This window comes from Luteibaculum oceani, from assembly GCF_007995015.1.
Classification (GTDB): Bacteria; Bacteroidota; Bacteroidia; order Flavobacteriales_D; family Luteibaculaceae; genus Luteibaculum; species Luteibaculum oceani.
Genome location: NZ_VORB01000003.1, coordinates 1 through 57,671, shown reverse-complemented (window position 1 = coordinate 57,671; position 57,671 = coordinate 1). Strand labels below are relative to the sequence as shown.

43 protein-coding genes and 5 tRNA genes (1 of these 48 running past the window's edge) are annotated in these 57,671 nt (G+C 40.2%); 37 read left to right on the top strand and 11 right to left on the bottom strand.

Annotated features, from left to right (window positions below):
- The 28 genes from prfA to FRX97_RS03605 all read left to right on the top strand — a co-directional run.
- Positions 1-661, top strand: the 3' portion of a protein-coding gene (gene prfA, locus FRX97_RS03740; RefSeq protein WP_147013538.1) for a peptide chain release factor 1. Its footprint begins 431 nt before the window's first position; the window shows 661 of its 1,092 coding nt (coding positions 432-1,092); the start codon falls outside the window, past its left edge; the stop codon is at positions 659-661.
- Positions 661-1,455, top strand: coding sequence for an orotidine-5'-phosphate decarboxylase (gene pyrF, locus FRX97_RS03735; RefSeq protein WP_147013537.1), 795 nt, complete (start codon positions 661-663; stop codon positions 1,453-1,455). The genes prfA and pyrF overlap by 1 nt, the downstream gene beginning before the upstream one ends.
- Before the next feature lie 101 nt (positions 1,456-1,556).
- Positions 1,557-2,819: a DUF2851 family protein gene (locus FRX97_RS03730; protein ID WP_147013535.1), complete on the top strand. Its 1,263-nt coding sequence runs from the start codon at positions 1,557-1,559 to the stop codon at positions 2,817-2,819.
- Positions 2,820-2,825: 6 nt separating this feature from the next.
- Positions 2,826-3,053 (top strand): PspC domain-containing protein, encoded by a 228-nt coding sequence (locus tag FRX97_RS03725; protein WP_223266556.1) that lies wholly within the window; start codon positions 2,826-2,828, stop codon positions 3,051-3,053.
- 10 nt (positions 3,054-3,063) lie between these two features.
- Complete coding sequence (locus tag FRX97_RS03720; RefSeq protein WP_147013533.1) at positions 3,064-4,071, top strand: potassium channel family protein; 1,008 nt, start codon at positions 3,064-3,066, stop codon at positions 4,069-4,071.
- A gap of 2 nt (positions 4,072-4,073) precedes the next feature.
- Positions 4,074-4,988, top strand: a complete 915-nt coding sequence (locus FRX97_RS03715; protein WP_147013531.1) for an SDR family oxidoreductase — start codon at positions 4,074-4,076, stop codon at positions 4,986-4,988.
- Between the two features lie 49 nt (positions 4,989-5,037).
- Entirely contained in the window at positions 5,038-7,110 is a 2,073-nt protein-coding gene (locus FRX97_RS03710; RefSeq protein ID WP_147013529.1) for an alanine/glycine:cation symporter family protein, read from the top strand.
- Between the two features lie 143 nt (positions 7,111-7,253).
- Positions 7,254-8,189 (top strand): helix-hairpin-helix domain-containing protein, encoded by a 936-nt coding sequence (locus FRX97_RS03705; protein ID WP_147013527.1) that lies wholly within the window; start codon positions 7,254-7,256, stop codon positions 8,187-8,189.
- A complete protein-coding gene (locus FRX97_RS03700) occupies positions 8,161-8,682 on the top strand; it encodes an adenine phosphoribosyltransferase (RefSeq protein WP_147013525.1) in 522 nt (173 codons plus the stop codon). Before FRX97_RS03705 ends, FRX97_RS03700 begins: the two co-directional genes overlap by 29 nt.
- Positions 8,683-8,685: 3 nt before the next feature.
- Positions 8,686-9,828, top strand: a complete 1,143-nt coding sequence (locus FRX97_RS03695) for an acyl-CoA dehydrogenase family protein (protein ID WP_147013523.1) — start codon at positions 8,686-8,688, stop codon at positions 9,826-9,828.
- Between the two features lie 69 nt (positions 9,829-9,897).
- On the top strand, positions 9,898-10,092 hold the full coding sequence (rpsU, locus tag FRX97_RS03690; protein WP_147013933.1) for a 30S ribosomal protein S21: 195 nt from the start codon (positions 9,898-9,900) through the stop codon (positions 10,090-10,092).
- A 64-nt stretch (positions 10,093-10,156) separates the two neighbouring features.
- Positions 10,157-11,035: a tyrosine-type recombinase/integrase gene (locus tag FRX97_RS03685; RefSeq protein WP_147013521.1), complete on the top strand. Its 879-nt coding sequence runs from the start codon at positions 10,157-10,159 to the stop codon at positions 11,033-11,035.
- Positions 11,036-11,060: 25 nt separating this feature from the next.
- Positions 11,061-11,363, top strand: coding sequence for a ribosome hibernation-promoting factor, HPF/YfiA family (hpf, locus tag FRX97_RS03680; protein WP_147013519.1), 303 nt, complete (start codon positions 11,061-11,063; stop codon positions 11,361-11,363).
- 111 nt (positions 11,364-11,474) lie between these two features.
- A tRNA-Thr gene (locus FRX97_RS03675) sits at positions 11,475-11,548 on the top strand.
- 13 nt (positions 11,549-11,561) lie between these two features.
- A tRNA-Tyr gene (locus FRX97_RS03670) sits at positions 11,562-11,647 on the top strand.
- 30 nt (positions 11,648-11,677) lie between these two features.
- Positions 11,678-11,750: transfer RNA gene (locus FRX97_RS03665), tRNA-Gly, on the top strand.
- 10 nt (positions 11,751-11,760) lie between these two features.
- Positions 11,761-11,832, top strand: a tRNA-Thr gene (locus FRX97_RS03660).
- A gap of 44 nt (positions 11,833-11,876) precedes the next feature.
- Positions 11,877-13,064 carry an elongation factor Tu gene (tuf, locus tag FRX97_RS03655; protein ID WP_147013517.1) on the top strand — a complete coding sequence of 396 codons (1,188 nt, stop codon included), beginning with the start codon at positions 11,877-11,879 and terminating at the stop codon, positions 13,062-13,064.
- A 77-nt stretch (positions 13,065-13,141) separates the two neighbouring features.
- Positions 13,142-13,214: transfer RNA gene (locus FRX97_RS03650), tRNA-Trp, on the top strand.
- Positions 13,215-13,230: 16 nt separating this feature from the next.
- Positions 13,231-13,458: a preprotein translocase subunit SecE gene (gene secE, locus FRX97_RS03645; RefSeq protein ID WP_147013515.1), complete on the top strand. Its 228-nt coding sequence runs from the start codon at positions 13,231-13,233 to the stop codon at positions 13,456-13,458.
- A 3-nt stretch (positions 13,459-13,461) separates the two neighbouring features.
- Complete coding sequence (gene nusG / locus FRX97_RS03640) at positions 13,462-14,010, top strand: transcription termination/antitermination protein NusG (protein ID WP_147013513.1); 549 nt, start codon at positions 13,462-13,464, stop codon at positions 14,008-14,010.
- 75 nt (positions 14,011-14,085) lie between these two features.
- A complete protein-coding gene (gene rplK, locus FRX97_RS03635; protein ID WP_147013511.1) occupies positions 14,086-14,523 on the top strand; it encodes a 50S ribosomal protein L11 in 438 nt (145 codons plus the stop codon).
- Between the two features lie 20 nt (positions 14,524-14,543).
- A complete protein-coding gene (gene rplA, locus FRX97_RS03630; RefSeq protein WP_147013509.1) occupies positions 14,544-15,239 on the top strand; it encodes a 50S ribosomal protein L1 in 696 nt (231 codons plus the stop codon).
- A 25-nt stretch (positions 15,240-15,264) separates the two neighbouring features.
- On the top strand, positions 15,265-15,789 hold the full coding sequence (gene rplJ, locus FRX97_RS03625; RefSeq protein ID WP_147013507.1) for a 50S ribosomal protein L10: 525 nt from the start codon (positions 15,265-15,267) through the stop codon (positions 15,787-15,789).
- Between the two features lie 38 nt (positions 15,790-15,827).
- Positions 15,828-16,205 (top strand): 50S ribosomal protein L7/L12, encoded by a 378-nt coding sequence (gene rplL, locus FRX97_RS03620; protein ID WP_147013505.1) that lies wholly within the window; start codon positions 15,828-15,830, stop codon positions 16,203-16,205.
- A 110-nt stretch (positions 16,206-16,315) separates the two neighbouring features.
- The gene (gene rpoB, locus FRX97_RS03615) at positions 16,316-20,131 is read left to right on the top strand and encodes a DNA-directed RNA polymerase subunit beta (protein WP_223266555.1); all 3,816 of its coding nucleotides are present in this window, start codon (positions 16,316-16,318) and stop codon (positions 20,129-20,131) included.
- A gap of 54 nt (positions 20,132-20,185) precedes the next feature.
- A complete protein-coding gene (gene rpoC / locus FRX97_RS03610) occupies positions 20,186-24,490 on the top strand; it encodes a DNA-directed RNA polymerase subunit beta' (RefSeq protein WP_147013503.1) in 4,305 nt (1,434 codons plus the stop codon).
- A 47-nt stretch (positions 24,491-24,537) separates the two neighbouring features.
- Complete coding sequence (locus FRX97_RS03605; protein ID WP_147013501.1) at positions 24,538-24,882, top strand: DUF3467 domain-containing protein; 345 nt, start codon at positions 24,538-24,540, stop codon at positions 24,880-24,882.
- Positions 24,883-24,956: 74 nt separating this feature from the next.
- Here FRX97_RS03605 and FRX97_RS03600 read toward each other — a convergent pair whose 3' ends face one another.
- The 4 genes from FRX97_RS03600 to FRX97_RS03585 are packed head-to-tail and all read right to left on the bottom strand — an operon-like array spanning position 24,957 to position 30,791.
- Positions 24,957-27,260 (bottom strand): patatin-like phospholipase family protein, encoded by a 2,304-nt coding sequence (locus tag FRX97_RS03600; RefSeq protein ID WP_147013499.1) that lies wholly within the window; start codon positions 27,258-27,260, stop codon positions 24,957-24,959.
- The gene (locus FRX97_RS03595) at positions 27,233-27,970 is read right to left on the bottom strand and encodes an ABC transporter substrate-binding protein (RefSeq protein WP_147013497.1); all 738 of its coding nucleotides are present in this window, start codon (positions 27,968-27,970) and stop codon (positions 27,233-27,235) included. Before FRX97_RS03595 ends, FRX97_RS03600 begins: the two co-directional genes overlap by 28 nt.
- Positions 27,971-27,973: 3 nt before the next feature.
- Positions 27,974-29,338 (bottom strand): pyridoxal-phosphate dependent enzyme, encoded by a 1,365-nt coding sequence (locus tag FRX97_RS03590; RefSeq protein ID WP_147013495.1) that lies wholly within the window; start codon positions 29,336-29,338, stop codon positions 27,974-27,976.
- A gap of 1 nt (position 29,339) precedes the next feature.
- On the bottom strand, positions 29,340-30,791 hold the full coding sequence (locus tag FRX97_RS03585) for an ABC transporter permease (RefSeq protein ID WP_147013493.1): 1,452 nt from the start codon (positions 30,789-30,791) through the stop codon (positions 29,340-29,342).
- Between FRX97_RS03585 and FRX97_RS03580 the strand changes: the two genes are divergently transcribed.
- Entirely contained in the window at positions 30,756-31,994 is a 1,239-nt protein-coding gene (locus FRX97_RS03580; protein ID WP_147013491.1) for an exo-beta-N-acetylmuramidase NamZ family protein, read from the top strand. The genes FRX97_RS03585 and FRX97_RS03580 overlap by 36 nt on opposite strands.
- Here FRX97_RS03580 and FRX97_RS03575 read toward each other — a convergent pair.
- The 5 genes from FRX97_RS03575 to FRX97_RS03555 all read right to left on the bottom strand — a co-directional run bounded on the left by FRX97_RS03575 (position 31,936) and on the right by FRX97_RS03555 (position 35,610).
- Complete coding sequence (locus FRX97_RS03575) at positions 31,936-32,730, bottom strand: hypothetical protein (RefSeq protein ID WP_147013489.1); 795 nt, start codon at positions 32,728-32,730, stop codon at positions 31,936-31,938. The genes FRX97_RS03580 and FRX97_RS03575 overlap by 59 nt on opposite strands.
- A 239-nt stretch (positions 32,731-32,969) precedes the next feature.
- Positions 32,970-34,163 (bottom strand): pyridoxal phosphate-dependent aminotransferase, encoded by a 1,194-nt coding sequence (locus FRX97_RS03570; RefSeq protein ID WP_147013487.1) that lies wholly within the window; start codon positions 34,161-34,163, stop codon positions 32,970-32,972.
- A 63-nt stretch (positions 34,164-34,226) separates the two neighbouring features.
- On the bottom strand, positions 34,227-34,601 hold the full coding sequence (locus FRX97_RS03565; protein ID WP_147013485.1) for a DUF1573 domain-containing protein: 375 nt from the start codon (positions 34,599-34,601) through the stop codon (positions 34,227-34,229).
- On the bottom strand, positions 34,602-35,048 hold the full coding sequence (locus FRX97_RS03560) for a DUF1573 domain-containing protein (protein ID WP_147013483.1): 447 nt from the start codon (positions 35,046-35,048) through the stop codon (positions 34,602-34,604).
- A gap of 70 nt (positions 35,049-35,118) precedes the next feature.
- The gene (locus FRX97_RS03555) at positions 35,119-35,610 is read right to left on the bottom strand and encodes a response regulator (RefSeq protein WP_147013481.1); all 492 of its coding nucleotides are present in this window, start codon (positions 35,608-35,610) and stop codon (positions 35,119-35,121) included.
- Positions 35,611-35,788: 178 nt separating this feature from the next.
- Here FRX97_RS03555 and FRX97_RS03550 point away from each other — a divergent pair, with 178 nt between their 5' ends.
- The 5 genes from FRX97_RS03550 to FRX97_RS03530 all read left to right on the top strand — a co-directional run bounded on the left by FRX97_RS03550 (position 35,789) and on the right by FRX97_RS03530 (position 42,153).
- Positions 35,789-38,416, top strand: coding sequence for a valine--tRNA ligase (locus tag FRX97_RS03550; RefSeq protein WP_147013479.1), 2,628 nt, complete (start codon positions 35,789-35,791; stop codon positions 38,414-38,416).
- A gap of 13 nt (positions 38,417-38,429) precedes the next feature.
- Positions 38,430-40,514, top strand: coding sequence for a polyphosphate kinase 1 (gene ppk1 / locus FRX97_RS03545; RefSeq protein WP_147013477.1), 2,085 nt, complete (start codon positions 38,430-38,432; stop codon positions 40,512-40,514).
- A 2-nt stretch (positions 40,515-40,516) separates the two neighbouring features.
- Positions 40,517-40,858, top strand: coding sequence for a TfoX/Sxy family protein (locus tag FRX97_RS03540; RefSeq protein WP_147013475.1), 342 nt, complete (start codon positions 40,517-40,519; stop codon positions 40,856-40,858).
- Between the two features lie 3 nt (positions 40,859-40,861).
- Positions 40,862-41,749, top strand: a complete 888-nt coding sequence (locus FRX97_RS03535) for a Ppx/GppA phosphatase family protein (RefSeq protein ID WP_147013473.1) — start codon at positions 40,862-40,864, stop codon at positions 41,747-41,749.
- 167 nt (positions 41,750-41,916) lie between these two features.
- Positions 41,917-42,153: a hypothetical protein gene (locus FRX97_RS03530; RefSeq protein ID WP_147013471.1), complete on the top strand. Its 237-nt coding sequence runs from the start codon at positions 41,917-41,919 to the stop codon at positions 42,151-42,153.
- A gap of 85 nt (positions 42,154-42,238) precedes the next feature.
- Here the strand turns inward: FRX97_RS03530 and FRX97_RS03525 are convergent, their stop codons facing one another.
- Positions 42,239-44,077 carry a CHRD domain-containing protein gene (locus FRX97_RS03525; protein ID WP_147013469.1) on the bottom strand — a complete coding sequence of 613 codons (1,839 nt, stop codon included), beginning with the start codon at positions 44,075-44,077 and terminating at the stop codon, positions 42,239-42,241.
- A 115-nt stretch (positions 44,078-44,192) separates the two neighbouring features.
- Here FRX97_RS03525 and FRX97_RS03520 point away from each other — a divergent pair, with 115 nt between their 5' ends.
- Positions 44,193-44,420, top strand: a complete 228-nt coding sequence (locus FRX97_RS03520; protein ID WP_147013467.1) for a hypothetical protein — start codon at positions 44,193-44,195, stop codon at positions 44,418-44,420.
- A gap of 1 nt (position 44,421) precedes the next feature.
- On the opposite strand, the gene FRX97_RS03515 is transcribed toward FRX97_RS03520, so the two are convergent.
- On the bottom strand, positions 44,422-44,901 hold the full coding sequence (locus tag FRX97_RS03515) for a CIA30 family protein (RefSeq protein WP_170227008.1): 480 nt from the start codon (positions 44,899-44,901) through the stop codon (positions 44,422-44,424).
- 429 nt (positions 44,902-45,330) lie between these two features.
- On the opposite strand from FRX97_RS03515, the gene FRX97_RS03510 reads away from it, so the two are divergent.
- Together FRX97_RS03510 and FRX97_RS03505 are read left to right on the top strand one after the other, a co-directional pair.
- A complete protein-coding gene (locus tag FRX97_RS03510; RefSeq protein WP_170227007.1) occupies positions 45,331-46,299 on the top strand; it encodes a hypothetical protein in 969 nt (322 codons plus the stop codon).
- Positions 46,300-46,327: 28 nt separating this feature from the next.
- On the top strand, positions 46,328-57,671 hold an 11,344-nt coding region (locus FRX97_RS03505; RefSeq protein ID WP_147013460.1), incomplete at its 3' end, for a LamG-like jellyroll fold domain-containing protein.

The following is a 57,671-nucleotide window of genomic DNA, read 5'->3' as shown; positions in this document are numbered from 1 at the left end:
AGGTTGGAAACAAGAAATCATGTATGTCAACGAGGGTACTTCGGGTGGATACAAAGAGGTTTCCTTTCAAATTTCTGGCGACGATGTGTATAGCTGGATGAAGTACGAATCTGGAGTACATCGTGTACAACGAGTTCCGAAAACAGAGTCTCAGGGAAGAGTGCATACTTCGGCATCAACGGTTGCAGTGTTACCCGAAGCCGAAGAAATCGATTTTCAACTGAATATGGCTGATGTAAAGAAGGATACCTTTAGAGCATCAGGAGCGGGTGGTCAGCACGTAAATAAAACTGAATCTGCCGTTCGTTTAACACACATTCCAACGAATACGGTTGTAGAATGCCAAGATGAGCGCTCTCAGATTAAAAACAACGAAAAGGCTTTAAAAATGCTTCGAACAAAACTCTACGAAGCGGAAGTTGTTAAAAGAGAGCAGGAGCAGGCGGCAGAAAGAAAATCACAAGTTTCTACCGGAGATAGATCGGCAAAAATTAGAACGTATAACTTTCCACAAGGAAGATGTACCGATCACAGAATAGGCTTAACGCTTTATAACCTAGATAATATCATGAATGGTGATATTACAGAGATTTTAGAGGCGCTTAAACTGGCGGATAACATGGAGAAGCTAAAAGCTGGTTTAGATAATAATATGGTTTAATGACAAGAACTGAATTAATACAAAATATCAGGGATAAGGAGTCGTTCCTTTGTGTAGGACTGGACACAGATATTCAAAAAATCCCAGATCAATTTAAGAAGGAGGCCGATCCCATTTTTGCCTTTAATAAAATGGTTATCGAGGCGACTTCCGATTTTGCGGTTGCGTATAAGCCTAATCTTGCGTTTTATGAAAGTCTTGGACCTAAAGGGTGGGAAAGTCTTCAAAGAACAATGGAGATCATTCCCAAGAACATATTTACCATTGCCGACGCTAAAAGAGGAGATATTGGCAATACTGCAGAAATGTATGCCAAAACCTTTTTCGAATGGCTGAATTTTGATTCAGTTACTTTGAGCCCCTACATGGGAAAAGACTCGGTAACGCCCTTTTTAAAGTACGAAGATAAATGGGCTATAGTGCTAGGAATAACTTCAAATCCTGGGGCTGTGGATTTCCAGTTTCAACCCATTGCTAACTCTTCAGATTTATTATTCGAAAAAGTGATTAAACACGCTATTTCATGGGATAATTCAGATCGAATTATGTTCGTGGCTGGAGCAACACGAGGCGAAACATTAGCAAAGGCCAGAAAAGCAGCGCCAAATCAATTCTTTTTGGTGCCAGGTGTTGGTGCTCAAGGCGGAAGTTTAGAGGATGTTTGGCAACATTGCAAAAATCCAGACATTGGACTTCTGGTTAATTCGTCCCGAGGTATAATTTATGCCGGAGATGAAAAAGCTGTTCATAGTGCAGCAGAAAAATTGAGAAACGAAATGAAAGCCCTTATGTAAAGGGCTTTTTTTATATCAGTTTGGCTCATTTTAATGGGGCTTCATCCAGTGGTTTTCAAGATTTGATTAAAGTGTTATCTTAGTTTACCCAAGCCCCAGCCATGAAAATCTCCGAGGAATTCATCTTTTACGTATGGAAACATCGTAGGTTTACTTCTACTACTTTGCCAGGAGTAAATGGAGAACGCATTACAGTGAAGAAACCAGGTATTTTAAATAGCAATGCTGGTCCCGATTTTTTGCATTCTGAAATTGAGGTGGATGGCAGAACTTGGCATGGTTCAGTAGAAATTCACTGTAAAGCTTCAGACTGGATAAAACATCAACACAAAGGCGATCCCAAATACAATAATTTAATTCTACATGTGGTCTGGGAAAATGATATTGAAATTCCAGAATTATCTTCCGTACCAACGCTTGAGATAAAATCGCTGGTATCGGATATTACCCTGGAGAACTATCAAAATTTGCAATTACCCTATCAATTTATCCCCTGCGAAACCAGAGTAGATGAGTTAGACGATTTTATCGTTTCCGCCTGGTTGAATAGAATGTTGGTGGAGCGGCTAGAGCATAAAACTAAATCCATTCAAGACGATTACCTTAACCTCAGGTCTAATTTAAACGAGTCGTTTTATCGACTGATGGCAAAAGGCTTTGGTCAGAAAATTAATGAAACGGGATTCGATTTATTAACCAGAAACCTACCCTTAAAAATTGTACTTAAACACGCAGATAAATTAGCAGACATAGAAGCGTTGCTTTTTGGGGTAGCAGGATTGCTTAATAATCAGGATGATACTTATGCTCAAGGTTTGTTGCATAGGTATTCTCACTTGAAATCTAAGTATGGTTTAGAGGAAATTTCGGTGGGTAGTTGGAATTATATGAGGTTGAGGCCTGCCAATTTTCCCGATGTTCGCATAGCCCAATTTGCAGCGGTAATTGCTAAATCTGGCGACTTCCTTCAATTGCCAAATTACACTCCAGATTTTAAGGCACTAAAACAATTGCTTAGCGTAAAAGCATCCGTTTATTGGAATAATCATTATCGATTTGGAGTTGAATCAGACCACAAGGTGAAGTGGATTTCCGATGGCTTTTTTCAGCATTTGTTAATTAATGTTTTTGTTCCTTTTGTCTTTTACTACAAAAGAAGAACAGGTGGTGCATCTTTTGAGTGGGTTAGCGACATCTTAAATCGCTTGCCTGGTGAGGACAATAAAGTGTTACGGGTAATGCAATCTGCTGGATTTGAGAATAACACTGCAGGAAAATCCCAAAGTTTATATCATCTTTACAACACCTATTGCTCTCAAAGTAAATGTTTATCTTGTGCAATCGGAAATGCCGTCCTTAGTTAAATAGAGATGATAAATAAGATATTAAACTACTTCGAAAAACAAGCTTTTGGCGTGTGTGCCTGGTGGGGAGAAAAGCTTGGAATTTCTTCTCAAAAGGTTAGGCTTAATTTTATTTATTTCTCATTTATTACCCTTGGTTCGCCTTTGCTGATATATTTAATCATGGCATTTATCCTAGAACACAAAGAATATTTTAAATTCCGCTCCAAAAAAGGTTCCATTTGGGAATTGTAAACTGAGGAATTTGAGGACCAGATTTCAAATTTTTTCTAGACTATTTTACTCGCTTAGCCTGCTGGCCGGTGTTTTTATTATTGGAACACTTGGGTATAGAATTATCGAAGGATACGATTGGCTCGACGCCTTTTATATGACTTTGATAACGGTTTCCACCGTGGGTTATGGGGAAGTGGCCCCACTAACTGTAGCGGGTAAAGTATTTACATCGTTTATTATACTTATTTGCTTCGGTACCTTTGCCTATGCAATCAGTTCCATTACTAGTTATCTTGTAAATGGTGAGTATAAACGCTACACTCGATTAATTAAAAAACAGCGCATGATAGAAAAGTTAGATAATCATATCATAGTTTGTGGTTATGGTAGGGTAGGAAGACAAGTTGTTACCGAGCTAAAACAAAATAAAGAGCGCTTTGTAGTAGTGGAAACCAAACAGGAAATCTTTAACCTTAACGATGTGCGCGGGGGGATTATTCCTGTTTATGGTGATGCTACTAAGGATGAAATTCTTAAGGAGGCGGGTATTGAAAAGGCAAAAGCCGTAATAACAACGCTACCTAATGACGCCGACAACTTATATGTCGTTCTAAGTGCGAGAGAGCTTAATCCAAAGGTTAAAATTATTGCACGAGCTTCTCGTTTCCCATCTGTAAAAAAGATGCGTGTTGCAGGTGCGTCAAACGTAATAATGCCAGATTCTCTGGGGGGTGCCCATATGGCGCTTTTGGTGTTAAATCCAGATACGGTAGATTTTATCGATCAACTATCCATACATAAACCCAATAGCCCAAGCTTGGTGGAAATCGATTTTAATAGTAGATCCGAAAGCACCTCATTTGGGGCACTTAAAGATTTAACAGCTGATGTAACTCTTCTGGGTGTTAAAAAAGCCAATGGAGATATTCTAATTTCTCCCAAAGAAGATTTGATGGTCGAAAAAGGGGAGAAGTTATTCGCCATTGCCAACCACGATGTGGTTACGGAGTTTAAGAACCAAATCGCAAAAATTTAAATATGCGAATTCTAGTCACTGGGGCAAATGGTTTGCTCGGACAACGTTTCCTGCACCTTTGTTTAGAGCAAAATATCGATGTACTTGCCACATCTAAAGGAGAAAGCAGGTTATACAACTTACCAGCCGTAAAATATAAGTCGCTAGATATAACCAATAAAGCGGAGATAGAGGAGTTGGTTCATGAGTTTAAGCCAGATGCAATACTTAATACAGCCGCATTAACCCATGTAGATGTATGCGAAGATAACAAGGAGCTTTGTTGGACAATTAATGTAGACGGAGTTAGAAATCTTCTCGAAATCTGTCAATCCCATAACATTTACCTTTCCCATATATCCACCGATTTTATTTTTGATGGAAGTAAAGGGATTTATAAAGAGGATGATGCTCCAAATCCAGTTAATTACTATGGAGAAAGTAAACTAGAGGCCGAAAAGGTCCTGCAAAGTTCAACATACAAAAGGGTGTCCATCCTAAGAACAATACTGGTTTACGGTTTCGTGCCTAACTTGTCAAGGACGAATATTATTCTGTGGCTAAACGATACTTTGGGTAAAAAACAAGCGGTGAATATGGTCGACGACCAATTCCGAATGCCAACCTACGCGGACGATTTAGCGCATGCATGCCTAAATGCCTGTAGTTTAAATGCCGAGGGTGTGTTCAATGTTTCAGGGCCAGAATATATTTCTGTTTACGATTTAGCGATTTTGGTTGCCGATGTATTTGGGCACGAGAAGGAACTTATAAATAAGTCCAAATCCCAAGCATTTAGTGATAAAGCACCCCGTCCTCCTAAAACAGGTTTTGACCTATCGAAATCAAGAGAATTTTTAAATTATCGCCCCCATAGTTTGAGAGATGCTTTAACTCAAACCAAGCTGCAAATCCAAGATTTTAAAAACAAAAACTAAGCTATCCATTAGCTAAGCTATATTTTTGAATCCTTCAAATAAAAACCATATGAATTTAAAGGCACTTTGTGGAGTTGTCGTTTTATCAATTTTATCAATTTTTAATTTAAGCGCAGAGCCGTTAAAAGTAAGGGTTGAAAAGGTAAATCCTAATGGAGAAATTAACAATGCCAAGGCATTTGCTATCGTTTCTGGTGGAGTTGCTCCCTATCAGTATAAGTGGTCGGTGCAATCAGTTCCGTTAACATCCGATTCTTGTTGGGGAATTACCGAAGGGTCGGCATTTACTTTAACGGTTACTGATGCAAAGGGTAATAAGCAAAGCCTTTCTGACGTAGTAAGCACTACCTCTGCACCAGAGTGGTTAAACTCTTCCTTTGTTCCCATTGTTAATGCCATGACCACGGTGTTCTTCTGGGATCCGTTAGATGCTTTGGGGATCAGAGATCCGCAGGTGTTGCAGGAAGAAGAACGTGTTATTCCGCCTTTCTGGGCAAACGATAATATCGAAGAAATGTATCTGCAAGATTGGGCTGTTGCCGATGGAGCAGACGTTAAAGAAGGTCAGTTCCTAGCAACTGTAAAAAGAGGTTCTGGGAAGATTGATTCTGTTTATGCTCAGCATAATGGAATTCTCGAAATTCTTATCCCTAAAGGTGGTGTAATTAGAAATCAAGAAACCCAGGAAGAGGAAGTAAAGGTTGGACCAACCCTTCTGGGATTGGTGAAATTACACGAACCCAAACCGGTTTTTCATCCTAATGGCGACAAGAAATCTCAAGGAGTTCCAATCATTGTTATTTGGTTAGTATGTGGGGCTTTGTTCTTTACAATTCGCATGAAGTTTATCAATTTCAGGGGAGTAAAACATGCTATAGAACTGGTACAAGGAAAATTTGATAATCCGAATGACAAAGGTGAGGTTTCGCACTTTCAAGCCCTAACAACTGCGCTTTCTGCAACGGTGGGATTAGGAAACATAGCAGGGGTTGCCGTAGCAATTTCTCTTGGTGGTCCAGGAGCCACCTTCTGGATGATATTAGCTGGATTAATGGGTATGGCTTCCAAATTTGTGGAATGTACACTTGGGGTTAAATACCGTGAAATCAACGAAGCTGGTGAAGTTTCAGGTGGTCCGATGTATTACCTAACAAAAGGTTTAGAAAAAAGAAACCTAGGTAAGTTGGGGAAGATGCTTGCGGTCTTGTTTACCATACTGTGTATTGGAGCTTCTTTCGGTGGAGGTAACATGTTCCAAGCCAACCAAGCTTTTGCTCAGGTAAGTAACCAGTTCCCTTCTTTAGCTGGTTATGGAACTTGGTTTGGGGTAATTTTATCTGCTCTTGTCTTTATTGTTATAGTTGGTGGTGTTAAAAGTATTGCACGTGTTACCGACAAGATTGTACCATTTATGTGTGGTATATATGTTCTATTCTCCCTGATTATTATCTTCATGAACTTCGGAAATATAGGTGATGTATTCGGCGAAATTATTTCTGGAGCTTTCGAAGCACCAGCTATTCGTGGTGGTATAGTCGGAGTATTGATAATTGGTTTCCAAAGAGCAGCATTCTCCAATGAAGCTGGTGTGGGTTCTGCGTCCATCGCTCACTCCGCCTCTAAAACCGATGAGCCTGTTAGTGAAGGAATAGTAGCATTACTTGAGCCATTTGTAGATACGGTATTGGTTTGTACCATGACAGCCTTGGTTTTAGTATTCACCGGTTATGCTGATGGAACTAGTGGTTTAAATGGATCGGAATTGACTTCCGCTGCCTTTAGTGAAGTATTCCCTTGGTTTTCATGGGTGTTGATGGTGGCAATCCTGCTTTTTGCATTCTCTACAATGATCAGTTGGTCCTATTACGGACTAAAGGCTTGGACCTTTGCGTTCGGAAATAGTAAAAAAGTAGAGCTAATCTATAAGGTAATTTTCTGCGGTTTCGTAATTATTGGATCTTCTGTAGGACTGGGTGCAGTGCTAGACTTTTCAGATTTAATGATTCTAGGAATGGCTTTCCCAAACATTGCCGGATTGGTAATTATGTCTGGAGAGGTTAAAAACGACTTAAAAGACTACATGGCTCGAGTAAAGTCAGGTGCCATAAAGCGTTTTAAATAAAAAGAAAAGGAAATCTTGATAATTAAAGACCGGTTGAGTTACTCAATCGGTCTTTTTGTTTTTGGGAGTTCGCAGCTTGTGCTCAAAGCATCCTTTGTAAAGGCTTAGTTGGTTTTTTACTATCTTTTTATAAATCCTACCACATGAAAAGATGGTTTAAACTTTCTTCCTGGGAAGCAAAGGGGCTCATGTCTCTTAACCTATTAATTGCTTTTTTAATTCTATATCGAATAGGCATTGGTAGATTTTCAACTCTCGATAATGATCTTATTCAGCGGCTAGATTCCATTGAGCTTTTCTTAATTCAAAAGGAGCAAAATCTCCAAAATAAAATTACCTCGCTGGATACAACTCAAATTGTAGAAAGAAAAACATTAGAGAAAAAGAAGGGTAGTGCTAGAAAATTAAAATTTCAATCCTTTGATCCCAATAGAATTTCCGCAACGGAATTATTCCAGTATGGAATAAGCAGGAAGCAGGCTGCGACCTTTGTGAATTTTCGTAATGCACTTGGCGTTTATACTTCCGTTGAGGAATTTGAAAAGTTAATGGGTTGGGATTTAGAAGCTAAAAAAGCTCTTAGTCAGTTTGCGGTATTTAATGATAGCCCTAATAATATAAGTAAGGAGGCTCCGATAAAAACGAGTCCTTCAAAAGTCCTGTTAAATAGCGCGGATACTTCAGCACTAAAGAAGCTAAAGGGTATCGGTTCGGTACTGGCAAAAAGAATTTTGGCCTACCGAAGTCTTTTGGGCGGATATATTCAAAGGGAGCAGCTGTTTGAAGTTTGGGGGTTGGATAGCGCTTGTATTCAACATAATTGGAAATCATTTGTAATTGATACCCTTTACATTGAAAAGATGGACATTAATAGCGTGGATTTGGAGCGATTAAAAAGACATCCATACATAACCTATAAATTGGCAAAGGCCATTATTTCGTATCGAAATCAACATGGAAATTATTCAGCAATCGAACAAATCATGAATTCTGTGTTGATTGGTCGGGAGGATTATCTTAAAATTGCCCCTTATTTGACGATTTCGAAAAGTGGAGCAAAGATTACAAGCAGCGATTAGAAATATTCCAGATTTCCCAAAACCTGGAATTCAGTTTAAAGATATCACTCCAATTTTTCTGGACCCCGAACTCTTTCGCGACCTTGTTAAAAGATTTGCTCAAGAGTACAAGAAATATAGTCCCGATGCCATAGTGGGTATTGAAAGTAGGGGTTATTTGGCAGGCCCAGCAATTGCATTGGAATTGGGTATACCTTTTGTCTTGATAAGAAAGAAAGGAAAACTACCTGCAAAAACAATTTCTCACACCTACAGTTTAGAGTACGGTACCGATGTGGTAGAGGTGCATGAGGATGCGATTGCGCCGGGTTCTAAGGTCATTGTTCACGATGATCTTTTGGCAACCGGTGGTACTGCCGAAGCAGCAGGCCATCTAGTTGAAAAGTGTGGATCAACGCCAGTGTTGTTCTCCTTTATTGTTGAATTGAATTTTTTAAATGGAAAAGAGCGCCTAGAAAAGGTAGCTCCATGTCATAGTATAATAACATATTAAGGTATGAATTTTAACTACAGTGAAAGTCAGAATATGATCGCACAAATGGTGCGTGATTTTGCGGAGAAGGAGATTAAGCCCAAGCTAATGGAATGGGATGAATCACAAGTTTTTCCTATCGAAGTATTTAAGAAACTTGGGGAGTTAGGTCTTTTGGGAGTTTTAGTTCCAGAGCAGTACGGTGGAAGCGGATTATCATATAAAGATTATGTAATTGCCATCAAAGAATTAGCTTCAGTTTGCGGTTCCATAGGTTTGTCTATGGCAGCTCATAATTCACTTTGTACCGGTCATATTTTACAATTTGCTAACGAAGAGCAGAAACAAAAATGGCTTCCTAAATTAGCAACAGGAGAGTGGATTGGAGCTTGGGGACTTACCGAGGCGAACACCGGGTCGGATGCCATGCGTATGCGTACCACGGCTAAAAAAGATGGAGAGTACTGGGTAATTAACGGAGCTAAGAACTGGATTACGCACGGAATCACTGGAAATGTAGCAGTTGTGTTAGTAAGAACAGGAGAGCTTTTAGACTCTCACGGGATTACAGCATTTGTGGTTGAAAGAGGGACACCTGGGTTTAAAGCGGGTAAAAAGGAAGACAAATTAGGAATGAGAGCTTCTGAAACCGCTGAGATGATTTTCGAAGACTGTCGCGTTCACGAGTCTAATATTCTAGGAGAAGTAGGAGAGGGCTTTATCCAGGCGATGAAGGTATTAGATGGAGGGAGAATTTCTATTGCAGCATTATCATTAGGGATAGCGAATGGTGCCTATAAGGCGTCTGTTCAATATGCAAAGGAGCGTGAGCAGTTTGGTAAAGCTATTGCAAATTTCCAGGCCATTGCATTTAAACTAGCCGACATGGCAACCAAAATTGAGGCAGCCGAATTACTTACATTACAAGCTGCAGCAATGAAGGATAAAGGAGAGAAGATAACTAAGGAGGGAGCTTTTGCCAAGTATTATGCCTCTGAGGTAGCTGTGGAGGTATCTACTGATGCCGTACAGATTTTTGGTGGATATGGTTACACTAAGGAGTATCCAGTTGAGAAATTCTACCGAGATAGTAAGTTATGTACTATTGGAGAAGGTACCTCAGAGATTCAGAAACTAGTAATTTCTAGAGAAGTACTAAAAGATTAAAATAAATTGGTGAGGTGGGAAAATATACTACCTTTGCCGCCACATTGATTGAAAGGAGGTATAGCGCAGATGTTAATTATTCCAGTAAAAGAAGGCGAAAACATTGAGAGATCGCTTAAGAAGTTTAAGAAGAAGTACGAGCGTACAGGTACGTTAAAGGAGCTTAGAAAGCGCAAGCATTTCACTAAGCCTAGCGTAACACGTCGCGAGGAAGTGAAAAAAGCGATTTATGTTCGTCAAATGCGCGATGCTGAAGAGCAATAAATCTTAATCATATTTTTCATATTAAAAGGATTGTATCTTTAGGGGTACAATCCTTTTTTCGTTTATGATAAATCAGTTTTTGGACTACCTAGAGCATCAGCGGCGCTATTCAGCGCATACGGTAGCGGCTTATAAAAAGGATTTGGAGCAATTCTCCTTATACTTAGAGGAGACCTACGAAATTTCTGAAATTACTAAGGCCGATCGTCAGCTAATCAGATCCTGGGTTTTGGCTTTAATGGAGTCTGGAGTAGCGCCAAGTTCCGTTTCGAGAAAACTAGCGTCTCTTTCCACCTATTTTAAGTTTATGCAGCGACAGGGTGCGGTAAATGCAAATCCTGTTGGTTTGGTGTCGAAACCTAAAAAGGCAAAAAAGTTGCCGGTTTATCTGGATGTAAGTTCCATTGAAAAGTTATTTCACGCCGAACTTTTTGATCGAGATTATTATGGGCAACAGGATAGGGTGATTTTAGAGATGTTTTTTGGAACCGGAATACGATTATCGGAGTTAATAGAGATAAAGCGCATCAACCTTGATATAGGCAAAGGACTTGTTAAAGTATTGGGTAAGCGTAATAAAGAACGCGTCATCCCGTTAACAATGAACTTGGTCAACTTATTGCGTGATTTCCTCGTATTGAGGGATGGAAATGTATCTTCTGAAATACCTTTCCTTTTCGTAACCAAGACGGGGAAAAAACTTTATCCAAAATTTGTTTACCGCCTTGTGAATAATTACCTTAACCAAGTAACAACAATAACCAAGAAAAGTCCACACGTCTTGAGGCACACCTTCGCAACCCACATGTTAAATCAGGGGGCAGACTTAAATGCCATCAAGGAGATTTTGGGTCATGCTAGTTTGGCAGCGACTCAAGTTTACACGCATAATTCTATAGAGAAGAATAAATCGATATTTAAGAAGGCCCATCCAAGGGGCTAATGTTTAACCCTAAAAAATAAAGTTTATGGAGGTAAAGGTTCATTCCATCCATTTTGATGCAGACATTAAGCTACTCAATTTCATTGAAGAGAAAGTGAACAAGCTAAGGCAGTTTGACAACAAAATAATAGCGAGCGAAGTATTTTTGCGATTAGATAAAGCAGAGACCAAGGAAAATAAGGTAGCTGAGATAAAGCTTAATGTACCTGGAAAAGACCTTTTTGCGAAAAAGCAGTGCAAGTCTTTTGAGGAGGCAACCGACGGTGCCGTAGAGGCCTTGAGAAGGCAATTGAAAAAACACAAGGAGAAGTTGAGCACATCGCACTAAAAAAATCTCATATTTTTTTCTCAAAAATTTTGGGAGATTAATTTTCTTATTACATTTGCAGACCCTTTCACAGAGAGGGTCTTTTTTTAGTTCTTTTTCATAGTAAAAATTGCCTCCATAGCTCAGTTGGCTAGAGCAGCTGATTTGTAATCAGCAGGTCGTTGGTTCGAATCCTACTGGAGGCTCAAAGATGGAATTGGGGAGATACTCAAGCGGCCAACGAGGACAGACTGTAAATCTGTTGGTGTATACCTTCGCAGGTTCGAATCCTGCTCTCCCCACCATTATTTTATTTGACAAAGGATTAAAAATAAGCGGGAGTAGCTCAGTTGGTAGAGCATTAGCCTTCCAAGCTAAATGTCGCGAGTTCGAACCTCGTCTCCCGCTCAATTTTTAAGCCGATGTAGCTCAGGGGTAGAGTGCTTCCTTGGTAAGGAAGAGGTCACGGGTTCAAATCCCGTCATTGGCTCAGGTTTTTGTGTTTAAGTTAAAATAAGTAATAAAACCTCCATTATGGCTAAAGCAAATTTCGAGCGTACCAAACCACACTTAAATATTGGTACAATCGGTCACGTAGACCACGGTAAGACTACTCTTACTGCAGCGATTTCTAAAGTTCTTTCTGACAAAGGATTCGCAGAATCAAGAGATTTTGATACAATTGATAACGCTCCTGAGGAAAAAGAGCGTGGTATTACAATTAATACTTCGCACATTGAGTACCAAACAGAGAAGCGTCACTATGCACACGTTGACTGTCCAGGTCACGCCGATTACGTTAAGAACATGGTAACTGGTGCTGCTCAGATGGACGGTGCGATCTTAGTGGTAGCTGCTACTGATGGTCCTATGCCTCAAACTCGTGAGCACATCCTTCTTGGTCGTCAGGTAGGTGTACCTCGTATCGTGGTATTCCTTAACAAGTGCGACATGGTTGACGATGCTGAGCTTTTAGAGCTAGTTGACATGGAAGTACGTGAATTGCTTTCTTTCTACGATTATGATGGTGACAACACTCCAGTAATCCAAGGTTCTGCTCTTGGTGCTCTTAACGGAGAAGCTGAGTGGGTTGCTAAAGTTGATGAGCTAATGGATGCTGTTGATACTTGGATCGAAGAGCCACCAAGAGAAGTTGACAAGGATTTCCTAATGCCAGTTGAAGATGTATTCTCTATTACTGGTCGTGGTACTGTAGCAACTGGTCGTATCGAAACTGGAGTTATCAACTCTGGAGATCCTGTAGAGATCATCGGTATGGGTGCTGAAAGAATGAACTCTACTGTAACTGGTGTTGAGATGTTCCGTAAGATTCTTGACAGAGGTGAAGCTGGAGATAACGTTGGATTACTTCTACGTGGTGTTGAGAAATCAGACATCAAAAGAGGTATGGTTATCGCTAAGCCAGGTTCTGTAACTCCTCACACTAAGTTCAAGGCTGAGGTATACGTTCTTAAGAAAGAAGAAGGTGGACGTCACACTCCATTCCGTAACAAATACCGTCCTCAGTTCTACTTCAGAACTACTGATGTAACTGGAGAGATCAACCTAGAAGATGGTAGAGAAATGGTACTTCCTGGAGATAACGTATCTATTACTGTTGAGCTTATCGCTCCTATCGCGATGAACAAAGGTCTTCGTTTCGCTATCCGTGAAGGTGGACGTACAGTAGGTGCTGGTCAGGTTACCGATATCGTTGAGTAATTAAAATTCCGAAAGGAATTTATCAATAGAAATCCAAGCATAAGACGGTAACATTCCGTCTTATGCTTTTGGTTTAAACGGGTATAGCTCAGTTGGTAGAGCACTGGTCTCCAAAACCAGGTGTCGGGAGTTCGAGTCTCTCTACCCGTGCATAAAGCTTAAGCAAGTGGCAAACATTAAAGCATACATAGAAGATGTGTACAACGAGATGGTACACAAGGTAACTTGGCCTACGTGGAAAGAGTTACAATCTTCTTCTATTCTAGTTTTAGTAGCATCTGCAATTATTGCGTTGCTAATTTTTCTAATGGATTACATTTTCGGAATTAACGGAGAAGATTCTCTTTGGAGAGGTATTCTAGGATACGTTTACCAAATACTAGGAGATCTGTAGGTTATGGCGAGTAGTGGAAAAAACTGGTATGTAGTTCGTGCTGTAAACGGCAAGGAAAAGAAGGTGAAAGAATTTCTTGAGCTGGAGATTGCCCGTTACGGCTTGGAAAAGAATATTTCTCAAATTCTGATACCAACTGAAAAGGTTTATCAGATTAGAAATGGGAAAAAGGTTGCCAAAGAAAGAAATTACTTCCCAGGATACGTAATTATAGAGGCATCTTTAGAAGGTGAAATTCCACACATTATTAAGAACATAACCAATGTAATTGGTTTTCTTGGAGCCGAAAAGGGTGGAGACCCACTACCGTTAAGAGAGTCTGAAGTAAATAGAATCTTAGGTAAGGTTGATGAGTTATCTGATAACGAAGTTGAATTTGAAAACAACTACGTTGTAGGAGATAAAGTGAAAGTAATAGATGGTCCATTTAACAACTTTGATGGAGTTGTTGAGGAGATTCTAGAGGATAAGAAGAAATTAAAAGTAATGGTTAAGATATTTGGAAGGAAAACTCCAGTGGAACTTAACTATATGCAAGTAGATAAACAATAAGGATTTAATAGAATTTGGAGTGATGCCAAAATAATGCTTCCACATCACTCTAAATGACCAAACATAAACATAACGATGGCAAAGGAAATAGCTGCTTTAATTAAGCTACAGGTAAAAGGAGGAGCTGCAAACCCATCACCGCCAGTAGGACCAGCACTTGGTGCGAAGGGGGTGAACATTATGGAGTTTTGTAAGCAGTTTAACGCCAGAACTCAGGACAAAGCTGGGAAGGTGCTTCCTGTGGTTATCACTGTATTTAGTGATAAGTCTTTCGATTTTGTTGTAAAGACTCCACCTGCTGCAGTACAGCTATTAGAAGCGGCCAAGTTAAAGTCCGGATCGTCGGAGCCTAACAGAGTTAAAGTTGGGTCAGTTACCTGGGATCAGGTTAAGGCTATCGCCGAAGACAAGATGCCTGATTTAAACTGTTTTACTATTGAAAGCGCAATGAGTATCATCGCTGGTACTGCGCGTTCTATGGGATTAACAGTTAAAGGTGCTAAACCATTTTAACCAAATCAGAAATTAGAGCAATGAGTAAGTTAACGAAGAATAGAAAAGAGGCGTTGACCAAGTACGACCGGGAGAAGGCTTACACATTAAGCGAAGCTGCTTCTATAGTTAAAGAAATCAGCAATACCAAATTCGATTCTACGGTGGATATCAGCGTTCGTTTAGGCGTTGATCCTCGTAAGGCTAACCAAATGGTTAGAGGTACTGTTTCTCTTCCTCATGGAACTGGAAAGGATGTAAAAGTGTTAGTGCTTTGTAATCCAGACAAAGAACAAGAGGCTAAGGATGCTGGTGCAGATCACGTTGGATTAGATGAGTATATCGAGAAAATCAAAGGAGGTTGGACAGATGTTGATGTAATTATTACATCTCCAAATGTTATGGCTAAAGTTGGTGCTCTTGGTAGAATCTTAGGACCACGTGGTTTAATGCCTAACCCTAAGACGGGAACAGTTACTATGGATATCGGTAAAGCGGTTTCTGAAGTAAAAGCTGGTAAAATTGATTTCAAAGTAGACAAGTTTGGAAACATCCACGCTGCAATCGCAAAGGCATCTTTTGATGACACCAAAATTGCGGAAAACGCGAAGGAAATCATTTCTACACTTCTTAAAATGAAACCAGCTGCGGCAAAAGGAACATATGTGAAAAGCATTTTCCTTTCTAGCACCATGAGTCCTAGCGTACAGGTTGAACCTAAATCGGTAGGTGCATAAACCCACCGGTTAAATAGATTAAAGGATGACCAAAAGCGAAAAAAATCAAATGATAGAAGACCTAGTTACTCAATTAGAGGGAACTAGTGTACTTTACATTGCTGATACCGCTGAATTGGATGCTGAGCAAACTAGCAACTTAAGACGCGAGTGTTTTAAGAAAAACATTAAGCTAAGTGTAGTTAAAAATACACTTCTTAAGAAAGCTATGGATCGCGTAGAAGGTAAGGATTACTCTGAATTAGAGTCAGTTCTTGCTGGTCCAACTGCAATTATGATTGCAGAAACTGGAAACGTACCTGCGAAGTTAATTCAACAATTCAGGAAGAAATCTAAGAAGCCCGTATTAAAAGGTGCTTGGGTTGATGAAGCCGTTTACATCGGTGATAACCAACTAGAAGCCCTAGTTAATATCAAGTCTAAGGACGAGGTATTGGCAGAGGTTATTGGATTACTTCAATCTCCTGCGAAAAATGTTATTTCTGCTCTTAAATCATCAGGTGGAGATACCATTGCCGGCTTAGTAAAAGCCTTATCAGAAAAAGAATAAACAATTAGATTTAAAAACCTTCAAATAAAACAAGTAAAATGGCTGATTTAAAAGCTTTAGCTGAAGAACTAGTAAACCTTACCGTTAAGGATGTAAACGAACTAGCTAACATTCTTAAAGAAGAGTATGGAATTGAACCTGCTGCTGCCGCTGCTGTTGCGGTTGCTGGACCTGCAGGTGGTGGCGAAGGTGCTGCTGAAGAGAAAACTGAGTTCGACGTAATTCTAAAATCTGCTGGTAGCTCTAAGCTAGCTGTAGTGAAATTAGTAAAAGAGTTAACTGGACTTGGTCTTAAAGAGGCGAAAGAGTTAGTTGATGGTGCTCCTAAATCATTGAAAGAAGGAGTTGCTAAGGACGAAGCTGAGTCACTTAAGAAATCTCTAGAAGAGGCCGGAGCTGAGGTTGAGATTAAGTAATCCAATTTCTAAAAACTACTTTAGGTTTAACCGCTACCCTCGGGTAAGCGGTTAAGCCTTTTTGTGGTTGGTGTAGGGTCCTTCTTGTTAATCTTATAATATCAATCGTCTTGGCAACTGCAACTTTAGAAAATATTAATCCGCGAATTTCATTCGCATCCATAAAGAATCTTGTAGACTATCCAGATTTTCTCGAGATTCAATTGAAGTCATTTAAAGAATTTTTCCAGCTGGATACCAACCCTGAAGACCGTAAGTCTGAAGGTTTATACAAGGTATTTAGCGAAAACTTTCCAATCACTGATACTAGAAATCAGTTTGTTCTGGAATTTTTGGATTATTTTATTGATCCTCCTCGCTACGATATCGATGAGTGTATCGAGCGTGGTTTAACTTACGCAGTTCCGCTTAAGGCTAAATTAAAACTGTACTGTACCGATCCAGAACACGAGGATTTCGAAACCATCGTGCAGGATGTTTATTTAGGGTCTTTACCTTACATGACTCCAAAAGGATCTTTCGTGGTAAATGGAGCTGAAAGAGTAATTGTATCTCAGTTACACAGATCTCCAGGGGTGTTCTTCGGACAAAGCCGCCACGCAAATGGTACTCGATTATATTCTGCAAGAATTATTCCTTTTAAAGGTTCTTGGATAGAATTCGCGACCGATATCAATAGCGTAATGTACGCCTATATCGATCGTAAGAAAAAGTTACCTGTAACCACGCTTTTTAGAGCAATCGGTTACGAATCCGATAAGGATATCCTTGAGATTTTCGACCTTGCTGATGAAGTTAAGGTTACCAAAAAGGCGATGAAGTCTTTCTTGGGTAGAAAATTAGCAGCAAGAGTTCTTAAAACTTGGATTGAAGACTTCGTAGATGAAGAAACAGGTGAGGTTGTTTCCATCGAAAGAAACGAGGTAATCATTGATCGTGAAACTATTATCGAAGAGGAGCACCTAGAGCTTATTCAAGAGGCTGGGGTTAAAACTCTTATCCTTCATAAGGAGGATGCTAATAATGCCGATTACAGCATAATTTACAACACACTTCAAAAGGACACTTCTAACTCCGAAAAAGAAGCTGTTGAACATATCTATCGTCAGTTACGTAATGCCGAACCACCAGATCTAGACACTGCAAGAGGAGTTATCGATAAACTTTTCTTCTCTGAAACTAGATACGACCTTGGGGAAGTAGGACGTTTTAGAATTAACAAGAAGCTTGGTTTGGACATCGAACAAGATGTTAGAATCCTTACCAAAGTAGATATTATCAATATCATCAAATACCTAATTGAGTTAGTAAACTCTAAGGCTGATGTGGATGATATTGACCACCTTTCTAACAGAAGGGTAAGAACTGTGGGAGAGCAGTTGTACAATCAGTTCTCTGTTGGTTTAGCTAGAATGGCTAGAACAATTAGAGAGCGTATGAACGTAAGAGATAATGAGGTATTTACCCCTACCGACCTTATTAACGCCAAGACATTATCGTCGGTAATTAACTCTTTCTTCGGTACCAACCAGCTATCTCAGTTCATGGATCAAACCAACCCACTGTCCGAAATTACGCACAAGCGTAGATTATCGGCACTTGGGCCTGGTGGTTTATCTAGAGAGCGTGCAGGTTTCGAGGTTCGTGACGTTCACTACACGCACTACGGAAGACTTTGTACTATTGAGACTCCTGAAGGACCAAACATTGGTCTTATTTCTTCTCTTTGTGTTTATGCAAAGGTTAACCGACTTGGATTTATCGAAACCCCATACCGTGAGGTTGAAAAAGGTAAAGTAAAATTCGACCAGGTTAAGTACTTAAGTGCTGAGGAAGAAGACGAAAGAATCATTGCTCAAGCAAACGCTCCTGTTGAGAAGGATGGATCCTTTACCAACGATCTTATTAAGGCGCGTCTTGAAGGTGATTTCCCAGTTACTGAGCCATCGAACATCAATTTGATGGATGTAGCTCCGAACCAGATTGCATCTATCGCAGCATCTCTAATTCCTTTCTTGGAGCATGATGATGCCAACCGTGCACTGATGGGATCGAACATGATGCGTCAAGCGGTACCATTAATGAAGCCTCAGAGCCCAATCGTTGGAACGGGTCTTGAAAAACGCGTTGCTGAAGATTCTCGTGTACTACTTAATGCAGAAGGTGAAGGAACCGTTGTTGCAGTTGATGCGAACGAAATTCAAATTAAGTACAATTTCACCGACGAAGATCGTTTGGTAAGATTTACTGACGATACTGTTAGCTACAAACTAACCAAGTTTAAAAAGACCAACCAGAGCACTTGTATCAACCTTAAGCCTATTGTAAGTGTAGGTCAAAAAGTTGTAAAAGGACAAGTTCTTTGCGAAGGTTACGGAACTGAAAAAGGAGAGCTAGCACTTGGTCGTAACATGAAAGTGGCCTTCATGCCATGGAAAGGTTACAACTTTGAGGATGCGATTGTTATTTCCGAGTCTGTAGTAAAGGATGATATTTTTACTTCTATACACATCGATGAGTATGTGTTAGAAGTAAGGGATACTAAAAGAGGTCTTGAAGAGCTTACCGCTGATATTCCAAACGTATCGGAGGAGGCAACTAAAGATCTTGATGAGAATGGATTAATTAGAATTGGTGCCGATGTAAAAGACGGTGATATTCTAATTGGTAAGATTACTCCTAAAGGAGAGTCAGATCCTTCTCCAGAAGAGAAATTGTTAAGAGCCATCTTTGGAGATAAGGCTGGAGATGTTAAAGATGCATCTCTTAAAGCGCCACCATCTACCAGAGGTGTGGTTATCGACAAGAAGTTATTTGCTCGGGCACTAAAAGATCGCAAGAATAGAGGTGCAGAGAAGTCGATGTTGGAGAGCCTAGAGAAGCAGCATGACCTTGAAATGGGTGAGCTTAAGAAGGTGTTAATAGAAAAACTATTAACAATTCTTCAAGGCAAAACTTCTGCAGGTGTACTTAACAAGTTTAATGAAGAAATCATTAAAAAGGGAGTTAAGTTCACAGCGAAGAACTTACAAGGTGTTGTTTACGCGGAGGTTAATCCTAACAATTGGACAAACGACGAGCACGTTAACGGTCTGATTAAGCAATTGCTTCACAACTTCAGTATTAAAGCTGCGGATATAATTGGAGCATACAAGAGAGAGCGTTTCCAAATCTCAGTTGGAGATGAGTTACCAGCAGGAATTATTAAGCTTGCTAAAGTTTACATGGCTAAAAAGCGTAAACTGAAAGTAGGGGATAAGATGGCTGGACGTCACGGAAACAAGGGTATTGTAGCCAAGATCGTTCGTCAAGAGGATATGCCATTCCTAGAGGATGGAACGCCAGTAGATATCGTTCTTAACCCACTTGGGGTACCATCTCGTATGAACCTTGGGCAGATTTATGAAACTGTTCTTGGATGGGCTGGATTAAAATTAGGTAAGAAGTATGCAACACCAATTTTTGATGGTGCATCTCTAGACCAAATTAATGCGGAAACCGACGAGGCTGGTGTGCCAAGAAATGGTAGAACATACCTATACGACGGTGGAACTGGAGAGCGTTTCGATCAGCCAGCAACAGTAGGGGTAATCTACATGATTAAACTTGCTCACATGGTTGATGACAAAATGCACGCACGTTCTATCGGACCATACTCGCTTATTACGCAACAACCTCTTGGAGGTAAGGCTCAATTCGGGGGTCAGCGTTTCGGAGAGATGGAGGTATGGGCACTTGAAGCATTTGGTGCAGCTAATATCCTTAGAGAGATTCTTACCATTAAGTCGGATGACGTAGTAGGAAGAGCTAGAGCTTACGAGGCTATTGTTAAAGGAGAGGTTATTCCAGAGCCTGGATTACCAGAATCGTTTAATGTATTACTTCACGAGCTACGTGGACTTGGTTTGAATATTTCGCTAGACTAAATTATTCGGTACCACGCTTAGTGCGTGGTACCTTTAAATATTATTGATTTAAATATGGCTTTCCGTAAAGAATCTAAAGTTTCAAGTTCCTTTGAGAAAATCACGATTAGCTTGGCTTCGCCAGAGCAAATCCTGAAGCAATCTCACGGGGAAGTTTTAAAGCCCGAAACCATCAATTACCGTACTTATAAGCCGGAAAGAGATGGTCTTTTCTGTGAACGTATTTTTGGTCCAGTAAAGGACTACGAATGTCACTGTGGAAAATATAAGCGTATTAGATATAAAGGTATCGTCTGTGACCGTTGTGGTGTAGAAGTTACCGAGAAGAAAGTTCGTCGCGAACGCATGGGACACATTTCTTTAGTTGTTCCTGTTGCGCACATTTGGTATTTCCGTTCATTGCCAAACAAGATAGGATACCTTTTAGGTTTACCATCTAAGAAATTGGATCAAGTTATTTACTACGAGAGATATGTGGTAATTAATCCAGGTCCAACTAAGAACAAAGAAGGAGAGCCACTTCAATTCCTAGACTTCCTTACAGAGGAAGAATATCTAGATACCTTAGAAACACTTCCAAAAGATAACCATCACCTGGATGACAATGATCCGAACAAGTTCATTGCTAAAATGGGTGCGGAGGCATTGGAAGAAATGCTTAAGCGTATCGATCTTGATGAAGTATCTTACGATTTAAGACATAAAGCAAATACCGAAACTTCTCAGCAGCGTAAAAACGAGGCACTTAAACGTCTTCAAGTTGTAGAGGCCTTCCGTGAGGCGAATAGAAGAGTAGAGAATAATCCTGAGTGGATGGTAGTGAAGGTGGTTCCAGTGATTCCACCAGAACTAAGACCTCTTGTACCTCTTGATGGTGGTAGATTTGCTACTTCGGATTTAAATGACCTTTACCGTCGTGTTATTATCCGTAACAACCGTCTTAAAAGACTAATCGAAATTAAAGCTCCGGATGTAATTCTTAGAAATGAGAAAAGAATGCTTCAGGAAGCTGTGGATTCACTTTTCGATAACTCTAGAAAATCTAGTGCTGTTAAAACGGAATCTAATCGTCCGTTAAAATCACTTTCAGATTCTCTTAAAGGTAAGCAAGGACGTTTCCGTCAGAACTTACTTGGTAAGCGTGTTGATTATTCTGCACGTTCAGTTATCGTTGTAGGACCGAATCTAAAACTTCACGAATGTGGTCTGCCTAAAAACATGGCAGCTGAATTATTCAAGCCATTCATCATCCGTAAGATGATAGAGCGTGGTATTGTTAAAACCGTGAAGTCTGCTAAAAAGATTGTAGACCGCAAGGAACCAGTAGTTTGGGATATTCTTGAGAATGTACTTAAAGGACACCCTGTACTACTTAACCGTGCACCAACGCTACACAGATTAGGTATTCAAGCCTTCCAGCCAAAGCTAATCGAAGGAAAAGCAATACAACTGCACCCATTAGTATGTTCTGCATTTAACGCGGATTTCGATGGTGACCAGATGGCGGTTCACTTACCACTTGGTAATGCCGCAATTTTAGAAGCACAGCTGCTTATGCTTGCTTCACACAACATCCTTAACCCTGCTAACGGTGCTCCAATTGCAGTACCATCTCAGGATATGGTTCTTGGACTTTACTACATCACAAAAGGTAAGAAGTCCACCAAAGAAGAACCGGTTAAAGGTGAGGGGAAAATTTTCTATAGCCCAGAGGAGGTAGTTATTGCCCTTAACGAGAAGCAAGTAAATCTACATGCTGAAATTAAGCTTCGTAGAACTTCTAAAACTGAAGAAGGAAATGAAGTAACCGAGCTAATCGAAACTACAGTTGGTAGAGTTATTTTCAACCAAGTAGTGCCAGAAGAGGTTGGATTTGTAAACCAGCTACTTACCAAAAAGGCATTAAGAGATATCATTGGATCTGTACTTAAGCAGGTGGGAATTGCTAAAACAGCGAAATTCCTAGATGATATTAAGGAGCTTGGATTTATGAGTGCATTTAGAGGTGGATTATCGTTCAACCTTTCAGATGTAATCATCCCTAAGGAAAAAGTAGAGCTTGTTGACAAAGCAAATGAGCAGGTACAGGAAGTACTCATGAACTATAACATGGGTCTTATTACCAACAACGAGCGTTATAACCAGATTATTGATATCTGGACACATACCAACTCTAAGTTAACGCACACATTGATGACGCGTTTAGAGCAGGATAGACAAGGGTTCAACTCAGTATACATGATGTACGATTCTGGTGCACGTGGATCTAAGGAGCAAATTCGTCAGCTATCTGGTATGCGTGGTCTTATGGCCAAGCCACAAAAATCTGGAGCTACCGGACAAGAGATTATTGAGAACCCGATTCTTTCGAACTTTAAAGAAGGTCTTTCGATTCTTGAGTACTTTATCTCTACTCACGGTGCTCGTAAAGGTCTTGCGGATACGGCTCTTAAAACGGCAGATGCGGGTTATCTAACCAGAAGACTTGTTGATGTTGCTCAAGACGTTATTATCGAAGAAGAGGATTGTGGTACACTAAGAGGTCTAGTTGCTCAACCACTTCGTAAGAACGAAGAAATAGTTGAGTCACTATACGATAGAATTTTAGGTAGAACTTCCGTACACGATGTATACCACCCAGAGACTGGAGAGTTGATTATTGAAAATGGTGAAGAAATAAACGAAATCGTTGGTCAAGCAATCGAGGAAGCAGGAATTACTGAGGTAGAAATTAGATCGGTACTTACTTGTGAGAGTAAGAGAGGAGTTTGTTCTAAGTGTTACGGAAGAAACCTTGCAACTGGAAGAAAGGTTCAAAATGGAGAGGCAGTTGGAGTTATCGCTGCGCAATCTATTGGGGAACCAGGTACACAGCTTACGCTTCGTACATTCCACGTAGGGGGTACTGCATCTAACGTAGCTGATGAGTCTGAATTAAAGGCTAAGCATAACGGTATTCTAGAAATAGAAGAACTTAGAACAGTTACCAAGAAAGAGAAAGACGGTGATGATAAGGTTATTGTAATCGGTCGTTCGGCTGAGGTTAAAGTAATCGATGAGAAAACCGGTATTATTCTTTCTAATAACAACATTCCTTATGGAGCTGAGCTATTCGTTAAATCTGGTAAGAAGATATCGAAAGGCGATGTAATCTGTAAGTGGGATCCCTATAACGCGGTAATCGTATCTGAAGTTGAGGGAACTATCCAGTTCGTTCACATGGAAGAAGGTATTACTTACCGTGAAGAGGTGGATGAGCAAACAGGATTTAAAGAGAAGGTAATTACCGAATCTAGAGATAAGAAAAAGAACCCTGCTATTAACCTTGTAAAAGGTAAAGAGAAGGATGTTATTAAATCTTACTCTGTACCGGTAGGAGCTCACATTTCTGTTGATAAAAACGAAAAGGTAATTCCAGGTCAAATTCTTGCTAAGATTCCACGTGTATCTGGTAAAACTGGGGATATTACTGGGGGTCTTCCAAGGGTAACTGAGTTATTCGAGGCAAGAAATCCATCGAACCCAGCTGTAGTTTCCGAAATAGATGGATTTGTAAGCTTTGGAAAAATTAAGCGCGGTAACCGTGAGGTAATCATTGAAGCAAAATCTGGTCAGAAGAAGAAGTACTTAGTTTCATTATCTAAGCACATTCTTATTCAGGAGAATGACTTTGTAAAAGCTGGAATGCCATTATCTGATGGAGCAACAACTCCTGCCGATATACTTGCAATTAAAGGACCTACCGCAGTACAGGAGTACTTGGTAAATGAGGTTCAGGAAGTATACCGTTTACAGGGTGTGAAGATTAACGATAAGCACTTTGAGGTTATCGTTCGTCAAATGATGCGTAAAGTAGAAATCGACGATCCAGGAGACACCAAATTCCTAGAAAAGCAAGGGGTTAACCGTATCGAATTCATGGAGGAGAACGATTGGATTTTTGGTAAGAAGATTGTTACCGATCCAGGAGACTCTACCAAGTTAAGACGTGGACAAATAGTTTCGGCACGAAAGTTAAGAGACGAGAACTCTCTGCTTAAGCGTAAGGATATGAAACCAGTTGAAGCAAGAGATGCAGTTCCAGCAACGGCAACTCCAATTCTTCAAGGTATCACCAGAGCATCGCTTCAAACAGAAAGCTTCATGTCTGCGGCTTCGTTCCAGGAAACTACCAAAGTACTTAACGAGGCAGCGGTTAATGCTAAAGAAGACAAACTGCTTGGATTGAAAGAAAACGTAATTGTAGGACACTTAATTCCTGCAGGTACGGGATCTAGATCATTCGGAAAGCACATTGTTGGATCGAAAGAAGAATACGAGCGTTTGGTAGCTATTAAAGCTGAAGAAAGCGCTGAATAATAAATTTAAAGGCTCCTTCGGGAGCCTTTAATCTAAGCTGTTGTTTTATGGCAGACGAAAAGAATAAAAATCAGAATCAGCTGAACATTGAGTTAAGCGAGGAGGTGGCAGAAGGTACCTATTCTAACTTGGCAATTATTACCCATAGTAATTCGGAATTTGTTATCGATTACGTTAGGGTAATGCCAGGTGTACCGAAAGCAAAAGTAAAATCTCGCATCTTACTTACACCTTTTCATGCTAAGCGCTTGTTAAATGCCTTGGCTGATAACGTTAGAAAATTTGAGTCTAATTTTGGACCTATAGATGAAAATGGGGGCGGATCTAACTTCTCTAGTAACGAAGGCGGATTTCCACCTATGAATTTTGGAGGACCAACTACGGAGGCATAATATTTAAGATCACAGGTGCCAAACACACAAGTGAGGAAGGGTCGATGTTTTTTTAAACATCGGCCTTTCTGTTTTTATAGACCTCTCTGATTAAACAGGATATACCCAAAATTGATCATAAAGCTCCAAGGCTTCCTATTGCCTTCAAAGTAGTTAATGTTGGCAGCTAAGGGACCCAATGGAGTCTGATACACTGCCGCTCCGCCCGCAACGTAATATCGTTTAGAAAGCGTACCACCAAACTCCGTTAACTTACCCTCTGTTTGCTCATTGGTATTAAAAGGTAAAAATAAGTGGTGCTGCGTGCGCAGACCAAGGCGGTCGGTAAGTTTAAAAACTAAACCGGCGCCAAGCCCTAGGTTATTTACACTTCTAAACTGAGGCAGAAAAAGAGTTGCACTTTCCGTTAGTGGGTTGTACTGCGGTAAAAATATTTCCGATGCTCTGAAATTACTAAAGGAGTACAAGGAAGATATTCTTCCGTCTATCATGGGGTAAAAAATGAGTTGTTCCGATAACGGGATAAATTGTTTGTAGGAAAATCTTATCTCTGCCCACCTTTTGTATTTGTTTAAAAATCCTTCTACTGGCGAGGTAGATCCGGGTATATACGACTCCCTTCCTTCCGTAAAAGCCAAGTTTAATCTAATGGATTTACCAGCTGTAGCATATTGCTTTTGGTCTAATGTGTTAAACTCCCAGCCCAGTCTATAAGATCCAGCATTAAATATGGTTTGATCACTGGTGTCGGCATTGCTGAAATTTGACTCCAAATAATAATTGGGAGAGCTTTTTACATACCTAATATCGGAGAAAATGTAGGACGTTTTGCTAGTTGGCGTGCTTACTTCTAAACCGGTAAACTGCTCGTTTTCTATAACAAATGCAGGTTTAACATCCTCGAAAAATGAGGTTCTGCTTCTAAAGTAATCCCAGCGGTTAAAAGTAACATAAGGACGGATGGAAAGTGGAAATCGACCTTCTTTAATTAATCGGATATCTGCATTTACTGAGGAGTAATACTTTCCGAAATAGGAATTGGCCGACACAATTAAGCCTGCATAACTTAAATTTTTCCAGGCCAGAGATACAAAACCGGTGTTAATGGATTTATTACTGATATTCCCACCAAAAGAAGCCTCTAAAGACTTTTCTAGGTCTATCTCCAGCTTTAGGGTGTATTTATTGCTTTCCTCATTGAAATAGGCATCGGGAAAAACATATTGAATAAATGGGTCGGATATAAGTGCTAGGTAATTCTCCTTAATTCCTTCGATTTCAAAGTCCCCCTTTTTTCTTACTAAGGCCTTAGAAATATATCGCTGTTGCTGATCCGTAATTCCCGTGCTTTCTAGTTTTTCGATTTTAAGTGACGCTAGTTTTTTCCTGAATTTTGCTCTGCGTTCCTCTTGGTATGGATCAACCTGTTGGGTAATGTTTCTTATGCTATCTATGGCATTTATCGTTGCCTCGTATCCACTAACAATTGCTTCTTTAGCACGGTCAAAATCGAAAGTTTCAATATCGTCTTCTGGGGTAATTATTATTCCTTTTTTTCCTCTAAGACTGTAGTCAGATTTTGAAACCAACATGTTTTTAACCTGCGATATTAGGTCGTCTTTTTCTGGACTTGTATAGTTGTAGGATACGTTACAACCAATGATTATATCTGGGTCGAAGCTATCAATAGCCACATTGGTTGGGAAATTGTTGTACAAACCACCATCGAATAAAAGTTTGTCTTGGTATACAATAGGACGTACATAAAAGGGGTAGGTACTCGAAGTTCTAATTGCGCGGTTTAAATAACCGGAGGAAAAAACAATGTCCTGTTTATTCTCAACATCTGAGGCCACACATCGGAATGGGACAAGAAGGCTATCAAAATCGCAGTTTGCGGCAGCATTAGCCCTTACCGTATGCTCCAAAAGAATTAAATCTAAATAAAGTGGATCGAAAAGGTGGGTAGGAAGGTTTTTGCCAATTTGACCTTCAGGGTTTATTTTAAGGTTAATCCAACTGGCATCGGTTAACTGATCTTTAAAAAGATTGCGGTAGGCATTTTCATTGAGTCCAGATATTTCTTTGATAAAAGTTTCAGAGGTAAGAAGTTGTTCAATGTCCGAGGGGCTGTATCCCGACGCATATAATCCACCGATAATGGCGCCCATAGAGACTCCAGTAATGGAGTGAATGGGGACTCCCTTTTCTTCTAATGCCTTTAAGAAGCCTATGTGAGCATATGCACTTGCACCTCCACCACTTAAAACAATTGCAATTTTTTCATTTTGCTGAGCCGCAACGCGCAACGAAAGCGCCAAGCCTACAAAAAGGGCAAAAAGAATTTTTGTTACAGAGTGGATTTTAGGGCTCTCCAATGTGCGTTAAAATATTTCAGTCTACTGCCGTACCACGAAAACATTTCACCGTCGGCAATAACAACTTGGGTTGTTGGTAATAGCTTTCGGAAATGTAGTAAATGCTTTTCTTTAAAGGGGTATGGTTCGGAAGATAAGATTAACAATTCCGGGTTTATTTTTTGTAAATCGGAACTCGTTAAGCTGGGATAACGTGGATCTGAAACTACCTCGTGAACTCCATTGCGCAGATTTACCAGCTCTAGCATGCTATGAATAAAAGTCTGCTTTCCAACCGCCATAATGGGGTCATTCCAAATTAGATATACCGTTTTTTTGGGTTCAGCAAGTGGGGAGATTTCATTTAGGCTAGCCGTTATTTCTGCTACTACCTTTTTAGCCGCTTCCTCTTTATTTACGGCAATAGCCAACTTTTTTAATTCGGGAATTAAATCTTCTTGGTTGTTTATATCGGTAAGGATTACCTCGAAATGCTCTTGAAGAAAAAGGATGTCTTCTTTGGTGTTTTCCTCCTTATTGGCAACAATAAGATCGGGCTTAAGCTTTAAAATTTTGTCGAGGTTCGCCGTTTTTGTACCTCCAACTCTTTCTTTAGTTCTAAACCATTTCTCTGGATGGATGCAGAACTTGGTGATACCAATAACTTCTGCATCCAATCCTAAATCAAATAAGTATTCCGTTAAGCTCGGAACCAGAGAAACAATACGCATAATTTAAGCCGTAGCCTTTATTACGTCGTGTTTGGTAATGATGTATGTGATTTGGGTTTTGAAATCTCTAACCAAAACTCCATGCTTATTTTCCTTTAACATTTCGTTTATATCCGAAACCGATGCGGTTGGATCCACAAAAGGCAATGCAGGTAGGATGTAATCCTCAATGGCTTCTTCTTTTTTCTCTGGAGTGGTTGTAATTATTTCGAAAAGCTGATCTTCAGAAATGGTTCCAACAATCCTTTCATCTCTAGAAACTGGAATTTGAGAGAAGTCGTTTTCAATAAGAATCTTACTCGTTTCAGAAATGCTGGTTTGGCTGTCAATGGTAACCACCTTTTGAAGCAGATTTGCTTGAATTAGATCCGCAGCGGTAAGTCCTTCGGTAGGTAGGTAACCCATTTTTTGCATCCAGGCAGGATTGAACATTTTACCCATATATCGGATTCCGTGATCGTGGAAAATTACCACTACAACATCATCCGGTTTAAACATATCTTTTACTTGCAGTAACCCTGCAATAGCAGCACCAGCTGAGTTTCCAACAAAAATTCCTTCATCCAAGGCAATTTTTCTTGTATAAAGTGCAGCGTCTTTATCCGTTACTTTTTCAAAATGGTCGATTAATGAAAAATCAACATTTTTTGGAAGAAAATCCTCTCCAATTCCTTCGGTAACGTAGGGGTAGATTTCGCTTTTATCAAACACGCCGGTTTCGTGATATTTTTTAAATATCGAACCGTAGCTGTCTATACCAATAAGTTTAATGTTTGGATTTTTCTCTTTCAAGTATTTTCCAGTACCACAGATGGTTCCACCCGTTCCAACACCGACAACCAGGTGCGTAATTTTCCCTTCGGTTTGTTCCCAAATTTCTGGTCCTGTACTTTCGTAATGAGCTTGTGAGTTGGCTAGATTGTCATACTGGTTTGGTTTCCATGCATTTGGCACTTCTTTAGCCAAACGAGAAGAAACAGAGTAGTATGATCTAGGGTCTTCAGGATCAACATCGGTTGGACAAACAATTACTTCTGCACCCAAAGCTCTTAGCGCATCGAATTTTTCTTTCGATTGTTTATCCGTGGATGTAAAAATGCACTTGTAACCTTTAATTACAGCTGCAATGGCTAAACCCATACCTGTATTACCACTGGTACCTTCGATAATAGTTCCACCAGGTTTAAGTTCTCCAGATTTTTCAGCTTCCTCAATCATTTTAAGAGCCATTCTGTCCTTAATGGAGTTTCCTGGATTAAAGGTTTCCACCTTGGCTAAAACGGTTGCCGGAATAGCAGAGGTAATTTTATTCAGTTTTACCAGTGGAGTGTTACCAATGGTTTCTAATATGTTGTTGGCTATTTGCATACTAATCGAATCTTAAAGCTTTCGCTGGATATATTCTTGAAATTAAAATCGTTGGCAAAATTAGAACAATAAGGCAGAATACGAGGGTAGTGAGGTTAGTTGTAACCCATTCCCATGCTTCTATGTCGAGTGGGACGTACGAAACGTAATATTGCTCTTCGTTTAGGGTAAGAAATTTAAATTCTTTCTGCAGGAAATAGAATGATCCAAAAATCAGATTTCCCCAAAAGAGACCTCTTATAAGAATGGATCCTGCGATGTATAAAAATACCTTGCGAATCATTTTATTGGGAGCCCCCATAGTTTTTAGCAATGCTATTCCGGTGGTTTTCTCAATAATCATAACCAACAAGGCAGAGGCCATGTTAACTAGAGATACCGTGGCCATTATAATTAATAGTACTATCACATTGGTATTTATCAGATTTAACCAATTAAATATTTCGGGGAAATCCTGCTGAATATTAACTAGTTCAGTATTAAAGGGAGCTATTTTTTCCAGTTCGGGTTGCAGACTGGTGAGGTTGCTGAAATCTTCAACGTAGATTTCTAATCCCTGAAAAAGTTGATATTCTGGAGTTGCATCAAAAATTATTTCTGGATAGTCTCTTCGAGCAACGATTATTAGCGAGTCATTAATTAGTTCACCTTTTAAAACAGCTGAGATGGTATCTAAATCCAGAACCTTAATGCTCTTAGGGGCGATTTCCTTACCATTTTTCCAAACCTTTAGTGCTTTCCTGTCTTCATTGTTTGCATTTAAGGTAAGAGAACCATCGTTATTTTGCTGCACCGATATTCTAGGTGCTTTTTGATTGATTTCTTGAAGAAGCTTGATGGGGGTATACGCTATTTCTTCATCGATTCCTGGTACGCCTGTGGCAAAAACTCCAGAAACCAGTAGCTTTCTCTTTTTTATGTTTTTACCCTGGTTGGTGATATAAACATTAACGGGGTCACCAACCTTGGCATTTAACTGGGAAGCAATTTTTTTGGAAATCGTTATTTGATTTTTCCTATCCCCATCTGGAAATTTCCCTTCCTTTAAAAATCGTTGTTGAAATGCTTCCGGAATTTCCTTTTCAGCCCCTTTGCACAACAAACCATAGATATTACCGTCCTTTTCCAATAACACGGGTTGATACATAATTCCCGTTTGTGATTTTACCAGGGGTAGTTGTTCAATTTGGGTTCGAAGAGCAGGGGACGGGTTGAGCAAAATTTCGGGATCATCGGTAAATCCCAACGGAATTATTTTAAAGTGTGCATTAGCTGCTGCAATATTGTTGCTAATTTCACCCTTAAATCCCGAGGCGATGGCTATGCTTAATAGCATTACTAGAATTCCAACACTTACCCCGGCGGTTGCAATTTTAATTATTGGTTTGGAGTACCTTAAATTTTTTCCTTTGGAGTTATGAAATCGTTTGGCAATAAAAATTACAGGATTCATTTTCTGCGTACCCCTTTTAATTTGGGGTTAAAGGTAGCATTTACCACCTGCTTATTCCTGTCTTTAACGAACTTTCTGCTAGGGCAAATAACGGTTGGTGCAGAAGCGGGTTATCGCTACCTCCCTCTATTAAAGGATAAGCGAGTTGCAGTAGTTGTAAACCCAACGAGCAAGATTGGAGAAACTCATTTATTAACCTATTTAGCGGCTAACGAGGTTAAGCTTCAAAAAATATTTGCCTTAGAACACGGTATCTATGGAAAAGAGGATGCTGGGGCAAAAGTTAAGGATGGGGTAGATCCTATTTCTGGATTACCTGTAATATCTCTGTATGGATCAGGGAAGGAGCCCAATGCCAATGATTTAGAAGATGTAGATATAATTGTTTTCGATATTCAGGATGTTGGGGCTAGGTTCTACACTTACATCTCATCTTTACATTATATAATGCTAGCCTGTGCGAAAACCAATACCGAGTTAATTGTATTGGATAGACCAAATCCCAACGGTCATATAATCGATGGGCCCGTTTTAGATTTGAAACATAAAAGTTTTGTGGGAATGCACCCCGTACCTGTATTGCATGGATTGACTATTGGGGAGTATGGACTAATGATAAATGGCGAAGGGTGGCTAGGAGACCAATTAGTAGCTCCAATTACGGTAATTCCTTGTGGTAATTACAAGGTTGGACAGCACTATTCTCTGCCAGTTCCTCCATCACCAAACTTACCAAATGATAAATCCATATTGCTGTACCCACATTTGTGTTTTTTCGAGGGAACCAATGTCTCTGTAGGGCGTGGTACTACTTTTCCTTTTCAGGTTTTTGGAGCACCTCATTTTAAGGGCTACAATTTTTCTTTCACTCCAGAACCTATGTTTGGAGCAAAATCGCCAAAATTTAAGGGAAGAAAATGTTACGGGGTTGATCTCAGGAATTATCCTGCCAGTGATTTAAAAGGACTGAATTTAAATTGGTTATTAGAGGCTTACCAAAGTAAAAGTGGAAATTTCTTCAACAATTTTTTCGTGAAATTGGCTGGCGTAGACTATTTGCAAAAAGCCATAGAAGAAGGTAAATCAGCTAAAGAAATTAGCGCCATGTGGAACGAAGATGTGGCCCGCTTTAAAGAAATGAGTTCTAAATACCACCTTTATCAGCGGAAATCAAACCATGGTTTAAAATCTGGAAATGATTGATGTGGTAATAATTGATTCCGTTAACGAACTCAGTATATAGGGGAACACAAAGAGCCACAAAGGCATAGTCACCCTGTGTATTTTTAAATAGTAGTTTCCCAGAATTTTGAATCCAGGGACCACTATGGTAGGATTTTACATATCTGCCTTTATCTGTGGTTTCTGTAAACGTTTGTGCTAAAATTTGAATATTACCTGCAGTGGGTAGGTTTCTATCGGATAAATCATCCAGGCGCTTTAAATAGGCCTTTTTCTGGATTTCGGCACCTGGTGTTCCACTGCACTCAAAATTTTGTTGTTTGGACTTGTAGCTAACAGAACCCTTTATTGACTTTGGATTATTACAGTATTTAATTTCCTCTTTGTGCACCTCATAAACGCCTTCCCAGCTTTTGTTTAGATAGGTAATTCTCAAGGTTTCGTTATTAGCTCTACCTTCTAAGAAATATGAAACGAGCTGAATTTCAAGGTCGTTTTTACCATCGAAATCTAGATCGATAGCTATTTTAGAAGTATTGCCTTTGTTTTTATAGACAGCGCTTGACTCTTCGCTGTACTGATCGGCGTTTTTATCTGCATTCTCCTCGGCGGGGCAATTTATTGGAGCTGGAACAGGAGCCGTTTCAAAGTTTGTAGAAGTCTTGGCAATATCGTCTTGGAACTGCTCTTTTTCGCAGGCTAAAAAAAACACCGCGAACAGTAACAGAATAAGTCGATATTTTCCTTGAACTTGCATATAGCAAAGTTCCTGGAAGTGCCGTGTTTTCTATATGACAGCGCCTAATCAACCCCTTGAGAGATATAACCGGACGGGCTTTATTTTATCACACACTTATCAAGTAAAAGACACCTTTTAACCTGATAAATCGCATGACTATCGATGAGTTGTGTTGAAATATCGATTTATAACCTTTACCTAACAAAAAAGGGAGTCCACAATGGACTCCCTCTCTCAGTAAGCTTTTCTGGACTTTATTAATTGTTTGGATAGGCCTTTAATCCCTCCTCAATACATTTAACAGCGTGTTTAAGTGCCTCAACCTCTAAAACATAGGCTATTCGCACTTCGTCTAGTCCCTGGTTGGGCGTTGCATAGAATCCACTTGCTGGAGCCATCATTACCGTAGCACCTTCAAATTCAAATTCAGAAAGCATCCATTGACAAAAATGCTCCGCGTTTTTTACGGGGAATTTTGCAACAGTGTAAAATGCTCCTCCAGGATTAGGACAAACAACACCATCTATTTTATTAAGACCGTCTACTAAAGTTTTTCTCCTTTGGGTGTATTCGGTTACTACGTTGTCAAAATAAGATTGAGGAGTTTTAAGAGCTGCCTCACCAGCAATTTGACCTAAACTAGGTGGGCTTAACCTCGCTTGAGCAAACTTTAAGATAGTTTGCATCAGTTGTTTATTTCGGGTAACTACCGCTCCAATTCTAGCTCCACACATAGAATAGCGCTTAGAAACAGAATCTACAACTACCACATTGTCTTCAACCCCCTCTAGCTTAAGAGTGGAAAAAGGAGTGGCCCCATCGTAGCAAAACTCTCTATATACCTCATCTGCAAATAGGTACAAGTCGTGTTTTTTAACGATTGCCTTTAGCGCTTCTATTTCTTGTTGGCTGTATAAATAACCCGTTGGATTTCCAGGGTTACAGATCAATATAGCCTTGGTCTTGTTGGTAATAAGTTTTTCAAACTCTTCAACAGGAGGTAGCGCAAAACCATTATCAATGGTAGAAAGGATGGGTTTTACTTTAATACCTGCAGTTACTGCAAAACCATTATAGTTGGCATAAAATGGTTCTGGGATAATTATTTCATCTCCTGGATTTAGGCAAGATTGAAGAGCAAATATTAAAGCTTCCGAACCACCTGTGGTGATCAAAATATCCTCAACTCCAAGTGAAATATCGTATTTGGCATAATATTCAGTAAGCCCTTTTCGGTACGATTCGTTACCAGCAGAGTGGCTATATTCTATATGCTTAATTTCTGAGTTCTTAAAGACTTCGGTTACAACCTCAGGTGCAGGAATATCAGGTTGACCAATATTAAGGTGGTATACTTTTTTACCACTCTTTTTCGCCGCCTCGGCAAAAGGAACTAGCTTCCTTATTGGAGATTCGGGCATGTTTTGGCCCTTTATTGAAATTGCAGGCATAGCTCTAAAAATTTAGTGCTGCAAAAATGGGCTTTTTTGTAGAAGGAAAAAACGGAATTCGCCTTACTTGGATTTTTTTACGTGAACTTTAAACCGAAGGGTTTTGGGGTTTTCTTTGGCGTTGGAAAAAACTTTTAGATCTCTAATCTGGTAACCCGATTTCCCTTTGGTGTCAAAAAATACTTGGATGGAGTCTGTAGCTCCAGGAGGCACTGGGCGCATTGGGAATTTGGTTTTGGTACACATGCAATTCACCTTTATGTTTTTGATAAACAAAGGTGCCTCGCCAACATTTTTAAAAACGTAGTTGTGTTTTAGGTATTCCCCCTCTTCAGTTTTAGGAAACTTGAATTCGGTTTCTTCAAAAAAAAATTCCGCTGCTTGGCCGAAACCAAGAGCGGAATTTAATAAAAGCACGAATGCTAATAAATATTTCATTTAGTTCTTTTCAACTGGAACACCTTCAGAGATTTTCTTCTCTGGAGCCTCAGCTGCAGGTGCGTTAAGAACATTTCCTTTAATTCTTAAGACCATTGTAGGTTCGTTTACTGCGTTACTAGTAAGAGTAACAGACTTGTTAATAGGTCCTACTCTTTTAGTATCGTAACGTACTTTGATTTTTGTTGATTTACCAGGCATAACTGGCTCACGTGACCATTCTGGAACAGTACATCCGCAAGAACCTTTTGCATTAGAAATTACTAGAGGCTCAGTTCCTGTATTTTTTACTTCGAAATAGCAATATGGGTCTGCACCCTTTTCAATTGTACCGTAATCGTGTACTTCTTTGTCAACGCTAATTTGTGGTCCTGTAGCAACAGTATTTTGAGCTTGAGCTCCGAATACCATTAAAACTAAAGCAACTAGTCCTAATACTTTTTTCATCATTTTAATTTTTTACTTGAATGTAAAGGTAACAAAGACTGTACCACAAGCAAAACTTAGATGTAATTCTTTAACAGTTTAATCTGATTACGTCGATTATTTTTTTGGTAATGGGTTTGCGTACGAAACCGAATACAGAGTTGCTTTTAGAAGCCTTTTGAAGGTCGATAGGATTAGTAGAATTGGTTACCAAATAAATTTTAAAGTGCGATTTAAAGTCTTCATCCAGTTCGTCAAAGAGCTCTAAAAAGTCGAATCCATCCATTCTTGGCATAATCAAATCCAGAAAAATGGCATAGCGAGCTTCTGGGTTGTCATCCAGTTTTGCTCTAAGCGTTTTGTTTAAATAGGTAAGTGCCGCTTTCCCACTGACAAAAGTGCAGAAGTTACTAGCAAACCCTTCCTTTTTAAGAATCATTTTATGGAATAGTAAGTCGTTGCGGTTGTCATCAATTATAATGGCCGTTTCGAACTTGGATTGGTCGTCCTTATCGAAACGATAGTGCGAGAAGAACTGTGTTTCCGAATTTGGTTGTGTACTATGCGATACTAAAGATGGCATTAACAGGTATGGTTACAATTTGAATACAATAAAAATACATTCATTCTTACCAGTGCAAGTATCTTTTCTTTAATCAGTACCAAAACTTCTGTAAATCATCATTTCTACCGATAAAAGAATTCTTATCAGTAAAGCTAAATGTCTAATTTTGTCGATCGCTGAAAATTGAAACACAAGCATGTCTATAGCATCAAAATATCAACCCACAGAAGTAGAGAATAAATGGTATAAGTTTTGGCTGGAAAACAAGTTTTTTGCATCTAAGCCAGATCCTAAAAAAGAGCCTTTTACGGTAGTAATCCCTCCGCCAAATGTTACCGGGGTATTACACATGGGGCATATGCTTAATAATACCATCCAGGATATTTTGGTTAGAAAGGCACGTATGGAAGGTAAAAATGCCTGCTGGTTGCCAGGAACTGATCATGCATCTATTGCTACCGAGGCGAAAGTTGTAAACAAACTTAGAGCCGAGGGAATAAAAAAATCGGATTTAACCAGAGACGAATTTCTTGCTCATGCTTTTGAGTGGAAGGATAAACATGGAGGAATAATCCTAGAACAACTAAAAAAGTTAGGAGCCTCTTGCGACTGGGATAGGACCTCTTTTACCATGGATCCTGGATATTCTGAAAGCGTGATCGACGTATTTATAGATCTCTATAAAAAAGGCTATATCTACCGCGGAACAAGAATGGTGAATTGGGATTCCAAAGCACTTACTGCAGTTTCAGATGAAGAGGTAATCCATAAAGAAGTTAAGGGGAAGCTGTACTACGTGAGATATCAGGTAGAAGGCACCGAGGAGTATATTACCATTGCTACTACCCGTCCTGAAACAATATTGGCTGATACCGCGGTTTGTGTGCATCCAGAAGATGATAGATTCAAAAAGTTTCATGGAAAAAGGGTTATTGTTCCCCTAGTAAACCGTGCTGTACCATTAATTACCGATGAATATGTAGATCTTGAGTTTGGTACTGGGGCGCTAAAGATTACCCCAGCTCATGATGTTAATGATTACGAGCTAGGAGAAAAACATGGTTTAGAGCTGATAAACATGCTTAACCCAAATGGTACGCTTAATGAGGCGGCAACCATGTACGTTGGGAAGGATAGATTTGCTGTACGTAAAAAGATTCCGTCCGATTTAGAAGCTGCTGGTGCTCTTGTTAAAATAGAGGACTATGACAATAAAGTTGGTTATTCAGAAAGAACCGACGAAGTGATAGAGCCTAGACCATCGTTACAGTGGTTTGTGGATATGAAAAAACTTTGTGGTCCAGCTGCTAAAGCTGTAGAAACCGACGAAGTGAAATTTCATCCACCCAAGTTTAAAAATACTTATCGCCACTGGATGGAAAACATTAAAGATTGGTGTATTTCCAGACAATTGTGGTGGGGACACCAAATACCAGCATGGTATTACGGTGAAGGAACCGAACACTTTATAGTTGCCAAAACTAAAGAGGAAGCATTAGCAGAGCTCAAGAAGAAAGGTATTACCGTCAATTCAGAAGATTTAAGACAAGATGAAGATGTTTTAGATACCTGGTTCTCTAGCTGGCTATGGCCAATATCCACCTTTGATTCTGATCTAATTAGAACGGGAAAACCTAATGAGGAACTAGCTTATTACTATCCAACCAATGATTTAGTAACGGCTCCGGAGATTATGTTTTTCTGGGTGGCTAGGATGATTATGGCTGGTTACGAATACCTAGGCCAAAAGCCGTTTTCCAACGTTTATTACACAGGGATTGTAAGAGATAAATTGGGACGTAAGATGTCTAAATCTCTTGGGAATTCTCCCGATCCAATAAAACTAATGGAACAGTATGGAGCCGATGGGGTTCGCGTTGGAATGTTATATTCCTCTCCTGCAGGAAACGACTTGTTATTTGATGAAAGCTATTGTGAGCAAGGAAGAAATTTCTGCAACAAGATTTGGAATGCATTGCGCTTAACCCAAGGGTGGGAGCAAAGCGATGCCGCTATGCCGGAGCTAAACAAGTTTGCTATTGACTGGATTAATAACCGAATTAACGAGGTGCTAGTTCAGGTAAACGATCATTTCTCGAAATACAGATTATCTGATGCCCTGATGGCAATCTACAAGTTAGTTTGGGACGACTTCTGTTCTTGGTACCTGGAAACGGTTAAACCGCCTTACGGAGCGCCAATAGACAAGGAGACCTTTAAAGCTACCAATCAGATTTTTGAGAAATTATTGAAACTACTTCATCCTTTCATGCCATTTATTTCCGAGGAAATTTGGCACATAATAAAGGAGAGAGAAGTTAAAGATGCCTTGGTAACCGCCCCATGGCCTAAAGTGGACGCTGTTGACGAAGACCTATTGAATCAATTTGGTTTATCAGCTGCTTTGGTTTCTAACATTAGAAATATTAGAAACAAGGCTGGATTAAGTCCTAAGGAACAATTGGTTCTTAACTATAAAGGAGAATTAACTGGTAATCCAAATTGGGATTTGGTTAAAAAACTAGCAGGGATTTCTGAGGTTAAACAAGTGCCTGAAGAAATAGCTAATGCATACAGTTTTGTTTCATCAGGTGCATCGTTTTTTATTCCATTCTCTGAGAAAATTGATGTAGAAGCGGAGAAACAAAAGATTGAAGAAGAATTAAATTACACCAAAGGCTTCCTTAAATCGGTTCAAAAGAAATTAGCGAACGAAAGATTTGTTTCGAATGCTCCAGAGCAGGTAGTGGCTGCAGAGCGTAAGAAGGAGCAGGATGCAATAAGTAAAATTGAAGTACTAGAATCAAAACTAGGCTCCCTATAGGAGTTTGTGTAGTATGGGGAATAACTTTGAGTTAATAAATAGGGAGCTATCCTGGCTGGCATTTAACGATAGAGTGCTTCAAGAGGCTGCCGATAAATCAGTACCTGTTATTGAACGGGTTAAATTCTTAGGGATATTTTCCAATAACCTAGATGAATTCTTTAAGGTTCGGGTTGCCACGCTTAACCGTATTGTGAACTTTGGAGTTGAAGCAAGGAATTATTTGGAAATGGACCCCGAAGAGTGCCTTGAGATTATCCAATCTACTGTTATCAAGCTACAGTCTAAATTCGAAAAGATTTACGAGGGCTTATTAGATGAGCTTAGGGAAGACAACATTATAATGTTGAATGAGAAGCAGCTCACCCCAGACCAGTTGCTTTTTGTTAGAAAGTATTTTACTGAAAAAGTTAGGCCAAACATTGTACCTATCATGTTGGATAAGCGCAAGCGCTTTCCAACGGTTAAGGATAAAATGATTTATCTGGCCATTAAAATGCACAGGGAAAACAAAGCGCCAGATTACGCATTAGTGGAGTTACCGACAGATGTGTTACCGCGCTTTTTGGTTTTGCCTCCGCAAGGCGGAAGAAGATATGTGATGATGCTCGACGATGTAATTAGAGCTTCATTGCCTGATATCTTCAATATTTTCGATTACGAAGATTTCGAGGCTTACACGATTAAATTAACAAGGGATGCCGAGTTGGATATCGAAGAAGACGTTTCTAAGTCTTTTATGGATAAGCTCGAAAGTTCTATCGAAAACAGGAAAAAAGGGCAGTTTGTCCGTTTTGTTTACGATGCAACCATCCCTGACGATTTATTCGATTTCTTACTGAAGAAATTAAAGTTAAGACAAACCCAAAACCTTATTCCAGGAGGGCGTTATCACAACTTCAAGGACTTTATGGGCTTCCCTAATTTGGGACTTAAAGACTTTGTTAATCCACCTATGCCACCGCTTAAGCATAGGCACTTGGATAAGTACAAAAGCATGTTTAAAGCCATTAGTGAGAAGGACTCTCTTCTAACTTATCCATTTCAGTCTTTCAACTACGTAATCGATTTACTTAGGGAAGCGGCAATAGATCCCAAGGTTACAGCCATTAGGATTAACCTATATCGCGTTGCTAAAAATTCTAAGATTATTAACGCCCTTATTAGTGCCGCTAAAAACCACAAAAAGGTTGAGGTGGTTTTAGAATTACAGGCTAGGTTCGACGAAAAGAACAACCTATACTGGAGTTCCAAGCTGCAGGAAGAAGGAGTAAAAGTTCTTTTTGGAGTAAACGGGTTAAAGGTGCATTCTAAGCTTATTTTAATTGAGCGAAAAGAAGATAAAAAGGTAAAATATTACGCCCATATTGGAACTGGGAATTTCCACGAGGGAAATGCTAAGTTGTATACTGATTATAGCCTTTTAACGGCAGATCAAAGAATTGCTACCGAGGTAAATCGGGTATTTAATTTCTTACGGGAGAATTACAAAATTGGTCCGTTTGAACACCTACTGGTTTCTCCATTTTCTACGCGTAGTAAAATGGTGGAACTAATCCATAACGAAATAGAGCAAGTTAAGCAGGGAAAAGAAGGGTATATCTATCTTAAGCTTAACAATCTCCAGGATAGAGATATGATAATTGAGTTGTATAAAGCATCTCAAGCTGGAGTGAAAATAGTTGGTGTAGTTAGAGGTATTTGTAGTTTAATACCTGGGGTTCCGGGAATGTCGGAAAACATAACCATTGTAAGTGTTATAGACCGCTTTTTGGAACATACGCGGTTGATGATATTTGGAAATGGTGGCGACGAGCAGTTTTATTTAGGCTCGGCAGATTGGATGACCCGAAACCTAGACAGAAGGGTAGAGGTAACCGCTCCAGTTTATGATCCTATTATTAAAAAGGTGCTTAAAGAAACTTTCATGATATACGTGAAAGACAATGTTAAAGCGCGGATAATAGATAAAAACCAATATAATTTGTACGTTTCCAACCAGGGCGAAAGTCGAGTACGAGCCCAATACGAAGTGTACGATTACTTTAAGAATAGACTTGGGGAAGAAGTTCCAGACAAGGAGTTCGCAGAAATATAAATATGGCGTTTAACCAGGCACTAGCAGACCGCATAACAGATTACTTAATGTCAAAAAGGGTGAAGTTTTACTCTAAAAAGATGTTTGGTGGTTTATGTTTTATGGTTGATGACAAAATGTGTGTCGGTATCATCGCAGATCAGCTTATGGCAAGGATAGGTCCAGAGGCATATCCAGAAGCATTAACCAAGCCACATACATCGGAAATGGATTTTACAGGAAAGGCCATGAAGGGATATGTTTATGTGGATCAGGAGGGCTGGGATAATGATGCAGATTTGGAGCATTGGTTAGGTTTAGCCCTGGCCTTTAATCCCAAGGCAAAATCATCTAAAAGAAGGTAGAGTTTGAAATACGGAGCAATAGATATAGGATCCAACGCAATGCGACTGCTGATAGCAGAGGCTAGGAAAAAAGGAGGGAAAACTACCATTAAGAAACTTCAACTGGTGCGCGTTCCAGTTCGTTTAGGTGAAGAAGTTTTTGAGCAGGGTAAAATCTCCGAGTACAATGCAGTGCGTTTAGCGAAATCTATTAATGCTTTTAAATTATTGATGCAGGTTTATGGAATTAAAAACTACTGGACCTGCGCCACTTCGGCTATGCGTGAAGCCGAAAATCAAAAACAAATTGTAGACCTTGTTCACAGTCTTACCGACGTAGAAATTGAAGTAATTTCTGGTGCACGTGAGGCCAAATTAATCCAGTCTACTTTTGAAACTCAAAATCTAGACCTCTCTAAAAAGTACCTATATATCGATGTTGGAGGTGGGAGTACAGAAATATCTGTCTTACATGATGGTGTTGCGGTAGCAAACAAATCATTTAAAATTGGTACGGTAAGAATTTTAAAGGGGAAGGTTAAGAATAAAGTTTGGGAGGAGATTGCCGAATTTGCGGAAGAGCAAAAAAATGGAGAAGACGATTTGATAGCCATTGGTACTGGAGGAAATATTAATAAGCTGGTTAAACTCGCTCCAAACTCCAATACCAGAAGCCGTGAAATTACAACAGAGGATATTTCCAATTTGGTTTCCGAACTGGAGCCTATGTCGGTGGAAGAGCGAATGGATGTGTTTGACTTAAAAGAAGACCGAGCTGATGTTATTGTTCCAGCCGGAAAAATTTACAAAACCGTCCTAGAGAATGCAGGCTTGGGGAAAATTGTTGTTCCTAAAATTGGTCTCTCAGATGGGATGGTTTACTACATGAGTAAATTTAAAAAGTATCAGTAAGCTTTAATTTACTAGGATTTCTCTTTTTGTTCTCATTAAGATGTTATTGGTCTATTGAATTCCTTCGCTCATCGGATTAAAGCTACTATCAATACTACGGCTGATTTAAATTAGGTTTATAAAATACTGTTTTGGTGTAATTTTTCATCCCCCAAAATCCGTTAGCCATGCATTATTATCTCCATCCCTTTGAGGTTTTCCTGGAAAGGAATATACCGTCAAAAAATTGTTCTAAAGAAAGTTTAATTAAAAGTGAAATAGAAGGTCTACTAAAAGACCACAGAAGAGCGGTGAAAGCCTACTTGACGCTCCAAAGATCCTTTGAAGCAAACGGCAAAAAATTGGTATTTGAACAAAATGAGCAGGCGTGTTCCCCAGCGATCGGTGAAAAAATTGCCTCCTAACTATAGTTGCTTTCAAGTGGATAGAAACAAAAAAGGGATGCCCATTTCTGGACATCCCTACCAAGTACCATTAAAAATTACCCTATTACTTAACTATTTTACTAGCTGCCAAAACTGAACCGTTTTTGTATAAACTCAGGATATATACACCTGGTTTAATGTCGGTGGTTATAATTTGGCTTTTAACCCCGTTGGTACTTAGTTCTGTGGTGAGGACTACCTTTCCAGATAAGTCTTGGATAACAGCTTTTTCAGCTTGCTGTGATCCATTTATTTCAATATTGATAAAGTCTGCAAATGGATTTGGAGAAATGGCAACATCCAGATCTTTGCTAAAGCTAGATATGCTTGTAGTGCTCTGGTTGTTTCTATAATCGCGGTCTGCATTACCTCTAATTTCTCCAGACATATTAGCCATAGTGTGGATATTTACATAAACCGAATCTCTTCTAAATTGAAGCTCATTTGCGGCAGTAAATCCAGCATCTGCAGTCCAAAAAGTATAAGCCGCATTATCTATTACTGGCAATGCAAAAAGTACAGGACCTGTTTCTCCAGGAACACCAAGGTGCAAGTGGCCTCCAGTAGCTGGACCAGAAAGGCTATCAAATGCAAGCATTACATGAGCGTTACTTCTACGGCTATCTATTGATACCATACCCGCACCCATAGGAGTTTTAGTAACCATAGGACTAGGAACTTCTTGCTCCGTGTTTAGCTCGTAAGCATAGCCCTCGCGCAACGCACGAATCAAAGTTCCTTGTAATTCACCTGTAGGATTAAGCGTGGTTGAGATTCTTAGCGATACTTCACCGTACAATAAGCCTCTTATTAAGTCTTCGGTAAGTGGTTGCGTAACATCTTCTGAAGTCCAAGATCCAGCAATTACTCCGTCTTGAGCTTGTAGGCTTTTAACAATTTGTCCGCCTCTAACAAAGCTGAAAATTGGTGTTTGAGAAGAAAGGTTTTCTTCTTCGTACACAAAGTAATATCTGAAAGAAGCAAAATCGCTTGCGATGTATCCATGACCAGCAGCCTGCACATCAGTTTGTACGGTTTGAGGCGTTTCTAATTGCGCTTGATCTAATCTTGAGTCTAAATATAGGTCTGAGCTTACTAAAGCTTGTCCACGTATTTCACCCGCAGCATTCATTGTGGTGTGGATGTTTGCGTAAATCAGTCCGTCTTTAATGTAGTTTTTAAGTTTTCCACCCTTTAAAGAGTCTGGAACAGCAACTTTACCGTAAATTCGAGTGCCTCCTTTGATAAGACTAGAAAGATTTACGAGTACTGGTCCGTTCTCACCTGCGGCAGCAAAGTGTAAATGAGCGCCCTGAATGTCTCCCGTTAAACCTGTTGTTATTATAGCAACGCGGATACTATCATCATTTTGGTCGATGATAAAGTTTCCTGAGCCCAATGCTGCAGAACCCATTGGTGAAGGAATTTCTTGTGCGGTGTCTAAGTTGGTGTAGAAACCAAAGTCGCGCTCCAGTTTTATTTGCCCCCTTGCAGTTCCTGTTGCAATTGGGTTTTCAGTATGGATGTTGATGTAATATGCCTCGGTAAATAAACCCTCCATTAAACTGTCTAAATCACCTCCGGTAATTACAGTTTTAATCATGTTTTGGTTAACGAATGGCGTAAGGTTAAAAACTACTCCACCATCAACTCCTGGCATTCCCTCGTGGATATGAGCCCCTGTAATGGCTCCACCCAAGTTACCCGTTGCGATTGTTACAAATAAAGAATCTCTATTCTTGTTTAGAAACAAAGAAGCTATTCCGTTAGCATCAGGATTGGTTACGGTTGTATTATTTTCTCCGTCTAAGCGCGCTGTAAATAGCAGTCTTTCGCTTAGGTGGTCTGCGAATGCGGTAGTTGTGCCAAGCAGCAGACTAAAAGCAAGTAATAATTTTTTCATAGTTGTGTTTTTGGTTTGGTACTGGTACTAACAACAAAAGATTGTTTTTGGATTTTTATGGAGCAGTAAAAAATGTTAATAGGAAAATTTCTACCGCTTATCGATATTTGTATTCATGCGTAAACAAGGGAAGTCTTTACCGGTTTTCCACAAAGAAGGCCTAGCTCAGGGAGTTGGTTTTTTTATTGTTGTGGGGGGAGGAAATACCATACTGGGATATCTAGATGGTAGGTTCGAGACCCCTTTGAATTGTGTTTTGCACATTTTGGGGTGGATCTTTGGTGGACTGATTTATGCCGTAGCCTACAACAGGTGGATAGTTACCTTTAAAAAGGGTGGGTAGTTTACTCTATTCCCATCCATTTTATGTCCAATTGGAATTTCTCATTTTTCTTATTCCCAATTAAAATGGCTACCTCTGTTATTGTTGGAGCATTAAAGTTGGGCATATCCAAAACTCTACCTCGAAATTGAGCTTCGAATTTTTCTAGTGGGAATGCTAGCCGTTCCCAATTCCCAGAAGTTTTAAAATTTAAGACGTAAGAATATGGTTGTTGCGGGTTGGACTTTATTCGAATCTGATATTGCTTCCCGTCTCCTTTCAAGTAACAAACTATGTGGCTTTTTGCTTCGCAGTCTATGTTAACTCCAGGAGATTTTATCATGCAAAACCCACCATTATTTTCAGTTGAGACAAATCCAGAGAATCGCATTCCATCTCCTTCTGTGTATTTAACAGAACTGGAGCTTACTCCGCCCATGACGGTGTCGTTTAGGGGATACCAGTTTTGGCTTGTTTTTGCATGAGTAAAATCAAAAATCATGAGTAGTGAGTATAGGTAAAAAACAAAGGCTCGTAGAAATATATTTGTCAGCATTGCTAGATAAACCCTTTTTAGAACCATTAGTTCTGAGTCATTCAACTAATCCCTTATCTGAGATTTTTTACCCTTCATCGAAGATGTAACACAAATGATTATGGGCATAAACTGCGGTGACCTTGTTTAACAATTTTTTAAGAATGACGGGCTTGGCCTAGCTTGAACCTGTGTTTGATTGTACTAAATAATGCATACCATTCAAATAAATGGGTTTTTACGGAGAGGTTTCACTCAGTTTTGTTCTATCAATGGTAGTTACAAGTCTTTAAATGAAAATACTTAATCCACAAACGCTCATAAGCATTTAGTTAGGTTCTTTATTTCCTACTCCAGTCGTTGAAGCACCCGTAACAATTAAAAACTTTAGTGATTATGGGTTGTAAGTTCCTCACAAAATCCATTCAGCTGGCAACATCTTGTGTTGTACGCTTTCTCTTTCTTGCGTTTTGCTGTTTGAGTTCCTTATTGGCTCAGCAAAATGTGGTACCTAGCAATGTTGACAATTCCGAAACCGAACAGCACTGGTCAAGTGCAGTTTTGTGGGCCACTGAGGGAGAAATTAAAAGTCACAAGATTTCTCTGGAATTAATTGTACCCTGCGGACAGCCTGTATCTCTCGAGAAAATGGGTTGTGCTGTTTTTGAGTCGGTAGGATATCCGAAGGTGGATGTGGAGCTTATCAAGGAGTTTGAGGAAACCGTAAACTTGGCAAATCCAGCTGAATGCGATCAAATAGCCAGCCTCCCCTGCTACAAAAGAGTGAAATACTCTGGTGATGTTGATTTAGCCAAAATACCCGGAGGATACATCGCCGTATGGCAGTCGACCTTGGATGGGATGACCCCAAGTTCTCCTTTTCGGGTTGAAGGGGTTAGTTTAACATTCGTCATCGACGACTATTTACCTTCTCGGGCATTTCAATTTTCCTCAGATTTCTATCCTCTACAGGTTTGTTCCAACAAAGAAATTAGTTATCCATATCCCAATTTAAGTTCTAACCCAATGGATTCTCTATTGCTATCGGGTAAGGGAGAACTTTTCTCAACCAGAAATCAGCTAGATGCTGCCACCGCAACCCTAGATGCACATGTAGCAAATTACACGGCGGCAGAAAACAAACATGATTTTCCTATTTCAGCTCCACCATACTCTGTTTATGGAGATTCAAATGATTTGATTTCTGAACCTGGAATTGATTTACAAATAGACCCTACCCAAGGAACCATAATAGTAAGGGCATACCAGCCGGGGGAAATCCTCTGGAGCGCTAACTACAACAGATACAGAAAAAAATTAAAGGTTGGAGTAATAAAGCAGTTGTTTTTTACCCGCAGCCTGTAAATAGGTATTACCCAAAATACGTAGCGTTATGGTGGTTTCAATTTCACAGTGGGCTCGCTTATCCAATTACTGGAAGGCGATTTCAATTTTCATCTTTTTCATAATTCCCTCTTCTCTTTTTGGGGTCGATTACTATTGGGTGAACGGCTCTGGAAATTGGTCGGATTTCGCGAACCATTGGGCTACTTCCTCGGGTGGATCGGTATTTCATAATCAGGTGCCTAGCCCGAATGATAATGTGCATTTCGATGGGAACTCCTTCAGTGCACCTAATCAACAGGTTACACTAGATGTTGATGCCTTTTGTGCGAACATGACATGGTCATCTACTCTCGGGAGTCTTAATCCGTATTTCCATACCAACAATAAGATTACCACTGTGGGTGTAAATCTTAACATTAACGGAGTTGTACGGTGGATAGGTAATGGTAATCTACACGTGGATGGCGATTTGATAATCAATCCAACCACAGGTCCCCAGTCCTTTGATCCAAATGATGTTTTCCTAAAGGGATCCATGGACATTGCCAACATTACCTGGCAGGCCAATTTTTTATACTTAGACGGTGCTGGAAACGGAAATACCATAAAAACCAACGGGGTAAAACTATATCGCTTGTACCTACGTGGTACGGGAGAGTGGACCCTACAAGATAAACTTGAAGTTAGCTACGAGACTTTTGTGCATCATGGGGTATTTAATTCTGGAGGTAAAAGGGTAGATTTTGGATGGCGCTTGTATGGAATTTACTCAGACGCCGACTTTCATTTAGATTTCACTGGAAGCGATACGGTTGAAGTAGATCGCAGGTGGCGGTTGCACACAGGAACAGCTTCCACCATAGATATGGGGAGTTCTGTATTGTATTTTAATGCCAATGTGCATGATCATTTTTACTTCGATGGGGGTAATAAACCTTATCACGACGTATTTGTGAATTGGCCAACTAACAATACGGGGCATACCTTTTACGTAAGAAATAACAATACCTACAACGATTTTAAAGCCAAGTTTGGATCTCAACAAAGAATTCGATTCGAGGGTTCAAACACCACTTTCAACGATGTAGAATTGGAGTGGATTTATAACGGAACCGGCAATTATTACGGGGATGCAAATTTCTATAATGGGAAAACAATCAATACCCTAACCCTAAAAAATCCAGCCGGGGTTGTTAGAACCTTGTGCTATTTATATCAGAACAACAGCATAGGCACCTTTAATATAGAGCCTGGATTTAAAGAGGTTTATCTCGAACAAAACAGAACGCAATCTATTGGGTCCATAAATTGGCAAGGTGGGTGTACAAGCGTTCCTTTAATTGCCAGTAATTCCAATGGAATTGCAAATATTTCAATGGCTTCGGGTACAAGTCAGGTGGATCAGTGTAAGCTGAGAAACCTAAATGGTATTGGAGGGGCTTCTTTTGTTGCGAATAGTTCGGTCGATTTAGGTGGTAATAGTAATTGGACCTTCCAAAACTCATCAACCACCGATTTGTATTGGGTAGGAGGCAGCGGAAACTGGAGTGATCCAAACCATTGGGCAACCAGTAGTGGAGGAACTCCAAATGGAACCTGTTATCCTCAAGCTAATGATAATGCCATTTTCGACGCTAATTCCTTTTCCGCTGCAGGGCAAACCGTAACGGTAAACCTACATGCCGAGGTAGCTACAATGCATTGGAAATCAGGGGTGGTAGGTAATCCAAGAATTAACGGTTCATTCAACCTTACTGTAAACCAAGACCTTAAAATTGATGGAGATATGATCTACAACCAAACCGGTTGGCTGTATCTCTATGGGTCATTAATTTTAAATCCAGATGTACAGTGGGATCATTATAATTGGACTTCTTTTCAAGCGGTAGATTCTAACAATGTTATAGATATGGCTGGGCATCAAATGCGTAGCCATGTTCGTTTTGATGGTAAGGGAGGATTGTGGACACTGGCAGATGAATTTAAAACAGCGAATGGGCATGAAACCCAGTTTTTCAATGGTACGCTGAAATCGAATGGACATCAAATATATTTCGGATGGCGACTACACGGTTGGGTTAACGGTACTGCGTACAATTATCATCTTGATTTAACCGGAACGGATTCGGTATTTGTAGATCGTAGATGGGAGGTGTATCCAAGTAATAGTTCCAAGGTAACCGCCTCAAACACAGTAGTTAGCTTTGATAATAACATAGCCGACCACAATTATTTTTATGGAGGGGTGAATACATACGGCGGTCTGAGTTCTAAGATGCGACACAGCAGTTCTTCCCACACTTTTTACATTAACTATCAGGATACCATACTCGGGAAATCTACATTCGAGTTTTGGGGAAATCAAAGACTTTCTCAAAGCAATCAGAACGCACTTTTTGGACCCGTAGAATTTATTTCCACCACAACTAACACCTCGTATACACCTCATGTAGTTTTTAATGCAAGAACCATGGGCGATTATAACGCCCTTTCCAACATAGTTACAAAGTCGTACTTGTATTACGGAACGGTAAAAAGCATTGTTATCCCAGCGGGACACGAGCTTTATTTCGCCTCGGGCCAAACCAAAATCATTACAGACTCGCTTATTGCCATTGGTCAGTGTGATAAACCGCTTTCAATACAGGGGAATTCGAGTGGCAATGCCGCTACACTTTCCATGGTGGCTGGGGCGAAATTTCAGGTGGATTATGCCTACTTAAAGGATCTTAATGGAGTTGGTGGAAATGCTTTTGTAGCAACCAATACAGCGGACTTAGGAAATGTGTCTGGGTTTAACCTAGGTAGTTTTAGCATAAATAAACTGTATTGGGTAGGTGGATCCGGAGACTTTAGCGATGCAGCGCATTGGTCGCTAAGCTCGGGTGGAAGTCCACAAGTTTGCCCACCATCCCTACTAGACACCGTAATATTTGATCACAATTCTTTTCCATCAACGGGAGGAGTTGTAAATATCGATCAGCAAAACGAACAAGTAGGAACCATGATTTGGACCAGTGGCGTATTGGGAAATCCAGTATTAACTGGAAATCAAAATTTAATCATTAATGGTAGTTTGTTGATTGATGGTGCCATGCAATTCAATCAAAATAGCAACTTAACTATTCGTGGGTCTTTAAGGTTTAATCCAAACTTGGTTTGGAACCATAGCAACAATATTTATTTCTATTCCGATAGCACCAATAACACGCTGAAGTTTAACGGTTTTGAAAATTTCCTTGGGCACATGTATTTCAACAACCCAGGAAACAACAATACCTCTTCTCCAAAATGGACCTTTCTTGATAATATGGTTCACCATATCGATTACAATTTCCAGGTGTATCGCGGTAATTTCGATTTCCTAGGAAACAAGTATCAGTTTGGATATCAATTATATGCGTGGACTAGTGGTATATGCAATTTTGATTTCAATAGTACCGATACCATCATTGTGAGACGAGGGCTAGAGTTTTACAGTAACACGAGTTCCACCTCCGTAACCCAAAATAAACCCCTTGTGATTTTCAAAAGTCCGCAATATGAGGATTTTAGATTCCGGGGAAATCATAAGGCCTGGGGTAACTTTGATATGGATATGGATTATCCCCACCATGGATGGCGACAGATTTGGTTTCTCGAATATCAAAGCCTCGGGGATGTAGATGTATTTATGGCCCAGGGCTCTAATACACATAGACAGCTTCATTTTAATGGGGGAAGTAACTTATCAGATACCTATGGTAATCTGAATGTAGAGGCGGGGGGAGCGCATACATATGTGTACACCCAGAGTGGAAGAACATGGAAAAATATATCCATGAAAAGTAATGGGCACCTCTACTCCTGGAGGTGGTTTGCCTACAACCTAAATGCCGATACGATCCGCATAGATGGGGTAAGAATGGAAATTCCCAACGGGCATACGGTAAATGCCAAGGCCTTAATTCCCGCCAATAGCTGTACCAACGAATCTGAAATATATGGTTCTAGTACCAGCTCAGTTTTAAACATAGATACTGGCTTTACAGTAAACGCGAACTACATAAAATTAACCAACCACGCTGCAACAGGTGGAGCGATATTTAATGCTCAGAATGCCACCGTAACAGGAACTGTTACAGGTTGGAATATTAATCCCGTTCCAAATTATAATCTGTATTGGGTAGGTGGATCTGGAGATTGGGACGACGTTAATCATTGGTCTTTTACCTCCGGAGGAAGTCCAACAGGGTGTGTGATTCCACAGGCAAAGGATAATGTAATTTTTGATGCCAACTCATTCAGCCCCGGTGATAACACGGTGACTTTTTATACAGGAAACACCAAGCAGTGTAAGAACTTCATTGTAAATGGAACAACTGAAAATCCCAATTTCAATGGAAACAGAACCTTGCAAGTGTATGGGGATATGGTTCTTAATGATGCGTGTAATTACAATCACGGTGGGGAGTTGCATTTATTTGGTTCTATTAAGGTGGACGTGAGCGTTAATTGGGCTCACCATCACTGGACTCGGTTTTATGCCAGCAGCGGTAATCACGAAATTGATATGAATGGGGTGGGATTCGACTACCATACCCATTTTTATGGAGGCCCAACCGCTACATGGACTTTACAAAGTCCATTCGATTACAGCCATAGATACGGCTACACCACCCATTTCCAAAGAGGACATTTGGTTGTGAACGGGCAGTTCACACACTTTAGTCACCAATTTTACTCGAATTACAATGATGTTCGAAGTATAGATATTTCTGGAAGTACAGTAAATGTTGAAGAATGGTGGCGCGTTGGAGGTGCTAATTTTTCTATTAATTCGGCGAATTCTGAGATTGTAATTGATGATATTAATAATAGCCATGCCTATTTCTATGGAGGTGGCCATACTTATGACGATGTTACTTTTATTTCTAATAACAGTGGAAATAATTACCAAACACAAATTCACGATAATAATGAGTTTGGTGATGTGGTTTTTAAACCCAGTGCCCAGCGCCAAATCCATATAAATGGCAATGGAAAGTACAATTCATTTGCAATAGAGGTTAACAATAACAACGTAAGTACTACTACGAATATCAATGTAAATGGGAGCAATGATTTCGGTTCTTTTACGGTTCTTTCTCCTGGAACAGCTGGACCGTATATTTACCTTAATGAGGATAATAGTTTTGGAAACTTCGCTGGTGCAGGGCAGGCAACGCGACTGTTTATTGGATCGGGAAAAACTCAAACAGTAGAAGATTTTACGTTGCTCGGAACCGGGGGAGCCCCGGCCTTTTTACAAAGCACCACGGCGGGAAGTCAAGGTACTTTGTATAAAGAAGATGGTTTGATTTGTATGGATTTCATCTGGCTTAAGGATATTAATGCAGATGGTACAGCCACCTTCAATGCCGGTGCATCTAGTCAAGATCTGGGGAATAATACAGGATGGAATTTTCAATCGTGCGACGGTTATTACTGGGTAGGTGGATCTGGAGATTGGAGTGATACTACGCACTGGGCAAATAGTTCGGGAGGAACTCAGAAACATCTAGTTCCCCCTTCAAAATTTGATAATGTTTATTTCGATGCCAATTCGTTTAGCTCAGCAAATCAAGTTGTAAATATCGATGTAGTCGCCCCGGAAGTGTTCGACATGGATTGGCTTAGTGCGTTCTATCATCCCACCTTCAAAATGAACGGTAAGGCAATAGATATCCATGGTAGCTTAACCTTAACGGCGAGCATGACCATAGATTCTACCTTTAAATGGGTGTTTAAAGGCACTACTGGAGAACATAAAATAAATGCAGCCGGTCACGATCTGCAAATTGCTCATTTTGAGGGGCCAGGAGGGATTTCACCAGCAGGTACCTGGAATCTTACCAATCGCTTTGATGCTTCTAATCAAATGTTGATAAAGAGAGGTTTTTTTAATTCCGATGATTTTGATTTAGGATTGGGCGCCTTGATAATTCAAAGCGATGCCAATGGTGGAGCAATAGATTGGGGAGAATCTGAGATAACCCTAAAAAGCAGCTACTCGGAATCCGATTTAAGCAACCTTCCTATAGATGCCGATTCGGCGCATATCATCTTAAGTCCAGATTATTATGCCGGCTTTACAGGTAAGGGACTTTATTCCATTAAGAAGGTTAGTATTGAAAATAACGATGGTAACTACATCATTTTTGGAGGTCCAAACAAAATATCAACCCTTAATGTCGGTTCCGGATCTAACGTGGCGTTTACCGTAGGAGCCAATTCAGTAGATAGTATAGGCACTCTTAATTCTTTAGGAACCTGTAGCCAGGTTACCAGTCTTTCTTCTTATGGCACGTCTGCAGCCTTTTTGGTTCTTAATGAGGCCAATGTAGCTTTTAATAGTATTAAAAATATTACTGCCATTGGGGCCAACTCACCTTTTGTTGCTGAAAACTCTACAGACCAAGGAGGGAATACGGGCTGGAGTTTTACTCAGGCTCCCGTCTTAGAAGTAGAGATCATTGCTAATAATGCGACTTGTCCCAACCCAAACAACGGTAATGCCAAGGCGCAGGTAACAGGAGGTAAACTTCCTTTAGAGTTCGAGTGGTCAACACTTGAAACCACAGATTCTATTTCGGGCTTGGTACCAGGAACTTATTTCGTAGCGGTTACAGATAGCAATGGTTGTCAGGCCAGTGATACAGTTGTTATTTCCGCACCGAGCAATTTTGGGTTCGAGATTGCGCTGCAGGGCGATGCTGTTTGTAATGGAGAAAACGATGGTACAATTTCCGTAACAGCAGTCCATGCCGATTCTATTCAATACGAGTATCTGTGGAGTACTGGAGATACTTTGGCTACTGTTTCTGGATTAGGAAGAGGGAAGTATAGCGTGGCGGTTTCTGACGAAAACGGCTGTGTGGCCAACGGAGCAATTGCAGTAAATGAGCAAGACCCATTTTCAATAAATATTGAAAGCGAAATTGAGGCTTGTGGTGGAGATAGCATTCAATTTACAGCATCTGCTGGTGGTTTCACATCAGCACTGGATTTCGATGGGGGAGATGATTACCTCGAGGTTCCCCATGATGCGGTTCTCAACGTGCCTTCAGGTGATTTTACTCTCGAAGCATGGATTTATCCACATAGTGGAGGAAGCAGAACTATTTTTTCAAAAGGACACGGTTCTGGAGGAACTAATCCAGATGTATATATTTTCCAATATCAGTCTAATAGACTTGCTCTTTACCTTGGAAACACTTCAAGTGGTGGGCAATGGCAATACTCTAATTCAACTTTTTCAACAAATCAATGGACCCATGTGGCGGTTAGTTATGATTATAGCAATGGTCAAGCGACCTTCTACATTAACGGGCAAGCCGATGGGACTAAAACCTTTACCAATGCACCTACCTATGCTGGAGACCAGAATAGCCTTTTTATAGGGAAGCAAGGGTATGGATGCAATTGCAATTATTTCGATGGAGTTATTGACGAGGTAAGAATTTGGAATAAACAAAAAAGTGCAACAGAAATTGCTAGTGAATTTCAAGAAACCCTCTCTGGATCCGAATCAGGTCTTGTAGCTTATTTTCCTTTTAGTGAAAATTCTGGAACTACCACTCGTTCTATTCAAGCATTAATTAGTGATGCTGTTTTAACAAACATGGTTCCTGGAGATGACTGGGTTGCTGCAAGCAATGAAAATTATCTTGGCGCTAATTACAGCTATGCATGGGATTTTGGAGATGGAAATACAGGTACTGGTAAAGAAATTTCCAACGTCTACTCAGATGAAGGAAGCTATCAGGTGCAGGTAACCGGAACAGATGCAACGGGATGCGAACAAACGGGGGCTCAAAGTATTGAGATTTACCCTGAGTTAACCGCAACCGCAGTGGTGAATGATGTGAAATGTAATGGAGATTGTGATGGTGAAGTTGCATTTAGTTTTTCGGGAGGGAAAGCTCCTTATCAATTAAGCTCACCCTCCGAATTTGAGGATGATTTTACCGGTTCAAACTTAAATACTAGTGCGTATGTGAAAGATCCCTACGGAACCTATTCGCAACAGAATAATGAACTTGTTTTTAGTCATGGAGGTGGCTGGAATAAGTACTTCTTTACACAACAAAACTTTTCAAGAGAGCCTGGTAAAATCTTTAGCTTTAGCTATTACCATAAAGGTGGACACACCATGATAGGTTGGTACAGCCCAGATAATTCGAATGGAAATAGATATTTTAATCTACCGCACTCTATTTACTTCGCTCATAATAATTTGGGAGTTTACGAAGATGGGTCGCATAGAATTTGGTTCGAAGGTCAAATTCCAGGCGGCTATACTAAAAATACATGGTATGAATGCGAAATTGAGCTTAAAGCGAGTGGTGCAATTTATCGTGTGCGAAAGGCGGGTGCTGCCAACTTCGTAACCTACTATACCAGTAATTATTCTACGGAATCCAATTTAAGTGTTGGATTAGCAATTCACGATTCGCCAGGTAATATGACGGACAATTGGAAGGTTTCGGCTGGATCAAATTCCCAACCTACTTCCGGGTTATGTCCAGGTGATTATACCTATGTTGTTAGTGACTCACTCGGTTGCACGGTTAATGTAGATTTTACCATATCCGAGCCCGCAGCGCTGAGTCTTAATATTTCAGCAAAAGACACCTTTTGTTTAGGCGACTCGGCAATGCACTTTTCATCTTCTGCCTCCGGTGGGGTGACTCCATACAGCTATGCTTGGAATTTTGGAGACGGTGGCAGTTCAAGTGCATCCAGTCCTTCTCATAGTTACTCAAATGAAGGAACTTATACGGTTACTTTAATTTTAACCGACTCCAATAATTGTATTATACAAGCACAAACCAATGTAGTTTCATATCAATGTAATCAACCTCCAGTTGCGGTTTGTCAAAATGCACTGCTTGGAACAGATAGTAACTGTCAGGCTATTGTAACATATAATGATATAGATGGAGGCTCCTACGATCCAGATGGTGATAATTTCACCATTCAAGTGCTTAATCCAGGTCCATACCCAATTGGTACTCATGTGGTGACGCTAAAAGTTACTGACCCATCTAGTGAAACCGATCAATGCCAAGCAACAGTAACAATTAAGGATAATGTAGATCCGATAGCGGTATGTAAAGACATAACGATTCAATTAGATGCGAACGGAGCAGCTTCCATAGTTGCAGCAGACGTAGATGGCGGATCCAATGATGCTTGTGGTATCCAGGGTCTGGCTATCGACAAATCCCAGTTCGGATGTAGTGATGTTGGAGCGAATACCGTTACGCTTACGGTAACGGATAACAACGGAAACCAATCCAGCTGTCAAGCGACAGTGACGGTAGTCGATTCTGTAGCACCAGTGGCTTTATGTAAAGACATAACGATTCAATTAGATGCGAACGGAGCAGCCTCCATAGTTGCAGCAGACGTAGATGGCGGATCAATTGACGCTTGTGGTATACAGGGCTTAGCGATCGATAAATCACAGTTTGGTTGTAGTGATGTAGGAGCGAATACGGTTACCTTAACCGTTACGGATAACAACGGAAACCAGTCTAGCTGTCAAGCAACGGTTACCGTGGTAGATTCCGTTCCTCCGGTGGCTGTATGTAAAGACATTACGATTCAATTAGATGCTAACGGAGCTGCTTCAATAGTTGCATCAGATATCGACGGCGGCTCAAACGATGCTTGTGGTATTCAAGGCTTAGCGATCGATAAATCACAGTTTGGTTGTAGTGATGTAGGAGCGAATACGGTTACCTTAACCGTTACGGATAACAATGGAAACCAATCTAGCTGTCAGGCGACGGTTACGGTGGTGGATTCTGTACCACCGGTGGCTATTTGCCAGGATATTACGATACAGTTAGACCATTTAGGCTTGGCTTCTATTCAACCGATAGATATTGATGGAGGTTCAAACGATGCCTGTGGTATTCATGGCTTAGCTATCGACAAATCACAGTTCGGATGTAGTGATGTTGGAGCGAATACCGTTACGCTTACGGTAACGGATAACAATGGAAATCAGTCTAGCTGTCAAGCGACGGTAACAGTAGTCGATTCTGTAGCACCAGTGGCTTTATGTAAAGACATTACGATTCAATTAGATGCGAATGGAGCAGCTTCCATAGTTGCAGCTGACATAGATGGCGGATCAAATGATGCTTGTGGTATCCAGGGTCTGGCTATCGACAAATCACAGTTTGGTTGTGGCGATGTTGGACCGAATACGGTTACGCTTACGGTAACGGATAACAACGGAAATCAGTCTAGCTGTCAAGCGACGGTAACAGTAGTCGATTCTGTAGCACCAGTGGCTTTATGTAAAGACATCACAATTCAATTAGATGCGAACGGAGCAGCTTCCATAGTTGCAGCAGATATTGATGGCGGATCTAATGATGCTTGTGGTATCCAGGGTCTGGCAATCGACAAATTCCAGTTTGGATGTAGCGATGTAGGATCGAATACGGTGACACTAACGGTTACGGATAACAATGGAAACCAGTCTAGCTGTCAAGCGACGGTGACGGTAGTCGATTCAGTAGCACCAGTGGCTGTATGTAAAGACATCACAATTCAGTTAGATGCGAACGGAGCAGCTTCCATTGTTGCAGCAGACGTAGATGGCGGATCCAATGATGCTTGTGGTATCCAGGGTCTGGCTATCGATAAATCACAGTTCGGATGTAGCGATGTTGGAGCGAATACCGTTACGCTTACGGTAACGGATAACAATGGAAATCAGTCTAGCTGTCAAGCGACGGTAACAGTAGTCGATTCAGTAGCACCAGTGGCTGTATGTAAAGACATTACGATTCAATTAGATGCGAACGGAGCAGCTTCCATAGTTGCAGCTGACATAGATGGCGGCTCAAACGATGCCTGTGGTATTCAAGGCTTAGCGATCGATAAATCACAGTTCGGATGTAGCGATGTTGGAGCGAATACGGTGACACTAACGGTTACGGATAACAATGGAAACCAAGCTAGTTGTCAAGCGACAGTTACGGTGGTGGATTCTGTACCACCGGTAGCACTTTGTCAGGATGTAACGATACAGTTAGATCATTTAGGATTGGCATCTATCCAACCGATAGATATTGATGGAGGTTCAAACGATGCCTGTGGTATTCATGGCTTAGCTATTGACAAATCACAGTTTGGCTGTGGTGATGTTGGAGCGAATACGGTTACCTTAACCGTTACGGATAACAATGGAAACCAATCCAGTTGTCAAGCTAAGGTTACCGTGGTGGATTCTGTACCACCGGTAGCAATTTGTCAGGATATAACGATACAGTTAGATCATTTAGGCTTGGCTTCTATTCAACCGATAGATATCGATGGAGGTTCAAACGATGCCTGTGGTATTCAAG

What these genes read in the sequence shown, in the direction of transcription:
- tuf (WP_147013517.1), top strand. Translation starts at nt 11,877, where the DNA reads ATGGCTAAAGCAAATTTCGAGCGTACCAAACCACACTTAAATATTGGT.
- FRX97_RS03715 (WP_147013531.1), top strand. Translation starts at nt 4,074, where the DNA reads ATGCGAATTCTAGTCACTGGGGCAAATGGTTTGCTCGGACAACGTTTC.
- FRX97_RS03575 (WP_147013489.1), bottom strand. Translation starts at nt 32,730, where the DNA reads ATGCAAGTTCAAGGAAAATATCGACTTATTCTGTTACTGTTCGCGGTG.
- FRX97_RS03570 (WP_147013487.1), bottom strand. Translation starts at nt 34,163, where the DNA reads ATGCCTGCAATTTCAATAAAGGGCCAAAACATGCCCGAATCTCCAATA.
- FRX97_RS03520 (WP_147013467.1), top strand. Translation starts at nt 44,193, where the DNA reads ATGCGTAAACAAGGGAAGTCTTTACCGGTTTTCCACAAAGAAGGCCTA.
- FRX97_RS03725 (WP_223266556.1), top strand. Translation starts at nt 2,826, where the DNA reads ATGATAAATAAGATATTAAACTACTTCGAAAAACAAGCTTTTGGCGTG.
- rplA (WP_147013509.1), top strand. Translation starts at nt 14,544, where the DNA reads ATGAGTAAGTTAACGAAGAATAGAAAAGAGGCGTTGACCAAGTACGAC.
- FRX97_RS03730 (WP_147013535.1), top strand. Translation starts at nt 1,557, where the DNA reads ATGAAAATCTCCGAGGAATTCATCTTTTACGTATGGAAACATCGTAGG.
- FRX97_RS03515 (WP_170227008.1), bottom strand. Translation starts at nt 44,901, where the DNA reads ATGATTTTTGATTTTACTCATGCAAAAACAAGCCAAAACTGGTATCCC.
- FRX97_RS03710 (WP_147013529.1), top strand. Translation starts at nt 5,038, where the DNA reads ATGAATTTAAAGGCACTTTGTGGAGTTGTCGTTTTATCAATTTTATCA.
- rplJ (WP_147013507.1), top strand. Translation starts at nt 15,265, where the DNA reads ATGACCAAAAGCGAAAAAAATCAAATGATAGAAGACCTAGTTACTCAA.
- nusG (WP_147013513.1), top strand. Translation starts at nt 13,462, where the DNA reads ATGGCGAGTAGTGGAAAAAACTGGTATGTAGTTCGTGCTGTAAACGGC.
- rpsU (WP_147013933.1), top strand. Translation starts at nt 9,898, where the DNA reads ATGTTAATTATTCCAGTAAAAGAAGGCGAAAACATTGAGAGATCGCTT.
- FRX97_RS03585 (WP_147013493.1), bottom strand. Translation starts at nt 30,791, where the DNA reads ATGAATCCTGTAATTTTTATTGCCAAACGATTTCATAACTCCAAAGGA.
- rplL (WP_147013505.1), top strand. Translation starts at nt 15,828, where the DNA reads ATGGCTGATTTAAAAGCTTTAGCTGAAGAACTAGTAAACCTTACCGTT.
- rpoC (WP_147013503.1), top strand. Translation starts at nt 20,186, where the DNA reads ATGGCTTTCCGTAAAGAATCTAAAGTTTCAAGTTCCTTTGAGAAAATC.
- FRX97_RS03525 (WP_147013469.1), bottom strand. Translation starts at nt 44,077, where the DNA reads ATGAAAAAATTATTACTTGCTTTTAGTCTGCTGCTTGGCACAACTACC.
- rplK (WP_147013511.1), top strand. Translation starts at nt 14,086, where the DNA reads ATGGCAAAGGAAATAGCTGCTTTAATTAAGCTACAGGTAAAAGGAGGA.
- FRX97_RS03605 (WP_147013501.1), top strand. Translation starts at nt 24,538, where the DNA reads ATGGCAGACGAAAAGAATAAAAATCAGAATCAGCTGAACATTGAGTTA.
- hpf (WP_147013519.1), top strand. Translation starts at nt 11,061, where the DNA reads ATGGAGGTAAAGGTTCATTCCATCCATTTTGATGCAGACATTAAGCTA.
- FRX97_RS03510 (WP_170227007.1), top strand. Translation starts at nt 45,331, where the DNA reads ATGGGTTGTAAGTTCCTCACAAAATCCATTCAGCTGGCAACATCTTGT.
- FRX97_RS03550 (WP_147013479.1), top strand. Translation starts at nt 35,789, where the DNA reads ATGTCTATAGCATCAAAATATCAACCCACAGAAGTAGAGAATAAATGG.
- FRX97_RS03555 (WP_147013481.1), bottom strand. Translation starts at nt 35,610, where the DNA reads ATGCCATCTTTAGTATCGCATAGTACACAACCAAATTCGGAAACACAG.
- FRX97_RS03530 (WP_147013471.1), top strand. Translation starts at nt 41,917, where the DNA reads ATGCATTATTATCTCCATCCCTTTGAGGTTTTCCTGGAAAGGAATATA.
- FRX97_RS03540 (WP_147013475.1), top strand. Translation starts at nt 40,517, where the DNA reads ATGGCGTTTAACCAGGCACTAGCAGACCGCATAACAGATTACTTAATG.
- FRX97_RS03695 (WP_147013523.1), top strand. Translation starts at nt 8,686, where the DNA reads ATGAATTTTAACTACAGTGAAAGTCAGAATATGATCGCACAAATGGTG.
- pyrF (WP_147013537.1), top strand. Translation starts at nt 661, where the DNA reads ATGACAAGAACTGAATTAATACAAAATATCAGGGATAAGGAGTCGTTC.
- FRX97_RS03705 (WP_147013527.1), top strand. Translation starts at nt 7,254, where the DNA reads ATGAAAAGATGGTTTAAACTTTCTTCCTGGGAAGCAAAGGGGCTCATG.
- FRX97_RS03565 (WP_147013485.1), bottom strand. Translation starts at nt 34,601, where the DNA reads ATGAAATATTTATTAGCATTCGTGCTTTTATTAAATTCCGCTCTTGGT.
- FRX97_RS03560 (WP_147013483.1), bottom strand. Translation starts at nt 35,048, where the DNA reads ATGAAAAAAGTATTAGGACTAGTTGCTTTAGTTTTAATGGTATTCGGA.
- FRX97_RS03580 (WP_147013491.1), top strand. Translation starts at nt 30,756, where the DNA reads ATGAAATCGTTTGGCAATAAAAATTACAGGATTCATTTTCTGCGTACC.
- FRX97_RS03685 (WP_147013521.1), top strand. Translation starts at nt 10,157, where the DNA reads ATGATAAATCAGTTTTTGGACTACCTAGAGCATCAGCGGCGCTATTCA.
- FRX97_RS03595 (WP_147013497.1), bottom strand. Translation starts at nt 27,970, where the DNA reads ATGCGTATTGTTTCTCTGGTTCCGAGCTTAACGGAATACTTATTTGAT.
- ppk1 (WP_147013477.1), top strand. Translation starts at nt 38,430, where the DNA reads ATGGGGAATAACTTTGAGTTAATAAATAGGGAGCTATCCTGGCTGGCA.
- FRX97_RS03590 (WP_147013495.1), bottom strand. Translation starts at nt 29,338, where the DNA reads ATGCAAATAGCCAACAACATATTAGAAACCATTGGTAACACTCCACTG.